The sequence below is a fragment of the Streptomyces sp. NPDC002144 genome (assembly GCF_053593695.1).
The window spans coordinates 114631-171124 of record NZ_JBSFDB010000005.1; the positions used below are offsets into that span (position 1 = coordinate 114631).

Here is a 56494-nt window from a genome sequence, read left to right on the forward strand (position 1 = left end):
GTGAGCGACCCGATCGGCGGCGGACTGGGTGCGGACGCGCCGGGCGCGCTGCTGCCGGGGCCCGCGCACACCGACCCCGAGGCGGTCGTACGGCTCACCGTCACCAACACCGCGACGGTGCCGGTCTCGGTCACCTCCCACTTCCACTTCTTCGAGGCCAACCCGCGCCTGGACTTCGCACGCGCCGAGGCCTACGGCATGCGGCTCGCCGTCCCCGCCGGGTCGTCGGTGCGGTTCGGGCCGGGGGAGTCGCTGGATGTCGGCCTGGTGCCGATCGGCGGCGCCCGGGTCGCCGTCGGCTTCGCCGGGCTCGTCGACGGGCCGCTGGACGCGTCCGGCGCCCGCGAGGAGGCGCTGCGCCGCGCCGCCGCATGCGGCTACCTCGGAGTGCCGGGGGCGAGGGAGGACTCCGGCGGGCCGGAGACCGGTGTGACGGACGCGTCCGGTGACGAGGAGGCCGTGCGATGAGCCGCCCCGGAGGCCACCCCGCCGAGGCCCGCCGCCTCACCCCGTACGAGTACGCGGCCACCCACGGCCCCCGGGCCGGCGACCGCATCCGGCTCGGCGACTCGGGGCTGACGATCCGGGTCGAGTCCGACTCGCAGCGCTACGGCGATGAGTTCCTCGCCGGCTTCGGGAAGACCGCCCGCGACGGACTGCACCTCAGGGCCGCCGCCGTCCGGGAGACCTGTGACGTCGTCATCAGCAACGTCGTCGTGATCGACGCGGTGCTCGGCATCCGGAAGGTGTCCATCGGGATCCGGGAGGGACGGATCTCGGCCATCGGCCGGGCCGGGAACCCCGACACCCTCGACGGGGTCGACGTCGTGGTCGGCACGGGGACGTCGATCGTGTCCGGCGAGGGGCTGATCGCCACCGCCGGGGCCGTGGACACCCATGTCCATCTGCTGTCGCCGCGCGTCATGGAGGCCTCGCTCGCCTCCGGCGTCACCACGATCATCGGCCAGGAGTTCGGTCCGGTCTGGGGTGTCGGCGTCAACTCGCCGTGGGCGCTGCGGCACGCGTTCAGCGCCTTCGACGCCTGGCCGGTCAACATCGGCTTCCTCGGCCGGGGTTCGTCCTCCCACCCGGCGCCCCTGGTCGAGGCGCTGGCCGAGGGCGGGGCGAGCGGCTTCAAGGTGCACGAGGACATGGGCGCCCACACCCGGGCGCTGGACACGGCGTTGCGGGTGGCCGAGGAACACGACGTCCAGGTCGCCCTGCACAGCGACGGGCTGAACGAGTGCCTGTCGGTCGAGGACACCCTGCGGGTGCTGGAGGGCCGCACCATCCACGCCTTCCACATCGAGGGCTGCGGCGGCGGACACGTCCCGAACGTCCTGAAGATGGCCGGCGTCCCGAACGTCATCGGTTCCTCCACCAACCCCACCCTGCCCTTCGGCCGGGACGCCGTCGCCGAGCACTACGGCATGATCGTCTCCGTCCACGACCTCAAGCCCGACCTGCCGGGCGACGCGGCGATGGCCCGTGACCGCATCCGCGCCGGGACGATGGGTGCCGAGGACGTGCTGCACGACCTGGGCGCGATCGGCATCACCTCCTCCGACGCGCAGGGCATGGGCCGGGCCGGCGAGACCGTGCGCCGCACCTTCGCCATGGCCGGGAAGATGAAGGCCGAGTTCGGCGCGCCCGAGGAGCACGACAACGAGCGCGTCCTGCGCTACATCGCCAAGCTGACCGTCAACCCGGCCGTCGCGCACGGGCTTTCGCACGAGGTCGGCTCGATCGAGGTGGGCAAGCTGGCCGACATCGTGCTGTGGCGCCCGGAGTACTTCGGCGCCAAGCCGCAGCTCGTGCTGAAGTCCGGCTTCCCCGCGTACGGCGTCGTCGGCGACCCCGGCGCGGCCACCGACACCTGTGAACCGCTCGTCCTGGGGCCGCAGTTCGGCGCGCACGGCGCCAGCCCCGCCGACATCTCCGTGGCGTTCGTCGCGCAGGCCGCCCTCGACCAGGGCAACGACCGTGTGCCGACCCGGCGGCGCAGGGTCGCCGTCCGAGGCACCCGCGGCATCGGACCCGCCGACCTGCGCCGCAACTCCCGTACCGGAGCGGTGGAGGTGGACCAGCGCACCGGGCTCGTCACCCTCGACGGAGAGCCGATCCGCTCCGAACCGGCCGACTCGGTCTCCCTCAACCGCCTCTACTTCCTCTAAGGACCTCCGATGACCGCTGCCGCCGACGGCTTCCGCATGCCCGCCGAATGGGCCCCGCACCAGCGCACCTGGATGGCGTGGCCGGGGCCCAACCCGACCTTCGACGACCCGGACGACCTCATCGCCTCCCGCATGGCCTGGGCCTCCGTGGCCCGCGCGATCCTCCGCTTCGAACCGGTGACGGTCGTGTGCGGACCGGGTCAGTCGGCGGCCGCGCAGGCGCTGCTGGGCCCCGGCGTCGACACCGTGGAGCGCGATCTCGACGACGCCTGGATGCGGGACATCGGGCCGACCTTCCTCACCGACGGGCGTGAACTGGCCGCCGTGGACTGGACGTTCAACGGCTGGGGCGCCCAGAGCTGGGCACGCTGGGAGCACGACGCGAAGATCGCCGCGTATGTGGCGGACCTCGCCGGTTCCGCCCGGACGTACGCCTCGAAGCTGGTGAACGAGGGCGGCGCCATCCATGTCGACGGCGAGGGCACCGTCCTGCTCACGGAGACGGTCCAGCTCGGTCCCGAGCGCAATCCCGGGTGGACGCGGGAGGAGGTCGAGGCGGAGATCCACGGGATGCTCGGCACCCGCAAGGCGATCTGGCTGCCGCGCGGTCTGACCGGTGACTATCCTCCGCACGGCTTCGGGACCCTCGGGCACGTCGACATCGTGGCCGCCTTCGCCCGCCCCGGTGTCGTTCTCGCGCACCACCAGCCGGACCCGGCGCACCCCGACCACGAGGTCACCAAGGAGGTCATCGGGCTGCTCAAGGCCCAGACCGACGCGCGCGGGCGGCGGCTCGAGGTCGTCGAGGTTCCCGCCCCGAGCGTCCTGGAGGCCGACGGCCACTGGGCCGACTACTCCTACATCAACCACTACCTCTGCAACGGCGGCGTCGTGCTCTGCGGCTTCGACGACCCGCGCGACGAGATCGCGGCCGGCATCTTCCGCCGCCTCTTCCCCGAGCGCACGGTGACCCTGGTGGACGCCCGGACGATCTTCTCCGGTGGCGGCGGCATCCACTGCGTCACCCAGCAGCAGCCGCGGGTGGGCGTCCGGTAGAACGTACGGGTGAACGTGCTGATCTGTGCCGTCCGCGGAGCCCGGCCGACCGAGCCGCCGTGTGCCCTGCCGGACGTACCGCCCCGCCCGGAGCGCGACGGCGGCAAGTACCCCGACGGCCCGCGCCCCGCCCCCGCGACCGTGCGGCGCGGCGGGCCCTACGAGGCCCCCTCCCTGTCCGGTGCGGTCAGGGTGGCCGCCGTATGAGCGCGCCCCGGCGCACCCCCGCCCCGCCGCGCGAGCGCATTCTCGCCGCCGCCACGGAGATGATCGCCGAGCGCGGACTGGAGAAGCTGACCATGGCCGCTCTCGGCCGTGAGGTCGGTATGAGCAGCGGGCATCTGATCTACTACTTCGGCTCCAAGGACGAGCTGCTGCTGCAGACCCTGGAGTGGAGCGAGGGCCGGCTCGGGGCCGACCGGGGGCGCCTGCTGGGCCGTAGCGGACCGGTGCGTGAGCGGATCGACGCGTACGTGGATCTCTACGTCCCCGACGGGCACCGCGATCCGCACTGGACCCTGTGGCTGGAGGTCTGGAACCGCTCGCAGAACGCCGACGACGACGCCCGCGACCGGCAGGCCGCGATCGAGGGTGTCTGGCACCGGGACCTGGTGGCGCTGATCGCGGAGGGCGTCTCGCGGGGCGAGTTCCGCCCCGTCGACCCGGATCGCTGCGCCACCCGGCTGCGGGCCCTGCTGGACGGCTTCTCCGTGCATGTGGCCGTGGGCCTGCGGGGCTGGGACCGGGCGCAAGTTCTCGGCCACGTACGGGAGTTCCTGGACGAGAGCCTCCTCGCGGACGCGTGACCTTCCGCCCGGGTTGTACGCAACAAGGCCGATTGACCCTGTGGACAGTGGTGCGCTTGCCTCGAAACAGCCCTCGGCGCGGGGCCGGGGGACAGCGTCAACGGGGACCACAGGGGGAGACCATGACCAGAGCCGCCGCATGGCGGAGACCGGCCGCGGGTGTCGTGGGCGCGGCACTGCTGCTCGCGCTCACCGCCACCACCACGTCCGCCGCACCGCACCCACCCCGCGTCCAGCGGGTCAGCACCGCCGCCGACGGCAGCCAGGCCGACGGGGCGTCGAACGACGCGGCGATCAGTGCTGACGGCCGCCGAACCGTGTTCGTGTCGGCCGCCCCGAGCCTCGGCTGCGCGGACTTCTCCCCGTGCCTGCTCGTGAAGGACACGGCCACCGGCACGCTCACCAGGATCGACCTCGGCAGCGGGTACCTCTACAGCTCGCCGATGCCCAGCGCCGACGGAAGCCGTATCGGATACTCGGCCGGGACCCGCTTCCTGGCCCCGTACCTCTACGACCGCGCCACCGGCCGCTCCGAGCGCTTGTGGCCGCAAAACCCGCCCGGCTCCAACGAGTTGGGCCGCGTGCAGTCGATCAGCCCGGACGGCACCCATGTCGCGTACACCATCGGCAACCGCAACGGCCCCCAGGCGTACCGGCTGCTGTACGTGCGCGACACGGCCACCGGCACCGACGAACTGGTCTCACCGGCCGAGGAGGGCCCGAAGCCCGCGGCCTCGGTGAGCGGCGACGGCGAGCGGGTCGCCTACCAGCTCCAGGGCGACGAACAGGACCCGGCGGACGTCTTCGTCAAGGATCGGACGACCGGTGAGCGCGTCCAGGTCGACACGGGTCTCGGCGTCGCCGAACTGGTCCGTGTCACCGCGGACGGCCGCCGCGTCCTGTTCAACGCCGAGGGCGGGGTCTACGTCCACGACCTGCGCACCGGCACCTCCGAGCGGGTGGCCGAGGGGCGGGCCTTCTCTGCCACGGCGGACGGCCGGTACGCCGTGGTCTCGGACGACGACGGCGTCCGGGTGCGCGACCTCGGGACGGGCCGGTTCGGGGCCGCCCTTCCACGGGACGCCCAGGAGGGGCCGGACGCGCTGACCGCCAAGGGGTCCTCGGTGGTGTTCAGCTCCGACGCGTCCTCCCTGGTGCCCGGCGACACCAACAAGGAGTCGGACGTGTTCGTCTTCTCCGGCGAGCTCTCCGGGCACCCGGCCCCGATGCCCTCCGTCACCGAACGGATCAGCCTGACCCGGGACGGACAGCAACGGTCCGGGGCGTCGCACGATCCGGTGATGGGCGAGGGCCGGGTTGTCTCCTTCACCTCTGAGAGCACCTCCGGGAGCGCCCCGGGGAGCACCGACGTCTTCGTCAACACGTTCGGCGACCTCCTCTCGCAGGTGAACTCCGAGACACAGGTCCCCTCCCACGAGGCGACCCCCTGCTCCAGCGGACGCATGGTCGGCTATGTGGCCCCGAGCGCCTCCGACGGCGCCCCGGAGGTCTTCATCCGCAACCGCCCGGTCGGCAAACTGACCGGACTCCACTCCTACCAGGGCGTCCGCTTCACCTGGATGGGACAGCCCGCCGAGGACCCCACCTGCCAGTGGATCACCTACACGGCGACCCTGCCCGCCACCGCCACCGACCCGCACCCCCGGCCGCGGGTCTACCGCGTCCGTTTCTACGACGACAGTACCGACCTGGTCAGCGCCCCCACGGGCGAGGCGGCAGGCCACCCGTCGATCAGCTACGACGGCCGCTACATCGCCTTCGAGCAGGGCGGGAACGTCTACGTCCGCGACCTGGACACCGGCGTCCTGGAGCGGGCAGCCGAGCACGCGTCGGCTCCCTCGCTCAGCCAGGACGGCCGCAGGATCGCCTTCCAGCAGGGCCGTGAGGTCCGTGTGCGCGACCTCGACACCGGGGCGACGACCCGGGTCAGGGGCACGCAGCCCTCGCTCTCCGGGGACGGCACGAGCGTCGCGTACACGTCCCGGTGCTCCGTCTATCTCCTCGACATCGCCACCGGGCACCGGCAGTTGATCAGCGTCGACCGCTGGGGCGGCCGCAACGACCTTCCGGCCGGCCACCCCGCCGTCAACACCGACGGCACGGTCGTCGCCTTCGAGTCGGCATCACCCGATCTGGTGCGGGGGGACACCAACCACGTCGCGGACATCTTCCTGCGGACCGTTTCATGACACGGATGTGATCGACCGCATCCTGAGACAACGGTGAGCGGAGCGCGGAGGCTGTGCCAGACTGCCTCCGTGCTCTCGTTCGCCATGATTATTGGCAGCAGGCGCGCCGGTCCGCAGTGACCGTCACGTACGACCAGGTACGGGCGGACACCGTCGTCCTCGACCCGCGCGCAGACCTCTCGCACCCGCGAGAGGTTTTTCGCTTTTCTGGCCCACCTTCAGCCGGAGGCAAAGCGCGAGGGATCACGGGAGGACGGTGGAGCCGGTCATTCCGGTAACGACATATCCACTGGGATCCAACACAGGAGCCTTGACACCATGACCGCAACCAGCGAGCTCGACGATTCGTTCCACGTCTTCGACACCACCCTGCGCGACGGCGCGCAGCGCGAGGGCATCAACCTCACCGTCGCCGACAAGCTCGCGATCGCACGGCACCTGGACGACTTCGGCGTGGGCTTCATCGAGGGCGGCTGGCCCGGCGCCAACCCGCGGGACACCGAGTTCTTCGCGCGCGCCCGCCAGGAGATCGACTTCCGGCACGCCCAGCTCGTCGCGTTCGGCGCGACCCGCCGCGCCGGCGCCAAGGCGAGCGAGGACCCGCAGGTCAAGGCGCTCCTGGACTCGGGCGCCGAGGTGGTCACCCTGGTGGCCAAGTCCCACGACCGCCACGTCGAACTCGCGCTGCGCACGACCCTCGACGAGAACCTCGCCATGGTCAGTGACACGGTGTCCTACCTGGCCTCCCAGGGCCGTCGCGTCTTCGTCGACTGCGAGCACTTCTTCGACGGCTACCGGGCGAACCCGGAGTACGCGAAGGCGGTCGTACGATCGGCATCGGACGCCGGCGCCTCCGTCGTCATCCTGTGCGACACCAACGGCGGCATGCTCCCGGCCCAGGTCCAGGCCGTGGTCTCGACGGTTCTCGCCGACACCGGCGCCCGCCTGGGCATCCACGCCCAGGACGACACCGGCTGCGCGGTCGCCAACACCCTCGCCGCCGTGGACGCGGGCGCGACCCACGTCCAGTGCACGGCCAACGGCTACGGCGAGCGCGTCGGCAACGCCAACCTCTTCCCGGTCGTCGCGGCCCTGGAACTGAAGTACGGCAAGAAGGTCCTCCCCGACGGCAGGCTCCGCGAGATGACGAGGATCTCGCACGCCATCGCGGAGGTCGTCAACCTCACGCCCTCCACCCACCAGCCCTATGTGGGTGTCTCGGCCTTCGCCCACAAGGCGGGCCTGCACGCATCCGCGATCAAGGTCGACCCGGACCTGTACCAGCACATCGACCCGGAGCAGGTCGGCAACACCATGCGGATGCTGGTCTCCGACATGGCGGGCCGCGCCTCGGTCGAGCTCAAGGGCAAGGAACTCGGCGTCGACCTGGGCGGCGACCGCGAGGTGGTGGGCCGGGTCGTGGAGCGGGTGAAGGAGCGCGAGCTCAAGGGCTACACCTACGAGGCGGCCGACGCGAGCTTCGAACTGCTCCTGCGCGCCGAGGTCCAGGGCAAGCCCCTGCGCTACTTCCAGGTCGAGTCCTGGCGGGCGATCGTCGAGGACCGCCCCGACGGCACCCACGCCAACGAGGCCACGGTCAAGCTCTTCGCCAAGGGCGAGCGCATCGTCGCCACCGCCGAGGGCAACGGCCCGGTCAACGCCCTCGACCGCGCCCTGCGCGTGGCGCTCGAGAAGATCTACCCCCAGCTCGCCAAGCTCGACCTGGTCGACTACAAGGTCCGCATCCTCGAGGGCGTCCACGGCACCGAGTCCACCACCCGCGTCCTGATCTCCACCTCCGACGGTGCGGCCGAATGGTCCACGGTCGGCGTCGCGGAGAACGTGATCGCCGCGTCCTGGCAGGCCCTGGAGGACGCTTACACGTACGGGCTGCTGCGGGCCGGGGTGGAGCCCGCGGAGTAACTCCACCGGTCGGCGGGGGCCTTCGTCCGGCGAGGCTCCCGCCGCGGCGCCCCGGGTCCACGACGCGACCGGGGCGGCTCCTGCCGTCTTGACTGTTCCCTGCGTCACTCGTTAACTCACGGTGTGAACTAAGTCATCTGCGAGACACGAGAGTTGAGGGAAGGTCATGCGAAGAACCGCCCTGCTCGTCTCCACCGCCTTGCTCACGGCCCTGCTGCCCTTCGCCGTCGCCCGGGCGGCCGACAACGACCCACCGCCCGTCCCCGTCGACCGCTTCGAGGGCGAGGTCCCGTTCGCCTCCCAGCCCGCCGAGGGCATCTTCACCTGGGGCGGCGACAGTGACGACCCGCCCGCGCTCCGGCTGGCCGCGAGATCCGACGCCCCCGAGGGCGCCAAGGTCCTCGCCGGCACCTACGACATCAGCGGCTACGGCGGCTTCACCCACGACTACGCGGCCGACGCCCCCGCCCACGACTGGTCCGCCCACAAGGGCATCCGCTTCTGGTGGGACGGCCAGGACAACGGCAAGAAGATCGCTTTCGAGATCAAGGACGGCGGCGCCGACGGCGAGGCCTCCGAGCTCTGGACGACCTCCTTCACCGACGACTTCACCGGCTGGAAGCAGATCGAGATCCCCTTCACCGACTTCGTCTACCGCACCGACTACCAGCCCGTCGGCGGCATCGACCACGTCCTCGGGCTCACGCAGATGTGGGGCTACGCCCTCACCCTCCCGGTCGGCGTCAAGGGCGAGTTCGCCATGGACGACGTCGAGCTGTACGGCAGGGCCGACCAGTCCCTGCGGGCGAGCGTCACGACCGACTCGGCCGTCCACCCGGTGCGGGAAGGCGGCACGGCCACCGTCAAGGTCACCCTCGCCACCACCGGGTCCGCCCCTGTCGACGACCCCGTCACCGTCCACTACGAGACCGCCGCCACCGGCACCGCCACCCCCGGCAAGGACTACACCCCCGTCTCCGGCACCCTCACCTTCCCCGCGGGCACCGCCTCCGGCGCGACACGCACCATCACCGTCCCGACCCTCAAGGACCGGTCCGCCGAGACGGCCGAGACGATCCCGCTGAAGCTCACCGTCACCGGGGCCAAACCCCCCGCCGAGACCCCGCAGATCGTCATCGACGCGCACGGACTGCCGTATCTCGACGCCAAGTTGCCCCTCGGGAAGCGCGTCGCCGATCTCCTCTCCCGGATGTCCCTGGCGGAGAAGGTCGGTCAGATGACCCAGGCCGAGCGCGGGGCGGTCGGGGAGGGCGCCGACGTCACGGCGTACGACCTCGGCTCGCTGCTCTCGGGCGGCGGCTCCACCCCGACGCCCAACACCCCGGCCGCCTGGGCCAGGATGATCGACGGCTTCCAACTCCGCGCCCGGGCGACCCGCCTGCAGATCCCGCTCATCTACGGCGTCGACGCCGTCCACGGCCACAACAACCTGGCCGGCGCCACGATCATGCCGCACAACATCGGCCTCGGCGCCACCCGGGATCCCCGACTCGCCGAGAAGACAGGCGCGGTGACGGCCAGTGAGGTCCGCGCCACCGGCATCCCCTGGGACTTCGCGCCCTGCCTCTGCGTCTCCCGCGACGAACGCTGGGGCCGCTCCTACGAGTCCTTCGGCGAGGACCCGGCCCTCGTCCAGTCCATGGAGACGATCATCCAGGGTCTCCAAGGCGCCCCGAACGGCCGGGACTTGAAGGACGACGACAAGGTCCTCGCCACCGCCAAGCACTTCGTCGGCGACGGCGGCACCGAGTACGGCTCCTCCACCACCGGCACCTACACCATCGACCAGGGCGTCACCAAGGTCACGCGGCAGCAGCTGGAGGCCGTCCACCTGGCGCCGTACCGGACGGCCGTCGAGCGTGGCATCGGCACCGTCATGCCCTCGTACTCCTCGCTCGACATCCTCGGCGACGGACGGGGCCCGGTGAGGATGCACGCCCGCGGCGACATGATCAACGGGGTCCTCAAGGGCCGTATGGGCTTCGACGGGTTCGTCATCAGCGACTGGAACGCCATCGACCAGCTCCCCGGCGACTACCCGGCGCACGTGCGCACCGCGGTCGACGCGGGCGTCGACATGATGATGGTGCCGTACGGCTACAAGGACTTCACCGCCACCTTGGCCGACGAGGTCGAGGCCGGCCGGGTCGGCCGGAAGCGGATCGACGACGCCGTCTCGCGCATCCTCACCCAGAAGTTCCGGCTCGGCCTCTTCGAGCATCCCTACGCCGACACCGCGGGCGCCTCCCGGATCGGTTCCGCCGCGCACCGGGCCGTCGCCCGGCAGGCGGCCGCCGAGTCGCAGGTGCTGCTGAAGAACGCGCACGGTGTCCTGCCGCTGAGGAAGGACCAGAAGGTCTACGTCGCCGGATCCAACGCCGACGACCTCGGCAACCAGACCGGGGGCTGGACCATCACCTGGCAGGGCGCCTCCGGCACCCACACCCAGGGCACCACCATCCTCGACGCGATGCGCAAGGACGGGGACGTCACCTACTCCAAGGACGCCTCCGCGCCCACAGCCGGTTACGACGTCGGCGTGGTCGTCGTCGGGGAGACCCCGTACGCCGAGGGTGTCGGGGACGTCGGCAACGGCCACGACCTCCAGTTGTCGGCCGTCGACAAGGCCGCCGTCGACAAGGTGTGCGCGGCCATGAGGTGCGCGGTGCTGATCGTCTCCGGGCGCCCCCAGCTGATCGGCGACCGGCTCGGCGGGATCGACGCGCTGGTGGCCTCCTGGTTGCCCGGCACCGAGGGCGACGGAGTGGCCGACGTCCTCTACGGCAAGCGGCCCTTCACCGGACAACTCCCCGTCACCTGGCCCAGGTCGGAGGCCCAGCTGCCGATCAACGTCGGCGACGCCTCCTACGACCCGCAGTTCCCGTACGGCTGGGGCCTCACGACCGGGACCAAGGTGCCGTCGGGCGGCGCGGCCACGCTGAAGGCGCTCGGCAGCGCGGCGGCGGCCGCCGAACGGGCCGGGGCGGACTCGGCCGGCCGCGCGCTCGTCACCAAGGCCCGGCTGATCGTCCAGGAGAAGGTGGGCCAGGGCATCACGGCGGCGATCGCGAAGCCCTTCGCCGACGCGGACCACCTCTCCCTCACCGGACGGTACGGGGCGGCCGTACAGAAGCTGACCGAGGCCTACCGGGTCGGCTGAGGGAGGCCGCCGCCTGCACGGATGACCAGTTTTGGGAGGCTTCGGGTAGCTTCGAACCATGAAGGCCGTCGCTTGGACCCGAAGCCTCCCAGGGCTGCTGGTGGCCCTGTTGCTCGCCGCGCTGACCGTCCTGTCGGCCGGCGCGCCACCGGCCTCGGCCGACACCAGCGTCTCCACGATCGCCGAGGCGCTGCGCAAGAGCCCCGTCTATGTCGATCCCGCGGCCTCCGGGCAGTTGTCGAAGGCGGACGCCGACGCTCTCGCCAAGGAGATCAAGGACGCCGGCAAACCGCTCTTCGTCGTCGTCCTCCCGGCCGGCTACCCCACGCAGGATCTCTTCCGTAACCTCCGTACCGCCACCGGAATCACGGGCCTGTACGCGATCCGCCTGGGCGGGCGCTTCGACGCCCGCGCCGACTCCTCGGTCCTGTCCCGTACCGCCGTGGAGAACCTGGTCACCAGCGTGCGGCCCGAGAGGGACACGAAGACCCAGCTGACCGACTTCACCGACCGCGCCCTGGTCAACATGGGCGGTTCGGCTCCACCCGGCTGGCGGTCCCGGACCTCCGGCGGCGGGGTGTCGGCCACCGCGCTGATCGCCGTGGGCGCGGTGCTGGTCGCCGGGGGCGGGGGAGCGTACGCGCTGGTACGACGGAACAGGCGTCGGCGGGCGCAGGAGCAGCGGGCCGCGCTGGAGCGGCTGCGGGTCGTCGTGGACGAGGACATCACGGCGTTCGGCGAGGAGCTGGACCGGCTCGACTTCCACCCGGCGGAGGCGGGCGCGGACGACGCGATGCGCGCCGACTACGAACGCGCCCTGGACGCCTACGAACAGGCGAAGTCGTCCATGGCCGCCGCGCGGAAACCCGAGGACGTCCGGTCCGTCACCCAGGCCCTGGAGGACGGTCGCTTCAGCCTCGCCCAGCTCGCCGCCCGCCGCGAGGGGCGTCCGCTGCCCGAACGCCGGCCGCCCTGCTTCTTCGACCCGCGCCACGGCCCGTCCGTCGCCGACGCCGCCTGGACGCCCCCGGGCGGCGCCCCGCGCGAGGTGCCGGTGTGCGCGGCCGACGCGACCCGCATCGCCGACGGCCGCGACCCGGTCATCCGCGAGGTCGACACCGACTACGGCCGCCGCCCCTACTGGGACGCGGGCCCGGCCTACGGCCCCTGGGCGGGCGGCTACTTCGGCGGCGGGCTCCTGCCCGGCCTCCTCGTCGGCACCCTCCTCGGCAGCATGATGGCGACCCCGTCCTACGCGGCCGACTACGGCACCGGCTACGGCGACTTCGACGCATACGGCCCCGGCGGCTACGACGGCGGAGACGTCTCGGGCGCGGACTTCGACCCCGGCGACTTCAGCGGCGGCTTCGGCGACGGGGGAGGGGACTTCGGGGGCGGGGGCGACGGAGGGGACTTCGGCGGGGGGTTCTGAGGGGCGTGGGTCTGAGGGGCGAGGGGTTCTGAAGGGCGGGGGGTTCTGAAGGGCGAGGGTTCAGTCCTCCTCACCCGGCCCGTCGACCTCCGCGTTCGCCAGTCGCTCCATCACCTCCGCCGCCAGCGCCAGCACCCCCCGCTCGGTCTCGCCGAGGGTCCCGAGGGCCCGGGACAGCCACGCGTCCCGCTGGGCCATGTCGTCCTCGACCGCGAGGCGCCCGGCCTCGGTCAGGGACAGCACGGACTGGCGCCGGTCGGTCGGGTCCGGCGCCCGCAGGATGAGCCCCTCCGTCTCCAGCTCCGCGAACACCCGGGTCAGTGACTGCGGCCGCTGCCGCTCGGCCGCCGCGACCTCACCGGGCGTCGACGGTCCGCGCCGATGCAGATGACCGAGCACCGACAGCTGGTTGGGGCTGAGACTCCCGTCCCCGCGCTCCTGCCGCAGCCGCCGGTTGAGCCGGATGACACCGCGCCGGATCCGGGCGGCGTCGGAGAGGTGGTCCATAGCAGGGATCGTACGCGAACATTTACTATCTCACTCGCGATAGCCCCGTAGTATCGGCCGAGTGACCGCCAAACTAATACGCAATGTGTACGAAGCGGCGCTGACGATGACCGCCGTCCTGCTCTGCTGGGCCACCGCCCTGTTCCTGGAAGGTGCCGCCGGACTCCACACCGACGTCCTCGTCCTCGCGGTCTCCCTGACCCTGACCCTGTCCGCCACCCAGCGCACCGCCGACACCCGCCGTCGCCTGACCTCACTGGTGGTGCTGCCCGCGACGGCCGGCGTCTCGATCTTCCTGGGCCGACTGATCGCCTCCCACTACGCGCTCGGCGCCGCCGTCTACACGGCCTGGATGGCGCTGGCCATCTGGATCCGCCGTTACGGCCCCGCCGCCACGAAGATCGGCACGCTGCTGGCGCTCCCGCTGGTCGCCCTCCTCGTCGTCCCCGGCCCCGCGCTGCCGCCCAAGGCGCAGAGCGGACTGGTCACTTGGGGCTGGTCGGCGTTGATCGGCGCGCTGGCATGTGCCTTCGTATGGCTGGTACAGGCGCTCGGCGACCGTTTCGGACCCTGGCGCGCGGAACCGGTTCCCGAGCAGCCGCGCCGCCCCTCACGTCTGCATCCCCGCCCCAGCACCCGGATGGCGCTGCAGATGGCGGCGGGGATCGCCGCCGCGTTCGCCGTCGGCACCCTGCTCTTCGACCACCACTGGCCATGGGTCGTCCTCACCGCGTATGTCGCCGCGAGCGGCAACCGCGGCCGCGGCGACGTACTGCGCAAGGGGATCGAGCGTCTCGCGGGAGCCTGCGCGGGCACGCTGCTCGCGGTGGGAGTGGCGGCGGCCGGCGTCACGGGACACGCCTCGGTCGCGCTGATGTTCGCCGTCCTCACGGTCGCGCTGTGCCTGCGCCCCTTCAACTACGCGTACTGGGCCGCCGGCATGACCTGCGCCCTGTCCCTTCTCCTCGGCTACTTCGGCCAGGACGCCCAACACCTGCTGCCGACCCGCCTGGAGGGCATCGCCGTCGGCGCGGCCCTGTCGATCGCCTCGGCCTGGTGGCTGCTGCCGATACGCCGCAGACGCCCCACCCCGACACGGGCCGAGGTACGACCGAGCGCGGGCTGAGAAGGGGGCTGTTCGGCCGATGTCCGCCGGCCGGCCGAGGGGCCTACGCTTGCGGCATGGTGAGCCCGCCCGAGGGCGGCGACAGAGATGTCGTCGAGGTCCTCGGCGCCGGCCGGCCCCTGCTGCGGGACCGCTGGCGCGCCCTGCCGCGCCGCGTCCGATGGACAGCCACCGCGGCGACCTGCGCGGCCGTGTTCACCGCCGTGCTCGGCTACCTCGCCGCACACCGCCCGCCGCCACCGCCGCCCCACCCCGCCGCCACCACCACCGTCCGGATCACGGACGTGGGCCTGCCCGTCGGGCTCGACCAGGACTTCCCCGTGACCCTGCGCGCAGAGGCCGCCTCCCGCGTCACGTACATGGGAATGCGGGACCGCTACGAGGGCCAGTTCGTCTTCCTGTCCGTCGTGCCCGTCCCCGGCTTCGAACTCCGGCCGGGTCGGGCCCACGCCCTGCACACCCGCTTCATCGTCTTCTGCCACGGCCGCCGCCCACCTCGCGGAACGCCCCTGCTGTACGTCCTCGTCCGCAACGACCGAGGCCAGGAGAGCACCCCGGTGGTGCCCACGGAGTCCCAGTCCGACAGCCTCGACCGCGCCGTCCGGAAGGCCTGCGCCGACTGATGCGTAGGACAGGAACTGTGTAGGACGGGAACCGGCCTAATGGCCCCCTACGCTCCCCCCATGACCACCCCCGCGCTCCCGGACCCCCTGCCCTTCGCCTCCGTCGACGAACTCGACGCGTGGCTGGACGTTCATCCCGCGCCGCATCCCGGACTCTGGGTGAAGGTCGCCAAGAAAGGGGCGGGGATCGTCTCCGTCGACTGGGTCGAGGTCAATGACGTCGCCCTCTGCCACGGCTGGATCACGGGGCAGCGCAAGGCACTTGACGAGAGGTACTTCCTGCAGAGGATCACGCCGCGACGGCCCGGCAGCCTCTGGTCGATGGTCAATGTGCGCCGGGTGGCGGAACTGACCGCCGCCGGGCGCATGCGGCCCGCCGGACTCGCCGAGGTGGCCGCCGCCCGGGCGGACGGGCGGTGGGCGGCGGCGTACGCCTCCCAGCGCGAGGCCGCCGTGCCCGAGGACCTCGCGGCGGCGCTGGAGCGGGACCCCGACGCCGGAGCCGCCTTCGACGCCCTGGGCCGGACCGACCGCTACCAGGTGATCTTCGCCCTGCTCACGGCCCGTACGCCCAAGGGCAGGGCGGCCAGACTGGCGGCCGCCCTGGCCCGCCTCGGTGCACAGGAGTGACGAATCAGGCGGTCTTGATCGCCGAGATGTCGAAGTTCAGCTTGATCTTGTCGGAGACCAGCACGCCACCCGTCTCCAGGGCCGCGTTCCAGGTCAGGCCCCACTCGGAGCGCTTGATCTCCGCCTTGCCCTCGAAGCCGACGCGCTCGTTGCCGAAGGGGTCCTTCGCGGCGCCGTTGAACTCCAGGTCGATGGTGATCGGCTTGGTCGTGCCGAGGATCTCCAGGTCACCGGTGATGCGGTAGTCCTCGCCACCGAGCGACTCCGCCTTGGTGGAGCGGAAGGTCATGGTGGGGAACTCTTCGGTCTTGAAGAAGTCCGCGCTCTTCAGGTGCCCGTCCCGGTCCGCGGACCCGGTGTCGATGCTGTCCATCTTGACGTCGATGGAGGCCGTCGACGCGGACGGGTCGGCGCCGTCGAGGTGCAGGGTCCCTGTGAAGTCGTTGAACTTGCCCTTGACGTTGGTGACCATCGCGTGCCGGACGGTGAAGCCGATCGTGGAGTGGGCCGCGTCGATGGTGTAGTCGCCGGTCAGCGCGGTGAGGTCGTTCGCCATGTCATGCTCCTCGGAGGTGATGTTGAATGTTGAACTACTCAACGGGAACGACCGTAGACCTATTCCCTTGCGGTTTCAACATCATCCGCGAAGTGTCGGCGAGACGGGCCGCTACCCTCTCCGTCGGCGGACCCCCTCGAACGGGTGAACCCCCCCGAGATCATCTGGGACCACCCGGTGCGCGGGGCGTCGTGCGCCGGGGACTCGATGGAGATCCTGGCCACGGGCCCTTGCCCGCGGGTGTGCGTTACCCCAGGCGTGTCATGTGCGACGCACCGATGTGAGCCGACTCTCGGCTGACGGCTTTGTGCGACCCCTACAAGCCCAGGGCCCTCTGAGCAGTCGGAACGCCTGCATGCCCCTCGGGTTCTGTTCAGTGGTACCAGGAAAACGGCCCGGAGACTGTACGGAGTCGACGGCTCGCTTTCCTCGGTGTCCTTCGTAAGGTCGCTACATGACCGTTTTGGATGAGGCGCCGAGTGAGTCGACGGGTGAGCCGACGGACGCGCGCGGGCGGGTCGCCGAGCTGCACGAGATCCGTGCGCAGGCGCTGGCCGGGCCGAGCGAGAAGGCGACCGAGGCGCAGCACGCCAAGGGCAAGCTGACCGCCCGGGAGCGCATCGAGCTGCTGCTGGACCCGGACTCCTTCCGGGAGGTCGAGCAGCTGCGCCGGCACCGCGCCACCGGTTTCGGCCTGGAGGCCAAGAAGCCGCACACCGACGGTGTGATCACCGGCTGGGGGACGGTGGAGGGCCGTACGGTCTTCGTCTACGCCCACGACTTCCGCATCTTCGGCGGCGCGCTGGGCGAGGCCCACGCCACGAAGATCCACAAGATCATGGACATGGCCATCGCGGCCGGTGCCCCGCTGGTCTCCCTGAACGACGGCGCGGGCGCCCGTATCCAGGAGGGCGTCTCCGCCCTGGCCGGCTACGGCGGCATCTTCCAGCGCAACACCAAGGCCTCCGGCGTCATCCCGCAGATCTCGGTGATGCTCGGCCCGTGCGCCGGCGGCGCGGCCTACAGCCCCGCCCTCACCGACTTCGTCTTCATGGTCCGCGAGACCTCGCAGATGTTCATCACCGGCCCGGACGTGGTCAAGGCGGTCACCGGCGAGGAGATCACCCAGAACGGCCTGGGCGGCGCGGACGTGCACGCGGAGACCTCCGGTGTGTGTCACTTCGCGTACGACGACGAGGAGACCTGCATCGCCGAGGTGCGCTACCTCCTCTCCCTCCTCCCGCAGAACAACCGCGAGAACCCCCCGCGGGTGGAGTCCACGGACGCGCTCGACCGCCGCTCCGACGTCCTGCTGGACCTGGTCCCGGCCGACGGCAACCGCCCGTACGACATGGCCAAGGTCATCGAGGAGATCGTCGACGACGGGGAGTACCTGGAGGTCCACGAGCGCTGGGCGCGGAACATCATCTGCGCGCTGGCCCGGCTGGACGGCCAGGTCGTCGGCATCGTGGCGAACCAGCCGCAGACCCTCGCCGGGGTGCTGGACATCGAGGCGAGTGAAAAAGCTGCGCGTTTCGTCCAGATGTGTGACGCTTTCAACATCCCGATCGTCACCTTCCTGGACGTCCCCGGGTTCCTCCCGGGCGTCGACCAGGAGCACGGCGGCATCATCCGCCACGGCGCGAAGCTGCTCTACGCCTACTGCAACGCGACCGTGCCGCGGATCTCGCTGATCCTGCGCAAGGCGTACGGCGGTGCCTACATCGTCATGGACAGCCAGTCCATCGGTGCGGACCTGACGTACGCGTGGCCGACGAACGAGATCGCCGTGATGGGCGCCGAGGGTGCCGCCAACGTCATCTTCCGGCGGCAGATCGCCGAGGCCGAGGACCCCGACGCCATGCGGGCCCGCATGGTCAAGGAGTACAAGTCCGAGCTGATGCACCCGTACTACGCGGCCGAGCGCGGACTGGTCGACGACGTCATCGACCCGACCGAGACCCGCGAGGTGCTCATCCGCTCCCTCGCCATGCTGCAGACCAAGCACGCCGACCTGCCCTCCCGCAAGCACGGCAACCCCCCGCAGTAACCCAGCGGACCCTCCGCGACACCCTCGCGGAAACCTCTCTCACGGAGACTGAGACCTATGAGCACCCCTGACATCCGCGTCGAGAAGGGCCACGCCGACCCCGAGGAAGTCGCCGCCATCACGGCCGTCCTCCTGGCCCGCGCGGCCGCCCAGCCCGCCACCGAGCCCACTCACCGCGGCCGCCAGAAGGCCGGCTGGCGCCGCCTGGAACGCGAGGGCGGCTTCCGAGCCCCGCACAGCTGGCGCTGAGCCCGAGGCACGCAGAAGGGCCCCTCCCGACCGGGAGGGGCCCTTCTGCGTGCCTCGGGCCCACGTCATCGGGCACAGAAAAGGGGGCCCCTCCCGGTTGGGAGGGGCCCCCTTCACAGGGATGGTTACCGCAGCCGAGCCATCAGCGCGTGCTCGACCAACGTGATCAGCGCGGACTTCGCGTCCGCCCGATGCCGCGCGTCCGTCGTGATGATCGGCGTGTCCGGGCCGATCTGCAGCGCCTCACGCACCTCGTCCGGGTTGTACGGCTGCTGGCCGTCGAAGCCGTTGAGGGCGATCACGAAGGGGAGACCCGAGTTCTCGAAGTAGTCGACCGCGGGGAAGCAGTCGGCCAGGCGCCTGGTGTCCACCAGGACGATCGCCCCGATGGCACCGCGGACCAGGTCGTCCCACATGAACCAGAAGCGGTCCTGACCCGGCGTACCGAAGAGGTACAGGATCAGGTCCTGGTCCAGGGTGATGCGGCCGAAGTCCATGGCGACCGTGGTGGTCGTCTTGTCTCCGGTGTGGGTGAGGTCGTCGATGCCTGCCGAAGCGGACGTCATGACGGCCTCTGTGCGCAGCGGGTTGATCTCCGAAACGGCCCCGACGAACGTGGTCTTGCCCACGCCGAAGCCACCCGCCACCACGATCTTCGCCGAGGTGGTGGAGCGGGAAGGACCGCCGCTAGAGCTTGCGAAGTCCACTGAGCACCCTTTCGAGCAGTGTCACGTCTGGCTGGCCGCCGGCGTTCTCGTCGCCGCCGGGCTGATGGATGGCGACCAGTCCCGCCTCCGCCAAGTCGGCGACGAGGATCCTGGCCACGCCGAGAGGGATGGTCAGCAGGGCGGAGATCTCCGCCACCGACTTGATTTCTCGGCAGAGGTTGCAGATCCGCTGATGCTCGGGCAGCTGGCCCTGCATCTGGTGCGGCTGCGCGGTGGTGTGCACCAGCGCCTCGATGGCGAGCTGGTAGCGCGGGCGCGTCCGGCCGCCGGTCATGGCGTACGGACGCACCAGGGGATTGTTCGACGCCCCCGCGGGCGCCGGCTCAGGAGAGCGTCGCTGCGGCTGTACGGGCTGGATACGCGGCGCCGGCGGCTGGTCGTACGGCGACGGCCCGGGGCCCTGTGGCGCGTACGGCTGCTGATGCCGCGGGCTCGGGGCGGAGGGGAAGTTGTAACGGTTCGGGTTCTGAGCACCGTCGCCGTGGCCCTGGGCAGGGCCGTACGACCAGTTGCCCGAATTCGAACCGCCTGGGGGTGTTGCCACTTTCTCCTCCTCCGACTGTGCCGGGCACCCATCCCTGTGGAGCCGCGTCCCGAAACCTTACGGCCCCGGGACGCCAAAACGCACCGTCTGTCTGTCAGTTGAGCAGGCTGCCCTGGAGCTCCGCACGGAGATCAGGTGTGAGGACCGAACCGGCTCGGTCCACCAGAAGGGCCATCTCGTACCCAATGAGGCCGATGTCCGCCTCCGGGTGCGCGAGGACCGCGAGCGAGGAACCGTCGGATACGGACATGATGAACAGGAATCCCCGCTCCATCTCCACAACCGTCTGGTTCACGGCGCCACCCTCGAAGATCCGGGAGGCGCCCGCCGTGAGTGACGTCAGACCGGAGGCGACAGCCGCAAGCTGGTCGGCTCGGTCACGGGGAAACCCTTCGGACATCGCCAGAAGGAGTCCGTCGGCGGAGACCACCACCGTGTGGGACACCCCCGGGGTGTTGTCCACGAAGTTGGTGATCAACCAGTTCAGGTTCTGTGCCGCCTGGCTCATCGGGCTCACACTAACGCTCCTGGTTGTAGGTGCTGTCAGAACCGAAGCCCTGACCGTTCGTTTCACTGCCTGCGCCGGCGCTGCGTCCGCGCTGGACGCCCCGACGCAGGTTGCTCAGCCTGCCCCGGACGTCCTCCGGGGCACGGGAGACCGATGGGCCTCCCTGAGGGGTGCTCTCGGCGGCTCCCTCGATCAGGTTCGCCTTGGGCACCCGTCGCGGCAGTCCGGAGGAGGTGACCCCGCCCGCCTTGGGCTTGCGCAACTGCGCGGCCTGCTGCCAGCGTTCGTCGTTCGCCGAACGCCAGCTGCTGGTCTCGCCATTGTTCTCCGAAACCGGAGCGGGAACCGACGGCTCCTGGTTCACGTGCCGCGTGCCGTTCGAACCGCTGGTACCGCTCGCGAAGGATCCGCGGCGGGGCAGCCCGGCGTCGGTCAGCTCGTGGACGGCGGAGGGGGCCGGTCCCGGACGGTCGAAGCCTACGCGTTCGTGCTCACCCGCGTCAGCGGCCTGCGCAGGTTCCGCTTCCGGAGCGTACTGGTCCGGGTAGCCGTTCTGGTAGCTGTCGGGCTGCGGCCAGTCGTCCTGGTAGCGGCGCTGCTCGAAGGCGGGGAAGGAGTCCGGGGCGGCGGCACGGGCGGCCGCGGGCTCCTCCTGGACCGGCTCCGCATACGTCGGCTCGGGGTAGCCCCCGTTGGACGAGAACGGGTCGTTCTGCGGCAGTGAACCGTTCGACGTGAAGTACGGCTCCTCGTACGACGGCGACTGGGCCGGCTCCTCGTACGAGGTGCGCTGCTCCTCGTACGGAGACTGCTGCTGCTCCTCGTACGCCGGGCGCGGGTCGAAGGTGCCGGTCCGCTGCTGCTCCGAGTAGCCGCCCTGGCCGTTGTCGTAGGCCTGCGGCGCGTCGAAGGCGTCCGCGTACGGCGAGGTCTCCGGCGACTCCTGCTCCGGGCCCTGGGTGCTCTGGGCCTCCAGGGCGGCCCGGCGCTCCTCGCGCATCAGCGAGCGGCCGACCGGGTCGAGCTCGCGGATGTCGTCGGGGACGTCGGAGTAGCGGCTGTCGTCGAAGCCGAGCTCCGCGGCCGTGCGCATCGGCAGGCCGGTGTTGAAGTCCTCGCCGTGGAAGTTCTGCTCCGGGATGATCTGCGAGACGGTGAACTCGTCACGGTTCATCTGCTGCTCGCCGCCACCACCGTGGGTGATCGCGTCCGGCAGCATGACCAGCGAGGTGGTGCCGGCCTGCTCGCCGGAGGGGCGCAGCTGGACCCGGATGCCGTGCCGGTCGGACAGCCGGCCGACCACGAACAGGCCCATGCGCTGCGAGATCGCCGCGTCCACGGTGGGTGGGTTCGCGAGCTTGTGGTTGATGTCCGCGAAGTCCTCGGCGGTGAGGCCGATGCCCTTGTCGTGGATCTCGATCATGATGCGGCCGTCGGGCAGCCGGGTCGCGGTGACGCGGACCTTGGTCTGCGGGGAGGAGAACGTCGTCGCGTTCTCCAGCAGCTCGGCCAGCAGGTGCACGAGGTCGGTGACCGCGCGGCCGTGGATCTCGGCCTCCGGGACGCCGGACAGCTCGATGCGCTCGTACTGCTCCACCTCGGAGGAGGCGGCACGCAGCACGTCGACCAGCGGGACCGGCTGGTCCCAGCGGCGGCCGGGCTCCTCGCCGGCGAGGACCAGGAGGTTCTCGCCGTTGCGGCGCATACGGGTGGCGAGGTGGTCCAGGCGGAAGAGGTTCTCCAGCTGGTCCGGGTCGGCCTCGTTGTTCTCCAGGTCGGTGATCAGGGTCAGCTGGCCCTCGATCAGCGACTGGTTGCGCCGGGAGAGGTTGGTGAAGATCGCGTTGATGTTGCCGCGGAGCAGGGCCTGCTCGGAGGCGAGCCGCACGGCCTCGCGGTGGACCTGGTCGAAGGCGCGGGCGACCTCGCCGATCTCGTCCTTGGTGTGGATCGGGATCGGGGCGACCCGGGTGTCGACCCGGCCGGGGTCGGTGCGCGAGAGCTGGTCGACCAGCATCGGCAGACGCTGCTCGGCGATGCCGAAGGCCGCGTTGCGCAGCTGGCGCATCGAGCGGGACATCTGGCGGGCGACCGCGCCGGCCAGGATGAACGCCAGCAGCAGGGCCACGATCACGATGGCACCGGTGATCAGCGCGTCACGCTTGGCGTTGCTCGCGATGTCCGAGGCCTCGCTCACCGCGGTGTCGGCCTTGTCCTCCTCGAGCTTGCGGTACGCCTCGTACTTGAGGGTGGTGCCGGCCCACCAGTTCTCCGCGGTGATGCCCTTCTGGGCGAGGGCGGCGCGCGCGGACGGGTCGGTGCTCTGCAGCTGAGACATCGCCGTGATCGTGTCGACCGGGTTCGACGGCGGCGGCACATAGGTCTTGTTCTCGGCCGCGGCCTTCGCGGCGGCCTGCTTGACCAGGGCCGCCCCGTCGGTCTGCACCTTCGCCAGGGCCTTGTTGAGCTTCGCGATGTCCTCGTCGGTACCGCCGGCCTGGTACTCCTGGATGGCGATGCCCTCCAGGTAGGCGTACGAGGTGAGGGCGGTGCGCTGGGTGGCCAGGCTCTCCTTGCCCGGGCCCGGCGCGACCAGCAGGTGCATGCCGATGGAGCGCTCCAGGGAGAGCGCGCCCTTGGCGAGTGCGATGGCGTAGACCGAGCGGCCGTAGCTGGTGATGTTGCCGGTGCCCAGGCCGAGCTCGTTGGAGAACTCCAGGAGCGGGTGCTCCAGGTTGACGTAGGCCTCTTCGGTCCCCACGCCCTTGAAGCTGGAGGTGTAGGCCTTGGCGCGCAGCGAGGTGAGTTCCGGCTCCACCTTGCGGAAGCGCTCCAGGCGCCGCTCCAGGCCCGGCCGGTTCGGCATGTTCTGCGCGGCCTTGTCGAAGGCGTCCGCGGCGTCGTCCGTGGCCTTGCGGGCCGCGACCACCGTCGGGTCCTTCTGGCCCTTGCCCAGCAGCAGCGGCGCGGCGGTCACGTCGCGCTCGTTGGTGACGGCGTTGCTGTAGGTCAGGGCGGCCTGGACCAGACGCGCGGTGTTCTCCGCGTCCTGGGCCTCCTGCCAGGTGTCGATCGAGTTCTTCACCTGGAAGCCGCCCATGACCAGACCCACGCCCACGGGTATGAGCAGGATCGCGTTCAGCCGGGTGGGCACCCGCCAGTTGCGGGGGGAGAAACGGCCGCCGCCCGAGGCGGGAGCGGCCGCAGGCTCCGGTACGGACACAGGGGCGGGCGCCGCTCCGCGCGGCGGCGGGGTGAAGTTGCCCCGCGCCGACGGCTCGGGACCGTTCTTGCTTCGCCTCACTCGACCAACAACCTCTCGGCGGCGGGCACCAACGTTGTGCCGCAGTGTCTCAGAGCCCAGTACGCCATTGAGTACGCAGTACTACTGAGTACGTCTTTGACTTATAGGCAGTTCAGGCATTCCAGCACGAGGGCCAGCGCTCTTCCAAACAGCGGAAAGCGCGGATTCCATGTGATGTAAGCCCCAGATAAAACGGTCATAAAGAGCGAGCCCCGTCAAAAGACGGGGCCCGTGTGTGCACAGCGACACCGGACGACGACCACGCGTGGCCATACCACGCGATTCCTCTGCCGAAACGTTATGAACACCGGGGCCGACCGTGTCAAAGGCCACAGTCGGCTCCGGAGCGTCTACGACAACTGCCGTACGGCATGGCGGATTTGGGGGCTACCTCAGCCGTGCCATGAGAGCGTGCTCGACCAGTGTGATCAGCGCGCTCTTGGCATCGGCCCGGTGCCGGGCGTCCGTCGTGATGATGGGGGTGTCGGGGCCGATCTGCAAGGCCTCGCGCACCTCCTCGGGCTGGTAGGGCTGATGCCCGTCGAAGCCGTTGAGCGCGACCACGAAGGGCAGACCGCTGTTCTCGAAGTAGTCGACCGCCGGGAAGCAGTCGGCCAGGCGCCGGGTGTCCACGAGCACCACCGCGCCGATCGCACCGCGCACCAGGTCGTCCCACATGAACCAGAAGCGGTCCTGACCGGGCGTGCCGAACAGATACAGGATCAGGTCCTGGTCGAGCGTGATACGGCCGAAGTCCATGGCCACCGTGGTGGTGGTCTTGTCCCCGGTGTGAGTGAGGTCGTCGATGCCCGCGCTGGCGGACGTCATGACGGCCTCCGTGCGCAGCGGGTTGATCTCGGAGACCGCTCCCACGAAGGTGGTCTTGCCGACGCCGAAGCCACCGGCGACGACGATCTTCGCGGAGGTGGTCGCCCGCCCTCCGTCAGAGCTTGCGAAGTCCACTGAGCACCCTTTCGAGCAGGGTCACGTCCGGCGCACCGGTCGTCTCGTCACCACCGGGCTGGTGGATCGCGACGAGTCCGGCCTCGGCCAGGTCCGCGACAAGAATCCGGGCCACGCCCAGCGGCATGGCCAGGAGCGCCGACACCTCGGCGACCGACTTCACCTCACGGCACAGGTGGCAGATGCGCTGGTGCTCCGGGAGCAGCCCCATGAGTGCTGCGGGGTCGGCCGTGGTGCTGATCAGTGCCTCGATGGCGAGCTGGTAGCGCGGCCGGGTCCGGCCGCCGGTCATCGCGTACGGACGTACCAGCGGCTGGTCGCCCTCATCCTCGTACGGCTCCGCGTACGGATCATGAGAGGCGGTGGGCGGGGTCATGAATCCTCCGGGCGGGACAGCAAGTCGGTCGGGCAAGCCGTCTGACGGGGCCGGTGGGGGGATTGTGGCGGCCGGACGGTGATGTGGTGAGGGGGGTGGATCCTGGGTGGGTCAGTGGAGCAGACTGCCCTGTAGTTCGGCCCGCAGGTCCGGTGTGAGGACCGCACCTGCCCGGTCGACGAGCAGCGCCATCTCGTAGCCGACCAGGCCGATGTCGCACTCGGGGTGCGCGAGCACGGCCAGGGACGAACCGTCCGAGACGGACATCAAAAACAGAAACCCGCGTTCCATCTCCACGACCGTCTGCGCCACGCTGCCGCCCTCGAAGATCCGGGAGGCCCCGGCGGTCAGCGAGGTGAGCCCGGACGCGACGGCCGCCAACTGGTCGGCGCGGTCCCGCGGAAAGCCTTCCGACATCGCCAGAAGAAGACCGTCGGCGGAGACGACGACGGTGTGGGACACACCTGGGGTGTTGTCCACGAAGTTGGTGATCAACCAGTTGAGGTTCTGTGCCGCCTGGCTCATCTGGCTCAACTATCGCTCCTGCTGGTGAGTGGGGCTCGGGAAACTGCCGGTCTGGCCGGTACCGGCCTGGCGACCCTGCGCGATGCCCCGACGGAGATTGGTCAGCCGGCCGCGTACGTCGTCAGGCGCACGCGAGACCTGCGGACCGGCTTGGTGCTGTTGCTGCTGAGCCGTGCCCGGGACGAGGTTCGCCCGGGGCACCCGGCGCGGCAGACCGGAGGTGGTGACGCCGCCCGCGGCCGGCTGCCGTACGCGCTCCGCCTGCCGGACGAGGTCGTCGTTCGGGGAGGTGCGCCAGCCGCCGGTGGCCGCGGAACGCTGGGGGGCAGCTGCAGGAGCCTGCGGCTGCTGGGGGGCGGAGCCGTTGCCGGGGCCCTGCCGCTCGCCCTGTCCGCCGTGGAACCAGTTGGTCTCCAGCGTGTCGTACAGCGGGGTGCGGCCGTCGCCCGGACCGGTCGCCGGCGGCAGTGCCTCGGGCTCCTGGCGGACGGGCCGCTGCTGCGGACGCGGCGGGACGGGCGGGCGCGGGGCACCGAAGTCGGCGCCGCCGTTCTGCGGGCGCTCGAACTGGCCCGTGCCGTTGTGGTTCGGACGGCCCGGCAGCGAGTGCTGGCCGGTGGAGCTGGGGTCGAAGCCCGGCGCGGGGAACTGGCCGGTCGAGCCGCTGTCGAACGCCGGGGTCGCGAACTGGCCGGTGTTCGCCGGGTTGTTCGGGTTGTTCCGGCCGTTCGGGGTGCCGAAGACGTCCGAGCGGACGAACTGCCCCGGCTCCTGGGAGCCGTTGGCCCCGGGCTGCGAAGCTCCGAAGTCCTGTCGGCCGAACTGCCCGGTGTTCTGCGGGGAGTCGGCGCCCGGACGGGCGAACTGGCCCGTGTGCTGCGGGTTGTTGGGCGTACCGAAGTCGGGACGCGGGAAGTTCGAGGTGGCGCCGGGACCGTGGCGGTCGTCGGACCGGCCGATCGCCGGCATCTCCGCCGTCGCGCCCGGACCGTGACGGTCGTCGACGCGCGGCATCCGGGAGGTCTCGTCGTGCCCGCGCGGGGTGTCCAGCGAGGCGCGCGGCACCGGCGGCTGGGCGTTGTCGTCGCTCCAGCTCGGCGTGCGCTGCTGGTTGCCGCCCGGCAGCTCGGCCCGCGGACCACCGCGGCCCGGCAGCTGCGGCAGACGCCCACGCCGGCCGCGGCCCTCCTGCGGCTGCGGCTGCTCGGGGCCCGCGGACTGCGGCGGTACGGCGCCACGAGCGCCGCCGAAGCTGTCCTGACCCGCGCCAGCCGCCTGCAGGCCCTGCGGCGCACCCGGCGCCTGGCCGAACCCGGCACCGGCGCCCGCGGGAGCGGGCCGGCCCTGCTGGGGAGACTGCGGTCCGCGCGCGCCGCCCGGCGCACCCGGACGTCCGTTGCCGCCGGCACCCGGCAGCGCGGCGCGCGGTCCCTGACCGGCTCCGAGCAGACCGCCACCGCCGGCCCCGGCGCCCGCACCGAGGGCACCGCCACCGGGACCGCCGGCCCCGAGAGCCGGACCGCCCGGCGCACCGGCACCGGCCTGGCGCCGTGCCGCGGCCGCACCGGCGGCGGCCTGCGCGGCGGCCGGACCACCGGCACCGCCCGGACCGCCCTGACCCTGCTTGCCCTGCGGCTTCTTGCCGCCCTGGGCGACGTCAACGGGCAGCATGACCAGCGCGGTCGTACCACCGGAGTCGGACGGGCGCAGCTGTATGCGGATGCCGTGGCGCTGGGACAGCCGGCCGACCACGAACAGACCCATGCGGCGGGAGACGGAGACGTCCACGGTGGGCGGCGAGGCGAGCCGCTCGTTGATCGCCGCGAGGTCCTCGGGGGAGAGGCCGATACCGGTGTCGTGGATCTCGATCAGGACGCGGCCGTCGGGCAGCGCGTGACCGGTGACCTTGACCTTGGTCTGCGGCGAGGAGAACGAGGTCGCGTTCTCGAGCAGCTCGGCGAGCAGGTGCACGAGGTCGTTGACCACGCGGCCGGCCACTTCGGTGGTCGGCACGGCGGCCAGCTCGATGCGCTCGTACTGCTCCACCTCGGAGGCGGCGGCGCGGAGCACGTCGACCAGCGGGACCGGACGGGTCCACCGGCGGCCCGGCTCCTCACCGGCGAGGACGAGGAGGTTCTCACCGTTACGGCGCATACGGGTCGCGAGGTGGTCGAGCTTGAACAGCGAGGACAGCTGGTCCGGGTCGGCCTCGCGGGACTCCAGCTCGGAGATGAGCGAGAGCTGACGCTGGATGAGGCCCTGGGAGCGGCGCGAGAGGTTGGTGAACATCGCGTTGACGTTGCCCCGCAGCAGGGCCTGCTCGGCGGCGAGGCGGACCGCCTCGCGGTGGACGTCGTCGAAGGCCGCGGCCACCTGGCCGATCTCGTCCCGGGAGTGCACACCGACCGACTCGACGGAGGTGTCGACGTCCTGCGGGTCCGACTCCGACAGCTGGGCGACCAGCTCGGGCAGGCGGTCCTGGGCGACCTTGTTGGCGGTCTCCTGCAGCCGGCGCAGCGAGCGGATCATGGAGCGGGCGATGACGAAGGCGCCGACGAGGGAGACACCGAGCACGAGAAGGATCAGCGCACCGGAGATGATCGCCTCGCGCTCGGAGGCGGAGCGGAGCGCGCGGGCCTTCTGCTCCATGTCCTCGAGCAGCGTGTGCTCGATCTTCTTCATCTGCTCGATCTTGGTCGAGCTGTCGTCCACCCAGTCCTGGTACGAGCGCTTGGGCAGGTCGTCCAGGCCGCCCTGGGAGGCGAGGGCGCGGCTCGCGTACTTGTCGGTCGCCGTGATCGTCGCGTTGTTCTCCTCGATGGGCTTGAGGAGGGAGACGGCCTGCTCGGTGCCGTAGATGCTCTTGAAGCTGCGCAGGTCGGAGGTCTCGCTCTGCAGCGCCGACTGGGCGTACAGGCGGTCGTTCTCCGAGAGGTCACCGACGGTGGTGTTGTTCGCCGGCAGCGCCGCCGCGAGGACCGCGCGCTGCATGGACGCGTACTCCTTGGCGGAGGAGAACGCGGCCAGCGAGCGGGTGCGCTGGATCATCTCGGGGTTGCTGGTGGCCTCGGCCATGTCCTGCGAGAGGTCCAGCAGGTGGGTGATGAGGCGGTGGTAGGCCTCGACCGTCTGCGAGGAGTTGAGCTTGGTCTCGTAGGCGCCGGCGCGGATCTTCGACAGCGTCTCGAGGTCGCCGACCACACCGACGAGGCTGTCGCGGACGCCCTGGAGCGAGCCGTCCTTGCCGGAGGCGTCGATCTCCTCGGCCGCGTCGATGAAGTTGTTCTTGGCCCGGTCCGTCTTGTCCCGGTAGCCCTTGACCGTGTAGTCGCTGGACTTCGAGCCGTGCGCCAGCGGACCGGCGGACTGGTCGCGCTCCTCCTGGAGGGCGGCGGCCAGCTCGGTGGCCTGCTTGGTCATGTCCGTCAGCAGCTTCATGTTGTCGAGCTGCTGGATGTCGTTCATGTTGTCGCTGATGCGCAGCGCGCCCAGCGAGGTGGCGGCGACCACGGGGAGCGCGAGCAGCGAGACCAGACGCGTGGAGATGCGCCAGTTGCGCAGCGCCACGCGCGATCCGGGGCCGCTCGGGCCCTTGGGCGGCTTGACCGCCGGGGTGGGGGCCGGTGAACCCGAAGATGCCGACACGCCGGGGCGCCCGGGGCGCTCACCGCCGTCGCCGGACGGGGCCGGGCCCGGGTTCTGGGCGTGCTGGGGGGAGGAACTGCCTTTTCCGGGGCCAGTCCCGCCGTGCGGCTCCGGCTCCGCCGGAGCACTGCCATCCCTCTTGAAACGTCCCTGCACTAGCGTCGCAACCTCTGGACCAGGCGCCCCTCCGCGTGAACGGAAAGACACGGTGTCGGCGTTGTGGAAAGCGCCCTGAACGCGCCCCCCGGTAGTCGTGAGTGACCGGCGCTGGCTCCCCCGTTCTCGCCGCCACTCGGCGCTCCCTCGCGCCCCCTGTGCGCCGGCTCGATCCTGCGGCGGTCCGTGGCATTCCAGCACAGTGCCGGATCTCCAACAAGGCTCACGGACCATGCCGTGACCTACGTGACACCATGTGAGTGCCGGGTCACCGGACGTAGAGCGGGATCCGCGTCATAGCGGACAAATGCCCGCGAGTCCCTCGGGAGGTATGGGTGTCCCAGTCGCCATGATCAGGAGCGGAATGATGCCTTCAGGGAGTCAATGTCCGTTTCGTTGGGGTGGGCTGCGGGCCTGAATTGACCGGATTGCCCGTGACTCCGTGAGCAAACTCACATGCTGATCAAGGGGAGTTCACGGCTTCGGCGGGGAATTGGATGTTTAGCCTGACGCTTTACAACAAGCAGGCAACTGCCTACCGCCCACCCGCAACTGACGACAAGGTCCAGTGCAACCGTGAAGACGACGATGATGTTCCGCAACATAGCCAACCCGCGGCGTACCACGCTGGCCCACCTCGAGGACGCCGACGCGCTGCAGATCCCCGAGCAGCTGGAGCACTCCGTCGATCTTCCCACGCAGACCGCCAACCCCAGGCGCACCATCCTCGTGGACGTCCCCACCACCGCTTCTGTCGCGGACTAGTACGCACACCGAGCGTAGATCACTCAGGGCCTCCGCGATCTTTTCGCGGCGCCCCCGCGGGCGGTGATGCGCGAGGCGACTTCCTCCTGCCGCGCTAGCCTGGAGCGTCAGACTCCAGCCGGCTCAGTGAGGGGCGCAAGGATCCCGTGCGCATCGCCAGATTCTCCATCGACGGGAACGTCGCCTTCGGCGCGGTCGAGGGCGACAGGCCCGACGAGCTCGTCCTCGACATCATCAAGGGCATCCCGTTCGCGGACTTCGAGCTCTCCGGCACGAAGGTCCCGCTGAGCAAGGTCAGGCTGCTGCCGCCGGTGCTCCCCAACAAGGTCGTGGCCTTCGGCCGCAACTACGCGGAGCACGCGAGGGAGCTGGGCAACGAGGTCCCGGACGCGCCGTTCGCCTTCTTCAAGCCGTCGACGTCGGTCATCGGCTCCGGCGACGAGATCCAGTACCCCCCCTTCTCCGAGGAACTGCACCACGAGGCCGAGCTGGCCGTGGTGATCGGCCGGCTGTGCCGCGAGGTCCCGCGCGAGCGCGTGGCCGACGTGATCTTCGGCTACACCTGCGCGAACGACGTCACCGCGCGCGATGTGCAGCGGCGCGAGAAGCAGTGGGCGCGGGCGAAGGGCTTCGACAGCTCCTGCCCGCTCGGTCCCTGGGTGGAGACGGACCTCGACCTCGCCCGGGCGTCCGACCTGACCATCCAGCTCACCGTCAACGGCGAACAACGTCAGCTCGGCCGCACCAGCGAGATGATCCACCCCATCGAGGACCTGATCGTCAACATCTCCGAGGCCATGACGCTGCTCCCCGGCGACGTGATCCTCACGGGCACCCCGGCAGGCGTCGGGCCGCTCACCGTCGGCGACGAGGTCGCCGTCACCATCGAAGGCATCGGCACTCTCACCAACAAGGTTGTCAAGCGTGGCTAGCGCACCCGCCCCCGCCGTCCGAGTACGGTTCTGCCCGTCGCCCACCGGTAACCCCCATGTGGGCCTGGTCCGCACCGCCCTGTTCAACTGGGCCTTCGCCCGCCACCACCAGGGCACGCTCGTCTTCCGCATCGAGGACACCGACGCGGCCCGCGACTCCGAGGAGTCGTACAACCAGCTGCTCGAGGCGATGCGCTGGCTGGGCTTCGACTGGGACGAGGGCCCCGAGGTCGGCGGCCCGCACGCGCCGTACCGCCAGTCGCAGCGCATGGACCTCTACCGGGACGTCGCGGCCAAGCTGCTCGACGCCGGTCACGCCTACCATTGCTACTGCTCCCAGGAGGAGCTGGACACCCGCCGTGAGGCCGCCCGCGCCGCCGGCAGGCCGTCCGGCTACGACGGCCACTGCCGCGACCTCACCGAGGCGCAGGTCGAGGAGTACAAGGCGCAGGGCCGCACCCCGATCGTCCGCTTCCGTATGCCCGACGAGACGATCACCTTCACGGACCTGGTCCGCGGCGAGCTGACCTTCACCCCGGAGAACGTGCCGGACTACGGCATCGTCCGCGCGAACGGCGCCCCGCTGTACACCCTGGTCAACCCGGTCGACGACGCGCTGATGGAGATCACCCACGTCCTGCGCGGCGAGGACCTGCTCTCCTCCACCCCCCGCCAGATCGCCCTCTACAAGGCGCTGATCGAACTCGGCGTCGCGAAGCAGATCCCGGCCTTCGGCCATCTGCCCTACGTCATGGGCGAGGGCAACAAGAAGCTGTCCAAGCGCGACCCGCAGTCCTCGCTCAACCTCTACCGGGAGCGCGGCTTCCTGCCCGAGGGTCTGCTCAACTACCTCTCCCTGCTGGGCTGGTCGCTCTCCGCGGACCAGGACATCTTCTCCGTCGAGGAGATGGTGGCCGCCTTCGACATCGCGGACGTGAACCCCAACCCGGCGCGCTTCGACCTCAAGAAGTGCGAGGCGATCAACGCCGACCACATCCGGCTGCTGGACGTGAAGGACTTCACGGAGCGCTGCGCCCCGTGGCTGAAGGCGCCGTTCGCCCCCTGGGCCCCCGAGGACTTCGACGAGTCCAAGTGGCAGGCGATCGCCCCGCACGCCCAGACCCGGCTGAAGGTCCTCTCCGAGATCACCGACAACGTCGACTTCCTCTTCCTCCCCGAGCCGGTCTTCGACGAGGCGTCCTGGACCAAGGCGATGAAGGAGGGCAGCGACGCCCTGCTCCGCACGGCGCGCGAGAACCTGGAGTCGGCCGACTGGACCTCCCCCGAGGCCCTGAAGGAGGCCGTCCTGGCCGCCGGCGAGACCCACGGCCTCAAGCTCGGCAAGGCCCAGGCCCCGGTCCGCGTCGCCGTCACCGGCCGCACCGTCGGCCTCCCCCTCTTCGAGTCCCTGGAGATCCTGGGCAAGGAGAAGACGCTGGCGAGGATCGACGCGGCGCTGGAGAGGCTGACGGCGTAGCTCACGCACAGGGAAGGGGCGGCACCCGGAACCCCGGGTGCCGCCCCTTCACCTTTCGGTCATTGCGCGTCGGGTTCGTCGATCAGGTAGGCGCTCTCGTCGAAGATCTCCAGCACGACGACGACCATGATCGCGCCGGCCACCACGTACTCCAGCATCACGCCGGGTGCGACGTACGCCTTGCGCAGATGCTCGTCGGGGCCCAACGGGGCGGTCGCATGCTTCCGGAACGGGTCACGTGCCAATATCCGCACGGCCTTGTCCAGGTGGGCCTGACGCGAGGGAGGCAGCGCGTCGTAGGCCGCGCGGGCCTCGACGGTGAACTGGACGCGATACTCGCTCATGCCCCGAGTGTGCCAGTCTGTGAGGGTGATCAGAGCCGTTGTCTGGGACGTCGACGACACCCTCTTCGACTACACCACCGCTGACCGCGTCGGCATGGGAGCCCATCTCGCCGCCGAGGGTCTGCTGGACGGATACGCCACCGCGGCGGAGGCCGTCGTGCGCTGGCGGGAGATCACCGACCAGCAGTGGGCGCGGTTCTCGGCGGGCGAGGTCACCTTCGAGGGACAGCGCCGGGAGCGCATCCGCGTCTTCCTGGGCGAGGCACTGAGCGACGCCGAGGCCGACGACTGGTTCGCGCGTTACCTGCGTCACTACGAGGCCGCCTGGGCCCTCTTCCCGGACGTCCTGCCCGTCCTGGACGCCCTCGCGGCCAGCCACCGACACGCCGTGCTGTCCAACTCCAGCCTCACCGTCCAGGACCGCAAGCTGCGCGTCCTCGGCGTGCACAACCGCTTCGAGGTCATCCTGTGCGCCGCCGAACTCGGCGTCTCCAAGCCGGAGGCCGCCGCGTTCCTGGCCGCCTGCGACGCCTTGGGCCTTGCCCCGCACGAGGTCGCGTACGTCGGGGACCATCCGGAGATCGACGGGCGCGGTGCCGCCGAGGCCGGGCTGATGTCCGTGTGGATCGATCGCAACGGTGTGTACGCCGCCGGGGATGCCCCCACCGGCCCGCACCGCATCGCCTCCCTCGCCGAACTCCCCGCGGTCCTCGGCGCGGATACCCGTTTTGGAGCCCCGTCCACCTTCAGGTAATGTTCTTCCTGCGCCGCCGGGGAGCGGGCCGAAAGGCCGGAAACCGGAGGAGCAGACTAGAACAAGATCCCCGCAGGGGCTTGCGTTCCAGTGGCCTATGGTGTAATTGGCAGCACGACTGATTCTGGTTCAGTTAGTCTTGGTTCGAGTCCAGGTAGGCCAGCTCGCGGGTGTTTTGAATGAAGCACTGCACCCGCATCGCCCCCGTTGTGTAGCGGCCTAGCACGCTGCCCTCTCAAGGCAGTAGCGCCGGTTCGAATCCGGTCGGGGGTACTGATCTCGATCAACTCGGGATCGCTAGGGCCCCCGTTGTGTAGCGGCCTAGCACGCCGCCCTCTCAAGGCGGTAGCGCCGGTTCGAATCCGGTCGGGGGTACGAACTGGTCTAAACCACATTGGTCTATGGTGTAATTGGCAGCACGACTGATTCTGGTTCAGTTAGTCTTGGTTCGAGTCCAGGTAGACCAGCTCGGATCTGCGGCGTTGTGCATTAAACGCTTGTACGATCCACGCCCCCGTTGTGTAGCGGCCTAGCACGCCGCCCTCTCAAGGCGGTAGCGCCGGTTCGAATCCGGTCGGGGGTACGACAAGAAGGCCCTTCGCTTCGGCGGAGGGCCTTCCGCGTTGTCCGGGCCTCATTCGAACCCGTACCGCCGCGCCGACTCCTCCTCCTGTGCCAGCCGGTGCAGTGCCTGCAGGGCCGGCTCGTTGAGGATCGCCCCCAGGATCGCGAACTCGACCTGCTCCGCGTCCGACGGGTACGCCTCCATGTTGTCCAGGTCCAGCACGGCCGTGCGGTGCATCAACTCGGCGTACGGCGCGAGCTGTTCGGCTCCCCAGTCGAAGCCGAGCCGGCGGAACGCGGCCAGCGCCACCACCAGCGAGCGGTACGCGGGGGAGATGGACGTCAGCTGCCTGGCGTGCTGCCAGCCGAGCCGGTCCAGCAGCGCGCCGACCTCCCGGTGCGCGGCCCGCACGTACTCGTCGTCCTCGTCGGGCTCGGGCACCTGCGGCAGCGCCCACAGGGCCGCGCCCAGCCGGATCGTGCGGCCCAGGGAGTCGTCGTCGACGTGTCCCAGCACCTCGCGTACGGTCGCCACCGGCACCCGGCCGATCTGGATCATCGCGCGCACCAGCCGCAACCGGCGCAGATGCTCCTCGTCGTACTCGGAGGTCGTCGCGTTGATCTGACGGCCCTGCGGCAACAGCCCTTCGCGCAGGTAGTACTTGATCGTCGCGATGGACACCCCGCTGCGGGTGCTCAGTTCGGCGAGCCGCATGTCTTGCGCTCCTTCTCGGATACCGACACTATCCAACCATCGCCACTCGGATAGCGCTGGTCGCCAACCAAGGGGAAGTGGTCACATGGTGTCCCGAACGACCGCCGACGCGAAGGGCGATGTCGTCGTCCTGCTGATCGGCATGCGGATCAATCAGTTCCGGGCCGTGCGGCTGTGGCTCCCGGTGCTGCTCGCGATGTTCCGCATGCTGCGCGAGCTGGGGAAGGCCCCGGAGCGGGGACTGCTCGGCCACGTCCTGCTGACGGCCTCGCCACGCACGTACTACGTCGTGCAGTACTGGGAGTCCAAGGAGAAGCTGTACGCCTACGCGACCGCGCCGGACGCCTTCCACCACAAGGCGTGGGCCACGGTCAACCACAAGGAGCGCACCGGAAAGCTGCGCGGGCAGGTCGGCATCTGGCACGAGACGTACATCGTGCCCGAGGGGTCGTACGAGTCCATCTACGGCGACATGCCCGCGTTCGGGCTGGCCGCCGCGCACGGGCAGATCCCGCTGGAGAGGCGGGGGCGGTACGCGAAGGACCGGTTCGCCCACCGCTCGCAGCAGCCGCCGGTGGCGGAGAAGACCGGCTGAGACAGGGGGAGCGCAGGGGGACGGGGGAGCGGGGAGGGTCTGCCGCGGCGTTGAGGCGGGCCCTCCCCGTTGCCGTTCCCGTGCCTGGCCGCACGTCAGCCGGTGCGGCGCAGGGCCTCCGACAGACGGGCGGCGGCGTCGATGACCGCCTGGGCGTGCATACGGCCGGGGTGGCGGGTCAGGCGCTCGATGGGGCCGGAGACCGAGACGGCGGCCACCACGCGGTTGGACGGGCCGCGTACGGGCGCCGAGACGGAGGCGACGCCCGGCTCGCGCTCGCCGATGGACTGGGCCCAGCCGCGACGCCGTACGCCCGACAGGGCCGTCGCCGTGAAACGGGCGCCCTGCAGGCCGCGGTGGAGGCGCTCGGGCTCCTCCCAGGCCATCAGGATCTGCGCGGAGGAGCCGGCCTTCATGGTGAGCGTCGAGCCGACCGGGACGGTGTCCCGAAGGCCGGACAGCCGTTCCGCCGCGGCGACGCAGATGCGCATGTCGCCCTGGCGGCGGTAGAGCTGGGCGCTCTCGCCCGTGACGTCGCGCAGATGCGTGAGCACCGGGCCGGCCGTCGCGAGCAGGCGGTCCTCGCCGGCCGCGGCCGCGAGCTCGGCCAGCCGGGGGCCGAGAATGAAACGGCCCTGCATGTCGCGTGCCACCATGCGGTGGTGCTCCAGGGCCACGGCCAGTCGATGGGCCGTCGGTCGTGCCAGTCCGGTGGCCGCCACCAGTCCCGCGAGGGTGGCCGGGCCGGACTCGAGGGCGCTCAGGACAAGGGCTGCCTTGTCCAGAACGCCGACGCCGCTACTGTTGTCCATGCAACGATACTCACGTCTCACTCTGTGAAACGCAAGTTCCTTTTTTCGTGAGACGCGCAACCCTTGTATCCACAGCGGCCCGCTGACCGAACGGGCCGGATGACGGACGCCCGTGAACAGGGGCCGGGTGCGCCGTCTCCTCAAGATCTCTAGTTGGGCCGGTGGACGTTTGCCGGCCGGAGGGAAAGCGATGGGTAGGACACTCGCGGAGAAGGTCTGGGACGACCACGTCGTCCGGCGCGCCGAGGGCGAGCCCGACCTCCTCTTCATCGATCTCCACCTCCTGCACGAGGTGACCAGCCCGCAGGCCTTCGACGGCCTGCGTCAGAACGGCCGCCCGGTGCGCCGTCTCGACCTCACCATCGCGACCGAGGACCACAACACCCCGACCCTCGACATCGACAAGCCGATCGCGGACCCGGTCTCCCGGGCCCAGCTGGAGACGCTGCGCAAGAACTGCGCCGAGTTCGGGGTACGGCTGCACCCGCTGGGCGACGTCGAGCAGGGCGTCGTGCACGTCGTCGGCCCGCAGCTGGGCCTGACCCAGCCCGGTACGACGGTCGTCTGCGGTGACTCGCACACCTCCACGCACGGTGCCTTCGGCGCGCTGGCGTTCGGCATCGGCACCTCGCAGGTCGAGCACGTGCTGGCCACCCAGACGCTGCCGCTGGCCCGCCCGAAGACCATGGCGATCACGGTCGACGGCGAGCTGCCCGAGGGCGTCACCGCCAAGGACCTGATCCTGGCGATCATCGCCAAGATCGGTACCGGCGGCGGCCAGGGCTACATCCTGGAGTACCGCGGCTCCGCCATCGAGAAGCTCTCGATGGAGGCCCGGATGACCATCTGCAACATGTCGATCGAGGCCGGCGCCCGCGCGGGCATGATCGCCCCCGACGAGACGACCTTCGCCTACCTCAAGGGCCGTCCGCACGCCCCCGAGGGCGAGGAGTGGGACGCGGCCGTCGCGTACTGGAAGACGCTCAGGACGGACGACGACGCCGAGTTCGACGCCGAGGTGGTCATCGACGCCGCCTCGCTGTCGCCGTTCGTCACCTGGGGCACCAACCCCGGCCAGGGCGCGCCGCTTTCGGCGTCCGTCCCCGACCCGGCTTCGTACGAAGACGCTTCGGAGCGCCTCGCCGCCGAAAAGGCCCTGGAATACATGGGGTTGGCGGCCGGACAGCCGCTGCGGTCCATCAACGTGGACACCGTCTTCGTAGGTTCCTGCACGAACGGCCGCATCGAGGACCTGCGGGCCGCGGCCGAGCTCCTCAAGGGCCGCAAAGTCGCCGACGGCGTACGGATGCTGGTCGTCCCGGGCTCCGCGCGCGTGGGTCTGCAGGCCGTCTCCGAGGGCCTGGACGTCGTCTTCAAGGAGGCCGGCGCCGAATGGCGGCACGCGGGCTGCTCGATGTGCCTCGGCATGAACCCCGACCAGCTGGCCCCGGGTGAGCGCTCCGCCTCCACCTCCAACCGCAACTTCGAGGGACGGCAGGGCAAGGGCGGCCGTACGCACCTGGTCTCGCCGCAGGTCGCCGCCGCGACCGCCGTGCTGGGCCACCTGGCCTCGCCCGCCGACCTGACCGACGTAACCGCCGCCGCGCCCGCTGGAGTCTGAGAGTCATGGAAGCATTCACCACGCACACCGGCCGGGCCGTCCCGCTGCGCCGCTCCAACGTCGACACCGACCAGATCATCCCTGCTCACTGGCTCAAGAAGGTGACCCGGGACGGTTTCGAGGACGGGCTGTTCGAGGCCTGGCGCAAGGACGAGAACTTCATCCTCAACCGCCCGGAGCGCAAGGGTGCCACCGTCCTGGTCGCAGGCCCCGACTTCGGCACCGGCTCCTCCCGTGAGCACGCGGTGTGGGCGCTGCAGAACTACGGCTTCAAGACCGTGATCTCCTCCCGGTTCGCCGACATCTTCCGTGGCAACTCGCTGAAGAACGGCCTGCTCACCGTGGTTCTGGAGCAGAAGATCGTGGACGCCCTGTGGGAGGTCACCGAGAAGGACCCCGAGGCGGAGATCACCGTCGACCTCGAGGCCCGCGAGGTACGCGCCGAGGGGATCACCGCCTCCTTCGAGCTGGACGAGAACTCCCGCTGGCGGCTGCTGAACGGGCTGGACGACATCTCCATCACCCTCCAGAACGAGGCGGACATCGCCGCCTACGAGGCGAAGCGGCCCTCGTACAAGCCGAAGACGCTCCAGGTCTGATTCCGGCCCCCTCCGGAGCATCTGAACACGGCTGGTTTCAGCCACCCGGTACCCCCGATCAGCCCGATCGGGGGTACTGCCATGTCTGCACCCGATCGGCCCCGCGTGGCTCTTGGACTTCGTTCAACTTCCCACGTTAGAAAGGGGGTTGCCGGGGTACGCGAGGGTTGTAGCCGTGACTTCCGCAGACGCCCGGACGGCCGTTTGAGGTGGCAGTTGCCCCCTGGGCAGGCGACAACTCGCCCCAGATGGCACAATCTGTGCATGGAACACGACGGCCAACTCGAGCTCTATGCGGCGGTCGCGGGCCAACTCAAGGAAGCGCACACAAGAGTGCGCGCACTGCAAGTCCCGGAGGGCGTACGGATGGCGCTGACCCGGAAGCTGCTGGTCATTACGGCCGCGGCCAAGCACGATCTCGCCGACGCGGCAAGGCGTCTGGAGGCGTTCGGAGCGGACCTCGACGAGGGGCGAATCCCCGAAGAGGACCACTGATCGCAGCCGGGACAGTCGAGTTCGTTGCGGCGCACGGGTGATTAGCCCGTTTCGTGTTTGATTTGCGGTATATATCTGCCTAACGTGCGAAAAAGCTTGAACACTTTCGTTCTGGCGATGTCTCCGAAGGGGAAGACGTGAACAAGGCGCAGCTCGTAGAAGCGATTGCCGACAAGCTCGGCGGCCGCCAGCAGGCAGCCGACGCTGTCGACGCGGTCCTGGACGCCATCGTCCGCGCGACGGTCGCGGGTGACCGGGTCTCGGTCACCGGCTTCGGTTCGTTCGAGAAGGTCGACCGTCCGGCCCGCTACGCCCGCAACCCCCAGACGGGCGAGCGGGTTCGGGTCAAGAAGACCTCCGTTCCGCGCTTCCGCGCGGGCCAGGGCTTCAAGGACCTGGTCAGCGGCTCGAAGAAGCTCCCCCGCGGCGGCGAGGTCGCCGTCAAGAAGGCGCCCAAGGGCAGCCTGACCGGCGGTGCTTCGACGACCGTGAAGAAGGCCGCGGCCAAGAAGGCGACCACGAAGGCGGCCGCCGCGAAGAAGACCACCGCGAAGAAGACGGCGGCCAAGAAGACCACGGCCACCGCCAAGAAGACCACCGCGAAGAAGACGACGGCCAAGAAGACCACCGGCGCCGCCAAGACCTCCGCGGCGAAGAAGACCACCGCCCAGAAGGCTACGGCCAAGAAGGCGCCGGCCAAGAAGGCCCCCGCCAAGAAGTCGGCCGCCCGCAGCACCGCCAAGAAGGCCACGGCCCGCACCAGGTAAGGGCACAGGGGCACTCACGCGCCGGGCCGGACTCCCCGTGGAGCCCGGCCCGCGGCGCGTTGTGGGACGGCCGGGTCAGAAGGTCTGCAGCGTCACCAGAGTGATGTGCGGGCCGTCCTCGGCTCCCTCGACCTCGATCCGTACCCGCTGACCGGGCCTGAGCAGCCTCAGCCCGCCCGCGTCGAACGCCTCGGCGTCGAACGGGACGGGGGTTCCGTCGTCGAGCAGCACACTGCCGCTGCGCGTATCGGCGTCGTAGGTGTACGCGGTCGCCTGCATGAAGCGCAGCCTACTGTCCCGGGATCAGCAACCGCGCGGCCACCGCCGCCGTCCGGGGACCCACGCCGAGGGCCAGCGCGGCCCGCAGATCGTCGCCGGTGTCCACGTCCTGGCGCACCGAGTCCACGTCGTCGAGCGCCAGTTCCACGGCGCCGGACGCGCGATGCCGGGCCCGGGAATCCGTACCGAATGCCGGCAGCAATTCCCGGCCGGGGGCAGCGGCCAGCAGAGTGGTGCCGATATTCGCGGCATCCGGCATGAATGCGCGCGGGAATTCCGCCGCCGCGTCGAGGACCCGCGCCAATTCCAGGGAGCGCAGCGCCGGGAGGTCGGCGTTCAGGGCGGCCACCGGGGTGTCGGGCCGGTCGGCGCGCACGGCCGTCACCGCGTGCGCCAGGGCCGCGTTCAGCCCGCCGTGCGGCTCGTCGGTGACGACACGGGCGCCCAGCGCGGCCAGCTCGCGGCCGGCCAGGGCGTCGTCCGTGACGACCGCCACATCCTTCACCGCCGGGCAGGCCAGCGCCGCGGCCACCGTGTCCTGGGCGAACGCGAGGGCGAGGCCCGGGCGCACCCCGTCGTGGGCGGTGTCCGAGAGCCGGCTCTTGGCCCGCGCCAGGGGTTTCACGGGTATGACCAACGTCCACTGCACGAGCGTTCCGTCCCTCTCTTCTCGCGGTCATTGTCACTCAGCCGTCACCTGGGCCATCTGGTGGTCCGGGCGTCGGGGCGTACGGTGTTCTCGACAGACCGGCGGCCTGGGGCGACACTTGTGCGGCCCCCCGGCCCGATGTACCGGGCCGACCTGCTTGGCCCCTAGAGGAAGGTGCGCGCGTGCCCCGCCGCAGAATCGGCTTCTGGTACCGCTTCGCCGCGGTGCTCTGCAAACCGCCGCTGGTGGTTCTGATCAAGCGGGACTGGCGCGGAATGGAGCACATTCCGGCCGAGGGCGGATTTATCACCGCGGTGAACCACAATTCCCATGTGGACCCCTTCGCGTACGCGCACTATCAGTACAACACCGGACGGGTACCGCGATTCCTCGCGAAGAGCGGGCTTTTCAAGAAGGGATTCGTCGGCGCCGCGATGCGCGGCACCGGACAGATCCCCGTCTACCGCGAGTCCACCGACGCGCTCAGCGCCTTCCGCGCCGCGGTCGACGCCGTGGAGCGCGGTGAGTGCGTGGTGTTCTACCCCGAGGGAACGATCACTCGCGACCCCGACGGCTGGCCCATGACCGCCAAGACCGGTGCGGCGCGCGTCGCCCTGCAGACCCGGTGCCCGGTCATCCCCGTCGCCCAGTGGGGCGCCAACGAACTGCTGCCGCCGTACAGCACCAGGCCGCACATCCTGCCGCGCAAGACCCACCACGTGCTCGCGGGCCCGCCCGTGGACCTCACGCGGTTCTACGGCAAGGAGATGACCGCGGACGTGCTCAGGGAGGCCACCGAGGTCATCATGGCCGCGATCACCCGCCTGCTGGAGGAGATCCGCGGCGAGAAGGCGCCCGAGACGCCGTACGACCCGCGCCGCGAGCGCATCGAGCAGCGGCGCAGGACCCAGGCGCAGTCCGGTCACGAGGGGGAGACGAGCAAGTGAGCAGGCCCGTCAAGGCGGCGGTCTTCGGTACCGGTTCATGGGGCACCGCCTTCGGCGTTGTGCTCGCCGACGCGGGCTGCGAGGTGACCCTCTGGGGCCGCCGCGCCGAACTCGCCGAAGCGGTCAACTCCTCGCGTACGAACCCCGACTACCTCCCCGGAGTCGAACTCCCGGAGAACCTCCGGGCGACCGCGGACGCCGCCGAGGCCGCGCGCGACGCCGACTTCACGATACTGGCGATCCCCTCCCAGACCCTGCGCGCCAACCTCGCCGACTGGGTCCCGCTGCTCGCCCCGGACACGGTCCTCGTCTCCCTCATGAAGGGCGTCGAACTCGGCTCCGCCATGCGGATGAGCGAGGTGATCGAGGACGTCGCCAAGGTCGGCGCGGACCGTGTCGCCGTCGTCACCGGGCCCAACCTCGCCCGTGAGATCGCCGCCCGGATGCCGGCGGCCGCCGTGGTCGCCTGCACCGACGAGGCGGTGGCCCAGCGGCTCCAGGCGGCCTGCCACACGCCGTACTTCCGGCCCTACACGAACACCGACGTGGTCGGCTGCGAACTGGGCGGCGCGGTCAAGAACGTCATCGGGCTCGCGGTCGGCATCGCGGACGGCATGGGGCTCGGCGACAACGCCAAGGGCTCGCTCATCACGCGCGGCCTAGCCGAGACCACGCGGCTCGGGGTCGCGCTGGGCGCCGACCCGCTGACCTTCTCCGGGCTCGCCGGTCTGGGCGACCTGGTGGCCACCTGCTCCTCGCCGCTGTCCCGCAACCACACCTTCGGCACCAACCTCGGCAAGGGCATGACCCTGGAGGAGACCATCGCGGTCACCAAGCAGACCGCGGAGGGCGTCAAGTCCTGCGAGTCGGTGGCGGATCTGGCCCGCCGGCACGGTGTGGAGATGCCGATCACGGAGACGGTCGTCGACATCGTGCACGAAGGCAAGCCGCCCGTCGTGGCGTTGAAGGAACTGATGTCGCGCAGCGCGAAGCCGGAACGACACTGAGCGACCCCCCGGGGCGCACGCTGTCTCAGGGCACTACCACCGGGTACTCTCAACGCGATATGAGCACCGAGAACCTTCCCCAGAGCCCTGAGCAGCCGTCTCGCAAGCCGCGCGTGGCCGTCGTGTTCGGCGGGCGCAGCTCCGAACACGGGATCTCCGTGGTCACCGCCGGCGCCGTCCTCAAGGCCATCGACCGGACGAAGTACGACGTCCTGCCGATCGGCATCACGCGGGAAGGCCGCTGGGCCCTGACCGCCGACGAGCCGGACCGCATGGCGATCACCGACCGCCGTACCCCGGAGGTCGAGGACGTGGCCGAGTCGGGCGAGGGCGGCGTGGTGCTCCCCCTCGACCCCGGCAACCGCGAAGTCGTCGTCAGCGAGCCCGGATCGGTGCCCAAGGCGCTCGGCGAGGTCGACGTGGTCTTCCCCGTCCTGCACGGCCCGTACGGCGAGGACGGCACCCTGCAGGGCCTGCTGGAGCTCTCCGGTGTCCCGTACGTGGGCGCGGGCGTGCTCGCCTCGGCCGTCGGCCAGGACAAGGAGTACATGAAGCGGGTGTTCACCTCCTTCGGGCTGAAGGTCGGCCCGTACGTGGTGATCCGGCCCCGGGAGTGGGAGCGGGACGAGTCCGCGGCCCGCAGGAAGATCGTGGACTTCGCCGGCGAGCACGGCTGGCCGCTGTTCGTGAAGCCCGCGCGCGCGGGTTCGTCGATCGGCATCACCAAGGTCGACGACCTGTCCGGCCTGGACGAGGCGATCGCGGAGGCCCAGCGCCACGACCCGAAGATCCTGGTCGAGGCGGCGGTGGTGGGGCGCGAGATCGAGTGCGGGGTGCTGGAGTTCGAGGACGGTCCGCGGGCCTCCGTCCCCGCGGAGATCCCGCCGCCGGACGCGCACGCGTACTACGACTTCGAGGCCAAGTACATCGACTCGACCCCGGGGATCGTGCCCGCGCCCCTGACCCCGGAGGAGACGGCCGAGGTCCAGCGCCTGGCGGTGGAGGCCTTCGAGGCGGCCTCCTGCGAGGGCCTGGTGCGCGCGGACTTCTTCCTCACCGGCGAGGGCTTCGTCATCAACGAGATCAACACCCTGCCCGGATTCACGCCCATCTCGATGTACCCGCAGATGTGGCAGGCGAGCGGCATCGGCTACCCGGAGCTGGTGGACCGGCTCATCCAGGCGGCCCTGCGCAGGTCGACAGGTCTTCGGTAGACCTTCGCGGTCAGTCGGCGATCCCTTCGGGGATCGCCTTCTTTATCGCCGGAGCAAGGTCGACGAGCGGGGACATGCCGTCTCCCGTGCGGCCCTTGGGGATGGTGACCTCGACATACGCCCTGCGCAGGGTCGTGGTGAACCGGAACGAGCCGTCGCCCTGCTTCTCCAGCAGCCAGCCCACCCCGTTCACCTCGACCCCGTCGGCCTCCGGATCGCTCATCTTCGCGGGCCGTACGACACCGCAGCGCAGTATGATCGCCGGGTTCCCCCAGCCCGCGGTCAGCGCGGACGCGGGCTCGGGATCCCGGCGATCCTGACCGTCCACCTCGGCCGGCAGCACCTTGTCCAGCTTCTGGCACAGCCCGGTCACCGTCGCACCAGGCGAGGGAACCGCGGCCCTGGCACTGTCGTCTGCCGAGGAGCAGCCCGCGAGCGTGACCAGCAGGGCGAGCATGGGCAGGCCGGTGAGCCGGTGACGGAAGAAGTTCACCGGCCAAGGGTAGACGGGGGCTACAGATGGACGACCGGGCAGGTCAGGGTGCGGGTGATGCCGTCCACCTGCTGGACCTTCGCGACCACCAGGCGGCCCAGGTCGTCCACGGTGTCGGCCTGCGCCCGCACGATCACGTCATAGGGTCCTGTCACGTCCTCGGCCTGGATCACCCCAGGAATCTTGCTGATCGTCTCGGCGACGGTCGACGCTTTGCCGACGTCCGTCTGGATCAGGATGTACGCCTGTACCACGGAACCTCCAGGGCGGCCACGAGGATCATGTGGGGAAAAGGAACGCCACGGTATCGCGTCGCCGCGCGCCGCGGGGAGACCCGCGAAGGCCGTGGCTCACGCGCCGGGGTGTGGGCACGACACAGGTTGACGGACACCTCGACGGTATCGAGGACACTGATGACGCGCGACCGGGAACGGCCAGGGACAGAAGGGGAGCAAGGGCAATGAAGGGCACTGTTGGTGAGCTCGGGGAGTTCGGGCTCATCAGGGAGCTCACCTCCCGTCTCACCACCACCCCGGCGGTCCGGGTCGGCCCCGGCGACGACGCCGCGGTGGTCGCCGCGCCCGACCGACGGGTGGTGGCCTCGACCGACATCCTCCTGGAGGGCCGGCACTTCCGCCGCGACTGGTCCACGGCCTACGACGTGGGCCGCAAGGCAGCCGCGCAGAACCTCGCGGACATCGCCGCCATGGGCGCCGTGCCGACCGCGCTGCTGCTCGGCCTGGTCGTGCCCGCCGAACTGCCGGTGACCTGGCCGAGCGAGCTGATGGACGGCATCCGCGACGAGTGCCAGGTCGCGGGTGCCTCCGTGGTCGGCGGCGATGTCGTACGCGGCGACACGATCATGGTGTCGATCACCGCGCTCGGCGATCTGCGCAACCAGGAGCCCATCACCCGGGGCGGCGCCCAGCCGGGCGACCTTGTCGCGGTCACCGGCTGGCTGGGCTGGTCGGCGGCCGGCTACGCGGTGCTCTCCCGCGGCTTCCGCTCGCCGCGCGCCTTCGTGGAGGCCCACCGGCGCCCGGAGCCGCCGTACCACGCGGGCCCGGCGGCCGCGGGGCTCGGCGCGACCGCGATGTGCGACGTCAGCGACGGGTTGATCGCCGACCTCGGGCACATCGCCGAGGCCAGCAAGGTGCGCATCGACATCCGCTCCGGCGCGATCGACATCCCCTCGCAGATGAGCGACATCGGACAGGCCGTCGGTGTCGATCCCATGCAGTGGGTGCTGACCGGGGGAGAGGACCACGCGATCGTGGCCACCTTCCCGCCGGACGTGAAGCTCCCGGCGCGCTGGAAGGTGATCGGGGAGGTCCTCAACCCCTCGGCGCTGCCCCAGGTGACGGTCGACGGGGCGCCGTGGACGAGCAAGGGCGGCTGGGACCACTTCGGGGACATCGAGTCATGAGCCCCCCGCCCCGGGTGCTGACGGTCGCCGGGTCGGACTCCGGCGGAGGCGCCGGGGTCCAGGCCGACCTGAAGACGATGCTGGCGCTCGGCGTGCACGGCATGAGCGTCGTCACGGCCGTCACCGCGCAGAACTCCCTTGGTGTGCAGGGCGCCTGGGAGCTGCCGGTGGAGGCGGTGCGGGCGCAGTACCGGAGCGTGGTCGACGACATCGGCGTACAGGCCGTCAAGACCGGGATGCTGGCCTCGGCCGAACTCGTCGAGGCCGTGGCCGAGTTGATCGCCGGGACGGACGCCCCGGCGGTCGTCGACCCGGTGGGCGTCTCCAAGCACGGGGACCCGCTGCTGGCCGCGTCCGCGCTGGAGTCCGTACGCGAGCGGCTCCTGCCGGCCGCGACCGTGGCGACCCCGAACCTCGACGAGGTCGCCCAACTCACCGGTGTGCGGGTCGAGTCGGAGGGACAGCTGAAGGAGGCCGCGGCGGCCGTGCTGTCGTACGGACCGCGATGGGTGCTCGTCAAGGGCGGTCATCTGCCCGGTGACGCCGTGGACCTGCTCACCGACGGCACCGAGGAGCACTGGCTGCGCGCGCCCCGGCACGACAACCGGCACACGCACGGCACGGGCTGCACCCTCGCCTCCGCGATCGCGTCGCAGCTCGCGAAGGGGCGGACCGTGCCGGAGGCGGTGGCCGCCGCCAAGGAGTACGTCACCGGGGCCGTCGCCGCCGGCTTCGCCCTCGGCGGCGGGATCGGGCCCGTGGACCACGCCTGGGCGCTCAGAACGGGTACTCCCTCAGCTTGATGTCCGTGGCCGCCTTCTCGGTCATCCGCTTGAAGAAGCGGGCCAGCGGACGGGAGGCGAGGATCCGGTACATCCGGTCCCGGCTGCGGATGCGCCGCTCGGTCGCCGGGGCGAAGAACGGGCCCGCGTTCCCGGAGATCTTCTGGCAGCCCTTGGCGAAGTCCCGGATCCGGGTCTCGTACTCCGCGAAGGCGGTACGGAAGTCGCCGTCGGCGAGGGCGAGTTCACCGGCGAGGACGTACGCGCCGACGATCGCCACACCCGTGCCCATGCCGCCCATGGTCGCCCCGTACCCGGCGTCGCCGAGCAGCGCCACGCGCCCCTTGGTGAGGCGGTCGACGTGGATCTGGGCGATGGCGTCGAAGTACAGGTCGTCGGTCTCCTCGAGGGCCTTGAGGATCGTCGGCCCCTCCCAGCCCAGTCCGGCGAAACGCTCCCTGAGGATCCGCTTCTGCGCGGTGACGTCCCGGCGGTCGTAGCGCAGTTCCTCGGACCGGAAGACCAGCAGCGCGCCGGCGCGGTCCGGGTCGCCGTCGTAGTTGCCGACGACGACCGCGCGGCCGGGCTCGCTGTAGACCCGGCCGGTCCGGTCGAGGCCCAGATGGTTGGGGACGTCGAAGCCGGCCACGTAGTGGTCGAAGAAGCGCAGGTAGCGGGATTCGTCGCCGAAGACCAGCCGACGGGTGTGGGAGTGCAGTCCGTCCGCGCCGACGACCAGGTCGAAGCGGCGGGGAGCGCCCCGCTCGAAGGTGACGTCCACGCCCAGCGGGTCCTCGGCGAGGGTGGCGATCGAGTCCCCGAAGACGTACTCGACGTCGTCCTTCGTCCGCTCGTGCATGATCCGCGCGAGCTCGCCGCGGAAGATCTCCACGTCGCCGCTCATCATGTCCGCGGGCAGGTCCACGCGCGGGGTGCCGTCCGCGTCGACGACGGTCTGGCGGCCCATGTGGGTCTGACGGGCGTGGATCTCGTCCCAGATGCCCATGGAGGTGAGGACCTTGCGGTGGACGTGGCCGCGGAAGTCGACCGCGAAGCCGCCGCCGCGCAGCTCGGGGGCCTTCTCGACGACGGTCACCCGGGCGCCGAGACGGGCCAGGTTGAGGGCGACGGCGGGGCCGGCGACGCTCGCGCCGGAGACCAGGACACTGAGGTTGCTGAGGTTCTTCGTCATGCGGTGAGCCTCGGCGGCGCCGCTGACCGTCCGCCTACCGTTCGCTGACCGCCGCTGACCGCAGGCTCCGGCCCCGCTCGAAGGCCGCCGCGTAGGCCTCCGCTGACAGCCCGGCGCGGGCCTCCCGTTCGGTGCGTACGACGTCCGGGGCGCCCACGTCGGGGGCGCCCCGCAGGCCCGTCGCGGCGCCCAGCAGGACGGCGGCCCGTTCGGGCGACCCGGCGACGGACGCCAACGCCTCGGCCACCTCGGCGAGTTCGAGTTCGCCGGGGCCTTCGACGGCGAGTTCGGCGGCCTGCCGGAACCAGTCGCGGGCCTCCTCGGCACGGCCCTCGGCGACGGCGGTGCGCCCGAGCCCGATGAGGATCCGTGCGGTCTCACCGACGCTGAACCAGTTGGCGGCGCAGGTCTCCAGAGCGGCTTCGTACTGCTCACGCGCGCGTGCCGGGTCTCCGGCCAGCCGGGCCGCGTCACCGAGGCCGCGCCGGGCGCCCGCCATCTTGTCGGGCAGACCGGCGTCACGGGCGAGCGCCAGCGCCTGCCCGAAATGGATCTCGGCACCGGCCTTGTCGCCCTGGTGCAGCAGCACGGCGCCCCGGGTGCGCAGCAGGTCGGCGGTCTCCTCGGGGGCCGCCACCTCCCGCATGTACGCCAGTCCCTCGTCGATCAGCTCCAGGGCGCGCCGCGCGTCCCCGCGCGCGAGGGCGAACATGCCGAGCGGATCGAGGCAGTTGGCCATGCCCCAGCGGTCGCCCGTCTCCCGGAACGCCTCCAGCGCCCGGGTGAAGCTCTCCTCGGCCTCCCGCGGCCGGCCCGCGAACCGCTCCTGGAAACCCAGGCCCACCTCCAGCAGCGCCCGAGCCCACGGGTCCTCGCCGGCCAGGGCTATGGCCCGGTCGTTGCTCGCCGGCCGGGGGCCGATCGCCAGCGACCACAGCATGAGGATGTACGGCAGCCGCAGCGGACCCTCGTACGCGGCCAGCAGGGCGTCCACGCGCGCGACGAGCCCGTCGCGGCCGGCCGCGTCCTCGCCGTCGCCGAGGAGCACGTTGATCGCGCACAGCACGTACTCCTCCGTCAGCCCCGCAGGCGGCGCGTCCCCGACGGCGGCCAGCAGCTCACGCGCCGACGCCACCTGTCCGCCGTGCAGCCCGCGCAGTCGCCAGAAGCACGACAGGACGGCCATCAGCCGCAGGGCATCCTCGGGGCCGTGGCGTACGAGGTGGCGCAGCGCGGCGTCCAGGTTGTCGTGCTCGGCGGACAGCCGCTCCAGCCACGGCAGTTGACCGCCGCCCCGGATCTTCGGCTCCGCCTCCTCGGCCAGCCGCAGGAAGTACGCGGCGTGCGCGTCGGCGAGACCGCCCGGGTCGCTCAGGTCCTCCGCGGCGAACGCCCGGATCGTCTCCAGCATCCGGTAGCGCCCCTCGGACACCTCCACGAACGACTTCTCGACCAGCGAGGCCAGCACGTCCTCCGGGTACGGCAGCCCGCACACCGCCTCGACCGCCTCCAGGGCGGCGCCGCCGGAGAACACCGTCAGCCGCCGCGCAAGCTCCCGCTCCTCCTCGTCCAGCAGCTCCCAGCTCCACTCCACGACGGCGCGCAGCGTGCGATGCCGGGGTGCCTTGGAGCGGTCGCCGCGCGAGAGCAGCCGGAACCGGTCGTCCAGCCGCTCGGCGAGCTCGTCCGGGGTGAGGGTGCGCAGCCGGGCGGCCGCCAGCTCGATGGCGAGCGGGAGCCCGTCGAGGGCGGCACAGATGTCGGGCACGCGCGCGTGGCCGTCGAAACCGGGGCGCACGGCGCGGGCCCGGTCCAGGAAGAGCCGCTCGGCGGGCTCCGGCCGCAAGGGCGGTACGGGGACCAGGACCTCGCCGGTGATGCCGAGCGACTCCCGGCTGGTGGCGAGGACACGGACGCCCGGGCAGGCGGCGAGCACCAGGGCCGAGACCCGGGCCGCGTCCTCGACGAGATGCTCGCAGTTGTCCAGCACCAGCAGCACGTCCCGGTTCTCCAGCGCCCCCAGCAGCCGGTCCGTACTGTCGGCCGCCCGGCTGCGAAACCCCTCACGCACGCCGAGGGCGGTCAGGACGGCGTACGGGATCTGCTGCCCGTCGGCGACGGGAGCGAGCTCCACGAAGCAGACGTCGGTGGAGGGGGACGGGCGGCCGGCGGAGGAGCGAGCACCGGTGCCCGTGCGGTTCGTGAGGGCGGCTGCCGCCTCGATCGCCAGCCGGGTCTTTCCCGCGCCGCCCGGGCCCGTCAGGGTGATCAGACGGGCCTCGGCGAGCAGGGCGGCCATGCGGGCGAGTTCGGGCTCGCGGCCGACGAAACGGGTGAGCTGGACCGGGAGGCGGCGGCGCTCGGGCTCGGTGCCCTGCAGCAGCTCCAGGTGCAGCGCGGACAGCTCCGGCGACGGGTCGGCGCCCAGCTCGTCCGCGAGGGTGCGCCGGGCCTCCTCGTACACCGTCAGCGCCTCCGCGGGCCGCCCGCCCGCGTGCAGGGCCCGCATCAGCTGCCCGTACAGCCGCTCACTCAGCGGATGGTCCCGCAGCAGCGCCCGCAGCTCCGGTACGAGTTCGGGACCGCCACCGAGCCGCAGGTCCGCCTCGATCCGGTCCTGTACGGCGGCCAGCCGCAGCTCCTCGAGCCGGGCGACCTCCGCGTGCGCGGACGGCAGGTCGGGCAGCGCGGGCCCGCGCCACAGTGCGAGCGCCTCCCGCAGCCGGGCCGCCGCGCCCTTGTGGTCACCGTCGGCGAGGGCGGCTCGCCCTTGACCGGCCAGCTGTTCGAAACGGTGCGCGTCGACGGACTGGGGCGGTACGGCGACGCGGTACCCCGCGGGCAGCGCCTCGACGTCCGTGTGCGGGGCCAGGCGGCGGCGCAGCCGGGAGATCTGCGACTGCAGCGCGTTGGCGGCCCCGGCGGGCGGCTCGGTGCCGTACAGGCCGTCCGTGAGCCGCCGCGTGGAGACGGGGTGGCCTGCGGCCAGGAGCAGCAGGGTGAGCAGGGCGCGGGGGCGGGGGCCGCCGGGGTCGACGGGGGTGCCGTCGTCGGTGCGTACCTCCAGGGGGCCCAGGATGCCGAAGCGCATGGGTACAGCTTGTCAGGGCACGGCATTGTCGGAGCACAGCAAAAAGCCGGTCCACACGAGGTGGACCGGCTCAGTGCAGCGAACCAGCGGTGGCCGCGCGCTTAGCTGTGCGTCAGCGCGAGACCTTGCCGGCCTTGATGCACGAGGTGCAAGCGTTCACGCGCTTCGGCGTCCCGCCGACCACGGTACGGACGCGCTGGATGTTCGGGTTCCAGCGACGGGACGTACGGCGGTGCGAGTGCGAGATGTTGTTGCCGAAGCCCGGCCCCTTGCCGCAGACGTCGCAGTTGGCAGCCACGGGTCACTCCAAAGACTTCAGATGCACTTACGGTTGGATCCCGGCATGCCGGGATCGCGATCGCAGGATCAGATCTGAGTGGCGTTGCCAGGGGAATGGCCCGATCTGGATCGGGCAACCGGAGCAGCATACAACGACTGCGCCAGTACAACGAAACTACCATGGCTGCTGACACCCCTGGCCCCCGCCCTCTTCCGGCACCGACCGTCCCTGGGTCTACGCTGCGTCCAGTCCAGCTCAGGGAGGCGCAGGTGGCGCGGGTGCCGCAGACATTCCTCGATGCTCTCGCGGTGCGCACCTGGTGCGGTCTCGCCCTGGAGGCGCTGGGACGCGCGCGCGAGGAGATCGACGCGATCAACGTCTACCCCGTGGCCGACGGGGACACCGGCACCAATCTGTATCTGACCATGGAGTCCGCCGCGGCCGCGGTCGAGGCCGTCTTCGCCGGTCACGAGGCCGGCGTGGAGGCCGGGAAGCCGACCCTGGCGGAGGCCGTGCGCGCGATGGCGCACGGGGCGCTGATCGGCGCCCGGGGCAACTCCGGGACCATCCTCGCGCAGCTGCTGCGAGGCATGGCGCAGGTGCTCGCCGAGGACGGTGAGACGCCTCACACCGACGGCGACGGGCTGCGGCTCGCCCTGCGGCACGCGGCCGACTCGGCCCGGCAGGCCGTCGCGCACCCCGTCGAGGGCACGGTCCTGTCGGTCGCCTCGGCCGCCGCCGACGCGGCCGGGGACGACGCCGAGGACGACTGCGGATCGGTCGCCCGGGCCGCCCACGCGGGCGCGTGCACCGCGCTGGCCGCGACGCCGGGCCAGCTGGCGGTCCTGGGCCGCGCGGGCGTGGTCGACGCCGGCGGGCGCGGGCTGGTGACGGTGCTGGGCGCGCTGGTCGAGACGTTCACGGGGGAGACGCCGGGGGGAGCGCCGGTGCCGGGCGATCTGACGCATGCGCACGTCGAACTCGGCGACCTCGTTTCCGATGCGCTTCACGCGCGCGTGGAGATCGTTTCGGGTGGGTCAGGCACCGCGGTCGAGGCGTGCCCCGCCCCGGTGGCGGACGCCGACCCTGGGACGGACGCCGGCCCCGCCTTCGAGGTGATCTACCTCCTGGAGGCCGAGGACGCGGCCGTGACGCGGCTGCGGGACCGGCTCGACGCGCTCGGGGACTCCCTGGTCGTGGTCGGCGGCGACGGGCTGTGGAACGTGCACGTGCACGTGGACGACGCGGGCGCCGCCGTAGAGGCGGGCGTCGAGGCCGGGCGGCCGTACCGGATCCGGATCACCCACTTCGGCGCCGGTGACGTGCACACCACCGGTGCCGAGCGGCCGCCCCGGGAGCGGGTGCAGCGTGCCGTGGTGGCGGTCGTGCCCGGCGAGGGCCTGGCCGGGCTGTACGCGGAGGCCGGCGCGACCCCCGTGCTCGCGCGCCCCGGGGAGCCGCCCGCGAGCGGGGAGCTGGTGAACGCCGTACGGCGCGCCCACGCGCGTGAGGTCGTGCTGCTGCCCAACGACGCCGATCTGCGCCACACCGCGGCCGCGGCGGCCGAGCAGGCCCGCGCCGAGGGCATCCGGGTCGCCCTCATCCCCACGCGCTCCGCGGTCCAGGGCATCGCGGCGCTCGCCGTGCACGAACCCGAGCGCCGCTTCGACGAGGACGTGGTGTCGATGACCTCGGCGGCCGGCGCGACCCGCTACGCCGAGGTCGCCGTCGCCGAGCGCCAGTCCTGGACCATGGCCGGCATCTGCCAGGCAGGCGACGTCCTCGGCCTCATCGACGGCGACGTGGCGGTGATCGGCACCGATGTCACCGCCACCGCCGAGACCGTCCTGGACCGCATGCTCCAGGCCGGCGGCGAACTCGTCACCCTCGTCCTCGGCGACGAGGCCCCGGAGTCCGTGGCCGCCCGACTGGAGGCACGCGTGCGTGAGTCCTATCTCGCCGTCGACACGGTGGTCTACCGCGGCGGCCGCCAGGGCGCGCTGCTACTGATCGGCGTGGAGTGACCTAGGGCCTGGCCTGCTCCTGCGTCACCTGCAGCAGTTGGTCGGCCTCCGCGCGGCGGTCCCGGGCCGTCTCGTCCTCGGTGCCGGCTCCGTCGTACGCCGTGAGCACGGCACGCGCGCGGGCCGCCGCGTCGGCCGGGCGGCCGAGGTCGGCCTCCAGCCAGCCCGCGGCGAGTTCGGCGCCGGTACGGCTGTGCAGGGCGTCCTCGTCCTCCAGCGAGGCGAACACCGCGACCGCCTCGCCGACCTGGACCAGGGCGTCCTCCAGCGCGGCCCGGATCGCGTCGTCGTCGGCGTCCTCGGCGGCGGAACGGGCCAGCAGATCCCCGAACTGGCGGTGCGTGTGGCCCAGTTCGGCGACCAGACGCTCCCGCGCCTCCTCCTCGGCCTCGCCGGCGCCCAGCACCCGCTCGCACTCCCCGACCGCGGCCGACATCAACTCCCGTGCCGCGTCCGCCCCGTCGTCCGCGCGCAGCGCGAGCCACGCACGCGCGCGCAGGGAGCGGACCAGGCCGTGGATGTTGCCGAGCGAGCGCCACAGCTCGCCCGCGCGCGCGTACGCCTGATCGGCCTCGGCGGGCAGTCCGGCGGCCCCGAGGGACTCGGCGGCGAGGTGGGCGAGCGTGGCGTGGTCGTGCTGCTCGGGCCAGTGCCGGGCGATCTCGGCGGCCCGCAGCCGCCGTTCGGCCGCCTCCCGGTGCTCGCCCAGCTCGCTCAGGCAGTCACCGAGCCACCACTGAGCCTGGACGACCGCTCCGTCGCCGTGGGTCTCCACGGTCAGGTCGGGCAGCGCGGACTCCAGCACCTCCGCGGCCTCGGCGAACCGTCCCTGCCGCAGCAGGAAGCCGCCCAGCTGATGCCGGGCCCAGGCACCGAGCGTGGGCCCCTCGCCCGCCTCGTCGGCCCAGTGCGCGGCCTCCAGGGAGTGCTCGGCGGCCTCCACGGCGAGTCCCCGGCCGCCCACGACCTCGGCGAGCTGGAGATGCAGCTGGGCCCGCCCGACCGCCTCCAGCTGCGTCCCGCCGTGCTCCAGGGCCGCCCGCAGCGCCCGCTCCGTACCGGCGATGTCGCCCAGGTGGTGCGACAGCCCCGCAAGCCGGGCCTCGTACTCGACCGCGAACCACGGCAGCCCGGCCGCCACGAACCCGTCCGAGGCCCGCGTGAACAACTCCACGGCCCCCTCCGGATCGCCGCCCTGCAACGCCAGCTCCGCGAGCATGGCCAGACCCTCGGCCTCCCGGGCGGCGATCCGCACGTCGTCCCCGGTGTACCCCCCGACCAGGGCGAGCAACTCCCGCACGGCACGCTCGGCCTCGGCGAGCACGCCGTCCGCGGACGGGGCCCGCGAGGGAGCCGCGCCGGTCTCGTCCGGCACCTCACCGACCGCCCCGTCCTCCCCGTTCACCCCCGCCCCGGCCTCGGCCAGCTCCTGCACCCGGCGCATCAGCACCCGCGCCCGGCCCATCAGCACCGACGCCGTCTGCCTCAGCCCCGTCGCCTCGTCGGCGTACAGGGCGAGGATCTCGTCGTAGGGCTCGGCGACCTGGGCGACGGCCTCGTCGACGCGGCCCGTGAGGGCGCGTACGTACGCCGCACGCGTGCGTGCCGCCAGTGCCTCGCCCGGGTCGCCCGCCTCGGCGTACAGCTCGGCGGCCCGCTCGAAGAGCTCGGCGCCCTCGGGCCCCCGGCCCATCGCCTGGTGGTCGACGATCTCGGCGCGGTCGCGGACGTCCAGTTCGACGCCCTCGGCGGCCCGCGCCACCGCCGCCCACGCCTCCACGGCGTTCGGCCGCAGGGTGTCCGACAGGCGCCGCGCCTCGGTCAGCAGGGCCAAAAGGTCCCGCTCCTCCTCCGGGGACACCGTGACCGGCTTCGCCACCGGTGCGGCGGGCGCCGGGCGCACCGCGCGGACGCCGAGCGGCAGCCGCTCCACCAGAGGACTCTGCGCCATACGCGCGCGTGCCCGCTCACTGACGTGGGCGGTCCCGTTGCGCTCGTCGAAGCGCGCCGCCAGGGCCAGGGCCTCGGTACGAGCGTGCGTGGCGAGTTCGCGGGCCGTCCAGGACCGTCCGGCCGGCCCGGGCACCTCACGGTCCGCGAGCCCCATCTCGACGAGCCGGTCCATGAGCAGGGCCACCACGCTCAGGAAGTCCAGCCGGCTGCGCGGCTGCCCGGTGTCCGTGAAGTACGCGGGCCGCTCCGCCAGCAGCTCCAGGCCCCGCGCCTCGTTCCCGGTCAGCGCGCAGAACTCCACGTGGTCCGCGTACGCGCCCCGCATGCTCTCCATGGGCCGCACCAGCCGGAAGCCCCGCAGATGGTTGGCGCGCGCCTCGTCCGCGCGGCCCAGCCGCAGCAGCGGCACCAGCGAGGACGCGAGCACCGTGTGCGGCTCGTGCGCGCACGTGAACTCGCCCTCCAGGACCGGCCGCCACAGCAGCAGCGCCTCCGCGTCCCGGCCCCGCTCCGCCTGCCACCAGCCCTGCCCGTGCAGCTCGCAGGCGTGGCAGTCGGCCATGCTGTCCCGGTCCGCCGCGAGCCAGGCGGTGTACGCCCGCTCCGCGCGCGGGACGTCACCCACGTGCGCGGCGACGCTGAACTCGGCGCTGCGCACGGCCCGTTCGGAGTGCCCGGCGAGCCGGTAGCGGTGCTCCATCTCGCCGAGCCACTTCTCGATCGAGGCGAGCGGGACGTGCGGCTGGTCGAGCATGCCGGACGACATCCACTTGAAGACCCAGTGCAGTGAGTGCGTCTCGTACTCGTCGAAGTCCTCGGGCCGTTCGTCCCACATGCGCAGCAGACGCGCGAAGGGGACGAACATCTTGTCCTTCTCGGAGCTGTAGTTGTAGACCTTCAGCTGGTGCCCGAGCGCCTCGATGACGGCGAGCGGGATGCCCAGCTTCTCCGCCTCGGCGAGCAGTTGCTCCGCGCGCGCGTTGCGCGCCGGCCCCTCCGGCCGTTCGGAGTTCTCCGCCATCGCCCGGCGCAGGGAGTCGAAGTCCGTGATCCCAGCCATCAGCGGCCGTCCTCCCCGTGTGCGGACTCTCCGTTTGCGGACTCTCCGTGGGTGGCCCATTCCAGCAGGCCGATGAACGCCCGGTTCAGCAGGGCGGTGTCCGCGGGCCTCAGCGGCCGCTGCGCCATCAGCAGGGCCTGCCCGTACAGGGACTCCGTGGCCGTGCCGATCAGTTCCGCGTCGCCCAGCGAACTGATCCTGCGGACCAGGGGGTTGAGATGGTTGAGCACCAGACGCGCGCGAGGAGCGCTGCCGCGCAGCGAACCGAGGATGCCCGCCCACAGGTCGTCGGCCTGTTCCGCGGCGTCCGCGCGGGCCTGTTCATGCCGGGCGGAGCGGTCGTCGAGGTGGAGGGCGGGGACCGAGACGGGGTGGAAGGCGCGCA

General features: G+C 71.3%; 51 protein-coding genes and 5 tRNA genes (2 of these 56 running past the window's edge). 34 read left to right on the top strand and 22 right to left on the bottom strand.

Annotated features, from left to right (window positions below):
• The 9 genes from ureA to ACWCQ1_RS09600 all read left to right on the top strand — a co-directional run.
• Positions 1 to 468 carry the 3' portion of an urease subunit gamma gene (gene ureA, locus ACWCQ1_RS09560; RefSeq protein ID WP_451026193.1) on the top strand. 282 nt of this gene lie to the left of the window's left edge, so 468 of the gene's 750 nt are visible here — the last part of the coding sequence; the start codon falls outside the window, past its left edge; its stop codon occupies positions 466 to 468.
• Positions 465 to 2174 (top strand): urease subunit alpha, encoded by a 1710-nt coding sequence (locus tag ACWCQ1_RS09565; RefSeq protein WP_451026194.1) that lies wholly within the window; start codon positions 465 to 467, stop codon positions 2172 to 2174. Before ureA ends, ACWCQ1_RS09565 begins: the two co-directional genes overlap by 4 nt.
• A 9-nt stretch (positions 2175 to 2183) precedes the next feature.
• On the top strand, positions 2184 to 3230 hold the full coding sequence (locus ACWCQ1_RS09570) for an agmatine deiminase family protein (RefSeq protein ID WP_358595561.1): 1047 nt from the start codon (positions 2184 to 2186) through the stop codon (positions 3228 to 3230).
• Positions 3231 to 3239: 9 nt separating this feature from the next.
• A complete protein-coding gene (locus tag ACWCQ1_RS09575) occupies positions 3240 to 3437 on the top strand; it encodes a hypothetical protein (protein ID WP_358595564.1) in 198 nt (65 codons plus the stop codon).
• Positions 3434 to 4036: a TetR/AcrR family transcriptional regulator gene (locus tag ACWCQ1_RS09580; RefSeq protein ID WP_451026195.1), complete on the top strand. Its 603-nt coding sequence runs from the start codon at positions 3434 to 3436 to the stop codon at positions 4034 to 4036. The genes ACWCQ1_RS09575 and ACWCQ1_RS09580 overlap by 4 nt, the downstream gene beginning before the upstream one ends.
• Positions 4037 to 4158: 122 nt before the next feature.
• Positions 4159 to 6246 (top strand): TolB family protein, encoded by a 2088-nt coding sequence (locus ACWCQ1_RS09585; protein WP_451026196.1) that lies wholly within the window; start codon positions 4159 to 4161, stop codon positions 6244 to 6246.
• Positions 6247 to 6564: 318 nt separating this feature from the next.
• Positions 6565 to 8169 (top strand): citramalate synthase, encoded by a 1605-nt coding sequence (gene cimA, locus ACWCQ1_RS09590; protein WP_358595570.1) that lies wholly within the window; start codon positions 6565 to 6567, stop codon positions 8167 to 8169.
• A 166-nt stretch (positions 8170 to 8335) separates the two neighbouring features.
• Positions 8336 to 11350, top strand: coding sequence for a glycoside hydrolase family 3 protein (locus ACWCQ1_RS09595; protein WP_451026197.1), 3015 nt, complete (start codon positions 8336 to 8338; stop codon positions 11348 to 11350).
• A 58-nt stretch (positions 11351 to 11408) separates the two neighbouring features.
• Positions 11409 to 12782 (top strand): hypothetical protein, encoded by a 1374-nt coding sequence (locus ACWCQ1_RS09600; protein ID WP_451026198.1) that lies wholly within the window; start codon positions 11409 to 11411, stop codon positions 12780 to 12782.
• Between the two features lie 60 nt (positions 12783 to 12842).
• Here the strand turns inward: ACWCQ1_RS09600 and ACWCQ1_RS09605 are convergent, their stop codons facing one another.
• Entirely contained in the window at positions 12843 to 13289 is a 447-nt protein-coding gene (locus ACWCQ1_RS09605; RefSeq protein WP_133046732.1) for a MarR family winged helix-turn-helix transcriptional regulator, read from the bottom strand.
• A gap of 61 nt (positions 13290 to 13350) precedes the next feature.
• Between ACWCQ1_RS09605 and ACWCQ1_RS09610 the strand changes: the two genes are divergently transcribed.
• The 3 genes from ACWCQ1_RS09610 to ACWCQ1_RS09620 are packed head-to-tail and all read left to right on the top strand — an operon-like array spanning position 13351 to position 15668.
• Positions 13351 to 14415, top strand: a complete 1065-nt coding sequence (locus ACWCQ1_RS09610) for an FUSC family protein (protein ID WP_358595579.1) — start codon at positions 13351 to 13353, stop codon at positions 14413 to 14415.
• Positions 14416 to 14471: 56 nt separating this feature from the next.
• On the top strand, positions 14472 to 15038 hold the full coding sequence (locus ACWCQ1_RS09615) for a hypothetical protein (protein ID WP_358595582.1): 567 nt from the start codon (positions 14472 to 14474) through the stop codon (positions 15036 to 15038).
• Positions 15039 to 15098: 60 nt separating this feature from the next.
• Positions 15099 to 15668, top strand: coding sequence for a YdeI/OmpD-associated family protein (locus tag ACWCQ1_RS09620; protein WP_451026199.1), 570 nt, complete (start codon positions 15099 to 15101; stop codon positions 15666 to 15668).
• A 4-nt stretch (positions 15669 to 15672) separates the two neighbouring features.
• On the opposite strand, the gene ACWCQ1_RS09625 is transcribed toward ACWCQ1_RS09620, so the two are convergent.
• Complete coding sequence (locus ACWCQ1_RS09625) at positions 15673 to 16224, bottom strand: YceI family protein (protein WP_133046736.1); 552 nt, start codon at positions 16222 to 16224, stop codon at positions 15673 to 15675.
• A gap of 454 nt (positions 16225 to 16678) precedes the next feature.
• Here ACWCQ1_RS09625 and ACWCQ1_RS09630 point away from each other — a divergent pair, with 454 nt between their 5' ends.
• Positions 16679 to 18274, top strand: a complete 1596-nt coding sequence (locus ACWCQ1_RS09630) for an acyl-CoA carboxylase subunit beta (protein ID WP_133046737.1) — start codon at positions 16679 to 16681, stop codon at positions 18272 to 18274.
• 57 nt (positions 18275 to 18331) lie between these two features.
• Positions 18332 to 18523, top strand: coding sequence for an acyl-CoA carboxylase subunit epsilon (locus ACWCQ1_RS09635; RefSeq protein ID WP_133046738.1), 192 nt, complete (start codon positions 18332 to 18334; stop codon positions 18521 to 18523).
• A gap of 125 nt (positions 18524 to 18648) precedes the next feature.
• Here the strand turns inward: ACWCQ1_RS09635 and ACWCQ1_RS09640 are convergent, their stop codons facing one another.
• From ACWCQ1_RS09640 to ACWCQ1_RS09675, 8 genes are all read right to left on the bottom strand, one after another.
• Positions 18649 to 19230 carry a GTP-binding protein gene (locus ACWCQ1_RS09640; protein ID WP_009314218.1) on the bottom strand — a complete coding sequence of 194 codons (582 nt, stop codon included), beginning with the start codon at positions 19228 to 19230 and terminating at the stop codon, positions 18649 to 18651.
• A complete protein-coding gene (locus tag ACWCQ1_RS09645) occupies positions 19211 to 19795 on the bottom strand; it encodes a DUF742 domain-containing protein (RefSeq protein WP_133046739.1) in 585 nt (194 codons plus the stop codon). The genes ACWCQ1_RS09640 and ACWCQ1_RS09645 overlap by 20 nt, the downstream gene beginning before the upstream one ends.
• Positions 19796 to 19889: 94 nt before the next feature.
• Positions 19890 to 20303: a roadblock/LC7 domain-containing protein gene (locus tag ACWCQ1_RS09650; RefSeq protein WP_007384910.1), complete on the bottom strand. Its 414-nt coding sequence runs from the start codon at positions 20301 to 20303 to the stop codon at positions 19890 to 19892.
• 10 nt (positions 20304 to 20313) lie between these two features.
• Positions 20314 to 23607 (bottom strand): sensor histidine kinase, encoded by a 3294-nt coding sequence (locus ACWCQ1_RS09655; protein WP_358595594.1) that lies wholly within the window; start codon positions 23605 to 23607, stop codon positions 20314 to 20316.
• Positions 23608 to 23994: 387 nt separating this feature from the next.
• Positions 23995 to 24570, bottom strand: a complete 576-nt coding sequence (locus tag ACWCQ1_RS09660) for a GTP-binding protein (RefSeq protein ID WP_133046741.1) — start codon at positions 24568 to 24570, stop codon at positions 23995 to 23997.
• The gene (locus ACWCQ1_RS09665) at positions 24551 to 24946 is read right to left on the bottom strand and encodes a DUF742 domain-containing protein (protein WP_016432454.1); all 396 of its coding nucleotides are present in this window, start codon (positions 24944 to 24946) and stop codon (positions 24551 to 24553) included. The genes ACWCQ1_RS09660 and ACWCQ1_RS09665 overlap by 20 nt, the downstream gene beginning before the upstream one ends.
• Before the next feature lie 111 nt (positions 24947 to 25057).
• Positions 25058 to 25471, bottom strand: a complete 414-nt coding sequence (locus ACWCQ1_RS09670) for a roadblock/LC7 domain-containing protein (RefSeq protein WP_003993189.1) — start codon at positions 25469 to 25471, stop codon at positions 25058 to 25060.
• 9 nt (positions 25472 to 25480) lie between these two features.
• Entirely contained in the window at positions 25481 to 29272 is a 3792-nt protein-coding gene (locus ACWCQ1_RS09675) for a sensor histidine kinase (RefSeq protein WP_451026200.1), read from the bottom strand.
• 576 nt (positions 29273 to 29848) lie between these two features.
• Here ACWCQ1_RS09675 and ACWCQ1_RS09680 point away from each other — a divergent pair.
• The 3 genes from ACWCQ1_RS09680 to gltX all read left to right on the top strand — a co-directional run bounded on the left by ACWCQ1_RS09680 (position 29849) and on the right by gltX (position 32446).
• Complete coding sequence (locus ACWCQ1_RS09680) at positions 29849 to 30037, top strand: hypothetical protein (RefSeq protein ID WP_358595601.1); 189 nt, start codon at positions 29849 to 29851, stop codon at positions 30035 to 30037.
• 146 nt (positions 30038 to 30183) lie between these two features.
• Positions 30184 to 30969, top strand: coding sequence for a fumarylacetoacetate hydrolase family protein (locus tag ACWCQ1_RS09685; RefSeq protein WP_358595604.1), 786 nt, complete (start codon positions 30184 to 30186; stop codon positions 30967 to 30969).
• Positions 30962 to 32446, top strand: a complete 1485-nt coding sequence (gene gltX / locus ACWCQ1_RS09690) for a glutamate--tRNA ligase (protein WP_358595607.1) — start codon at positions 30962 to 30964, stop codon at positions 32444 to 32446. Before ACWCQ1_RS09685 ends, gltX begins: the two co-directional genes overlap by 8 nt.
• Before the next feature lie 59 nt (positions 32447 to 32505).
• Here the strand turns inward: gltX and ACWCQ1_RS09695 are convergent, their stop codons facing one another.
• A complete protein-coding gene (locus tag ACWCQ1_RS09695; RefSeq protein WP_358595609.1) occupies positions 32506 to 32790 on the bottom strand; it encodes a type II toxin-antitoxin system RelE family toxin in 285 nt (94 codons plus the stop codon).
• Between the two features lie 25 nt (positions 32791 to 32815).
• On the opposite strand from ACWCQ1_RS09695, the gene ACWCQ1_RS09700 reads away from it, so the two are divergent.
• From ACWCQ1_RS09700 to ACWCQ1_RS09725, 6 genes are all read left to right on the top strand, one after another.
• Positions 32816 to 33544 carry an HAD family hydrolase gene (locus ACWCQ1_RS09700; protein ID WP_358595612.1) on the top strand — a complete coding sequence of 243 codons (729 nt, stop codon included), beginning with the start codon at positions 32816 to 32818 and terminating at the stop codon, positions 33542 to 33544.
• Between the two features lie 91 nt (positions 33545 to 33635).
• Positions 33636 to 33707: transfer RNA gene (locus tag ACWCQ1_RS09705), tRNA-Gln, on the top strand.
• A 37-nt stretch (positions 33708 to 33744) separates the two neighbouring features.
• Positions 33745 to 33817, top strand: a tRNA-Glu gene (locus ACWCQ1_RS09710).
• A gap of 29 nt (positions 33818 to 33846) precedes the next feature.
• Positions 33847 to 33919, top strand: a tRNA-Glu gene (locus ACWCQ1_RS09715).
• Positions 33920 to 33939: 20 nt separating this feature from the next.
• A tRNA-Gln gene (locus ACWCQ1_RS09720) sits at positions 33940 to 34011 on the top strand.
• Positions 34012 to 34054: 43 nt separating this feature from the next.
• Positions 34055 to 34127, top strand: a tRNA-Glu gene (locus ACWCQ1_RS09725).
• Positions 34128 to 34178: 51 nt separating this feature from the next.
• Here ACWCQ1_RS09725 and ACWCQ1_RS09730 read toward each other — a convergent pair.
• Positions 34179 to 34823, bottom strand: a complete 645-nt coding sequence (locus ACWCQ1_RS09730) for a MerR family transcriptional regulator (RefSeq protein ID WP_451026201.1) — start codon at positions 34821 to 34823, stop codon at positions 34179 to 34181.
• 85 nt (positions 34824 to 34908) lie between these two features.
• On the opposite strand from ACWCQ1_RS09730, the gene ACWCQ1_RS09735 reads away from it, so the two are divergent.
• Positions 34909 to 35418 carry a DUF4188 domain-containing protein gene (locus ACWCQ1_RS09735; protein WP_451026202.1) on the top strand — a complete coding sequence of 170 codons (510 nt, stop codon included), beginning with the start codon at positions 34909 to 34911 and terminating at the stop codon, positions 35416 to 35418.
• Positions 35419 to 35513: 95 nt separating this feature from the next.
• Here ACWCQ1_RS09735 and ndgR read toward each other — a convergent pair whose 3' ends face one another.
• Positions 35514 to 36230: an IclR family transcriptional regulator NdgR gene (ndgR, locus tag ACWCQ1_RS09740; RefSeq protein WP_015036427.1), complete on the bottom strand. Its 717-nt coding sequence runs from the start codon at positions 36228 to 36230 to the stop codon at positions 35514 to 35516.
• 190 nt (positions 36231 to 36420) lie between these two features.
• Between ndgR and leuC the strand changes: the two genes are divergently transcribed.
• The 4 genes from leuC (at position 36421) to ACWCQ1_RS09760 (ending at position 39712) form a co-directional block, all read left to right on the top strand.
• Complete coding sequence (gene leuC, locus ACWCQ1_RS09745) at positions 36421 to 37851, top strand: 3-isopropylmalate dehydratase large subunit (protein ID WP_208779092.1); 1431 nt, start codon at positions 36421 to 36423, stop codon at positions 37849 to 37851.
• 5 nt (positions 37852 to 37856) lie between these two features.
• Positions 37857 to 38450: a 3-isopropylmalate dehydratase small subunit gene (gene leuD, locus ACWCQ1_RS09750; protein WP_358595620.1), complete on the top strand. Its 594-nt coding sequence runs from the start codon at positions 37857 to 37859 to the stop codon at positions 38448 to 38450.
• A gap of 264 nt (positions 38451 to 38714) precedes the next feature.
• Positions 38715 to 38945 (top strand): SCO5555 family protein, encoded by a 231-nt coding sequence (locus tag ACWCQ1_RS09755; RefSeq protein ID WP_133046752.1) that lies wholly within the window; start codon positions 38715 to 38717, stop codon positions 38943 to 38945.
• A gap of 137 nt (positions 38946 to 39082) precedes the next feature.
• Positions 39083 to 39712, top strand: a complete 630-nt coding sequence (locus ACWCQ1_RS09760) for an HU family DNA-binding protein (RefSeq protein WP_133046753.1) — start codon at positions 39083 to 39085, stop codon at positions 39710 to 39712.
• 75 nt (positions 39713 to 39787) lie between these two features.
• On the opposite strand, the gene ACWCQ1_RS09765 is transcribed toward ACWCQ1_RS09760, so the two are convergent.
• Together ACWCQ1_RS09765 and cofC are read right to left on the bottom strand one after the other, a co-directional pair.
• Positions 39788 to 39991, bottom strand: a complete 204-nt coding sequence (locus tag ACWCQ1_RS09765) for a hypothetical protein (protein WP_133046754.1) — start codon at positions 39989 to 39991, stop codon at positions 39788 to 39790.
• Positions 39992 to 40001: 10 nt separating this feature from the next.
• Positions 40002 to 40640: a 2-phospho-L-lactate guanylyltransferase gene (gene cofC / locus ACWCQ1_RS09770; RefSeq protein WP_451026203.1), complete on the bottom strand. Its 639-nt coding sequence runs from the start codon at positions 40638 to 40640 to the stop codon at positions 40002 to 40004.
• Positions 40641 to 40822: 182 nt separating this feature from the next.
• On the opposite strand from cofC, the gene ACWCQ1_RS09775 reads away from it, so the two are divergent.
• From ACWCQ1_RS09775 to ACWCQ1_RS09785, 3 genes are read left to right on the top strand one after another with little or no spacing between them, the layout of a single operon-like run.
• Complete coding sequence (locus tag ACWCQ1_RS09775; protein ID WP_358595627.1) at positions 40823 to 41587, top strand: lysophospholipid acyltransferase family protein; 765 nt, start codon at positions 40823 to 40825, stop codon at positions 41585 to 41587.
• Positions 41584 to 42594 carry an NAD(P)H-dependent glycerol-3-phosphate dehydrogenase gene (locus ACWCQ1_RS09780; protein WP_133046757.1) on the top strand — a complete coding sequence of 337 codons (1011 nt, stop codon included), beginning with the start codon at positions 41584 to 41586 and terminating at the stop codon, positions 42592 to 42594. Before ACWCQ1_RS09775 ends, ACWCQ1_RS09780 begins: the two co-directional genes overlap by 4 nt.
• Before the next feature lie 59 nt (positions 42595 to 42653).
• A complete protein-coding gene (locus ACWCQ1_RS09785) occupies positions 42654 to 43808 on the top strand; it encodes a D-alanine--D-alanine ligase family protein (RefSeq protein ID WP_133046758.1) in 1155 nt (384 codons plus the stop codon).
• 10 nt (positions 43809 to 43818) lie between these two features.
• Here the strand turns inward: ACWCQ1_RS09785 and ACWCQ1_RS09790 are convergent, their stop codons facing one another.
• Both ACWCQ1_RS09790 and ACWCQ1_RS09795 read right to left on the bottom strand, forming a co-directional pair.
• Entirely contained in the window at positions 43819 to 44301 is a 483-nt protein-coding gene (locus ACWCQ1_RS09790; protein WP_451026204.1) for a DUF3515 domain-containing protein, read from the bottom strand.
• Positions 44302 to 44321: 20 nt separating this feature from the next.
• Entirely contained in the window at positions 44322 to 44555 is a 234-nt protein-coding gene (locus tag ACWCQ1_RS09795) for an Lrp/AsnC family transcriptional regulator (RefSeq protein ID WP_057616476.1), read from the bottom strand.
• A gap of 206 nt (positions 44556 to 44761) precedes the next feature.
• On the opposite strand from ACWCQ1_RS09795, the gene ACWCQ1_RS09800 reads away from it, so the two are divergent.
• Complete coding sequence (locus tag ACWCQ1_RS09800) at positions 44762 to 45727, top strand: thiamine-phosphate kinase (RefSeq protein WP_451026205.1); 966 nt, start codon at positions 44762 to 44764, stop codon at positions 45725 to 45727.
• The gene (gene thiD, locus ACWCQ1_RS09805) at positions 45724 to 46530 is read left to right on the top strand and encodes a bifunctional hydroxymethylpyrimidine kinase/phosphomethylpyrimidine kinase (RefSeq protein ID WP_451026206.1); all 807 of its coding nucleotides are present in this window, start codon (positions 45724 to 45726) and stop codon (positions 46528 to 46530) included. The genes ACWCQ1_RS09800 and thiD overlap by 4 nt, the downstream gene beginning before the upstream one ends.
• On the opposite strand, the gene ACWCQ1_RS09810 is transcribed toward thiD, so the two are convergent.
• The 3 genes from ACWCQ1_RS09810 to rpmB form a co-directional block, all read right to left on the bottom strand.
• Positions 46505 to 47701: an FAD-dependent monooxygenase gene (locus ACWCQ1_RS09810; protein ID WP_451026207.1), complete on the bottom strand. Its 1197-nt coding sequence runs from the start codon at positions 47699 to 47701 to the stop codon at positions 46505 to 46507. The genes thiD and ACWCQ1_RS09810 overlap by 26 nt on opposite strands.
• Before the next feature lie 34 nt (positions 47702 to 47735).
• Entirely contained in the window at positions 47736 to 50792 is a 3057-nt protein-coding gene (locus tag ACWCQ1_RS09815) for a BTAD domain-containing putative transcriptional regulator (protein WP_451026208.1), read from the bottom strand.
• 112 nt (positions 50793 to 50904) lie between these two features.
• A complete protein-coding gene (gene rpmB, locus ACWCQ1_RS09820) occupies positions 50905 to 51090 on the bottom strand; it encodes a 50S ribosomal protein L28 (RefSeq protein ID WP_003993230.1) in 186 nt (61 codons plus the stop codon).
• 251 nt (positions 51091 to 51341) lie between these two features.
• Here rpmB and ACWCQ1_RS09825 point away from each other — a divergent pair, with 251 nt between their 5' ends.
• Positions 51342 to 53096, top strand: coding sequence for a DAK2 domain-containing protein (locus tag ACWCQ1_RS09825; RefSeq protein ID WP_451026209.1), 1755 nt, complete (start codon positions 51342 to 51344; stop codon positions 53094 to 53096).
• A 1-nt stretch (position 53097) separates the two neighbouring features.
• Here ACWCQ1_RS09825 and ACWCQ1_RS09830 read toward each other — a convergent pair whose 3' ends face one another.
• Entirely contained in the window at positions 53098 to 56109 is a 3012-nt protein-coding gene (locus tag ACWCQ1_RS09830) for a tetratricopeptide repeat protein (RefSeq protein WP_451026210.1), read from the bottom strand.
• Positions 56109 to 56494: the end of an HSP90 family protein gene (locus ACWCQ1_RS09835; protein WP_451026211.1), read on the bottom strand. It continues 1483 nt past the right edge of the window; only the last 386 of its 1869 coding nucleotides appear in the window; the start codon falls outside the window, past its right edge; it ends in the stop codon at positions 56109 to 56111. The genes ACWCQ1_RS09830 and ACWCQ1_RS09835 overlap by 1 nt, the downstream gene beginning before the upstream one ends.

Bases quoted from the DNA above. Each gene is read 5' to 3' on its own strand.
- ACWCQ1_RS09570 (WP_358595561.1), top strand. From the start codon at position 2,184: ATGACCGCTGCCGCCGACGGCTTCCGCATGCCCGCCGAATGGGCCCCG.
- ACWCQ1_RS09755 (WP_133046752.1), top strand. From the start codon at position 38,715: ATGGAACACGACGGCCAACTCGAGCTCTATGCGGCGGTCGCGGGCCAA.
- ACWCQ1_RS09605 (WP_133046732.1), bottom strand. From the start codon at position 13,289: ATGGACCACCTCTCCGACGCCGCCCGGATCCGGCGCGGTGTCATCCGG.
- ACWCQ1_RS09670 (WP_003993189.1), bottom strand. From the start codon at position 25,471: ATGAGCCAGGCGGCACAGAACCTCAACTGGTTGATCACCAACTTCGTG.
- ACWCQ1_RS09625 (WP_133046736.1), bottom strand. From the start codon at position 16,224: ATGGCGAACGACCTCACCGCGCTGACCGGCGACTACACCATCGACGCG.
- ACWCQ1_RS09785 (WP_133046758.1), top strand. From the start codon at position 42,654: ATGAGCACCGAGAACCTTCCCCAGAGCCCTGAGCAGCCGTCTCGCAAG.
- ACWCQ1_RS09580 (WP_451026195.1), top strand. From the start codon at position 3,434: ATGAGCGCGCCCCGGCGCACCCCCGCCCCGCCGCGCGAGCGCATTCTC.
- ACWCQ1_RS09595 (WP_451026197.1), top strand. From the start codon at position 8,336: ATGCGAAGAACCGCCCTGCTCGTCTCCACCGCCTTGCTCACGGCCCTG.
- ACWCQ1_RS09730 (WP_451026201.1), bottom strand. From the start codon at position 34,823: ATGCGGCTCGCCGAACTGAGCACCCGCAGCGGGGTGTCCATCGCGACG.
- cimA (WP_358595570.1), top strand. From the start codon at position 6,565: ATGACCGCAACCAGCGAGCTCGACGATTCGTTCCACGTCTTCGACACC.
- ACWCQ1_RS09615 (WP_358595582.1), top strand. From the start codon at position 14,472: ATGGTGAGCCCGCCCGAGGGCGGCGACAGAGATGTCGTCGAGGTCCTC.
- ACWCQ1_RS09830 (WP_451026210.1), bottom strand. From the start codon at position 56,109: ATGGCTGGGATCACGGACTTCGACTCCCTGCGCCGGGCGATGGCGGAG.
- ACWCQ1_RS09635 (WP_133046738.1), top strand. From the start codon at position 18,332: ATGAGCACCCCTGACATCCGCGTCGAGAAGGGCCACGCCGACCCCGAG.
- ACWCQ1_RS09665 (WP_016432454.1), bottom strand. From the start codon at position 24,946: ATGACCCCGCCCACCGCCTCTCATGATCCGTACGCGGAGCCGTACGAG.
- leuC (WP_208779092.1), top strand. From the start codon at position 36,421: ATGGGTAGGACACTCGCGGAGAAGGTCTGGGACGACCACGTCGTCCGG.
- ACWCQ1_RS09815 (WP_451026208.1), bottom strand. From the start codon at position 50,792: ATGCGCTTCGGCATCCTGGGCCCCCTGGAGGTACGCACCGACGACGGC.
- ACWCQ1_RS09765 (WP_133046754.1), bottom strand. From the start codon at position 39,991: ATGCAGGCGACCGCGTACACCTACGACGCCGATACGCGCAGCGGCAGT.
- ACWCQ1_RS09620 (WP_451026199.1), top strand. From the start codon at position 15,099: ATGACCACCCCCGCGCTCCCGGACCCCCTGCCCTTCGCCTCCGTCGAC.
- ACWCQ1_RS09735 (WP_451026202.1), top strand. From the start codon at position 34,909: ATGGTGTCCCGAACGACCGCCGACGCGAAGGGCGATGTCGTCGTCCTG.
- ACWCQ1_RS09585 (WP_451026196.1), top strand. From the start codon at position 4,159: ATGACCAGAGCCGCCGCATGGCGGAGACCGGCCGCGGGTGTCGTGGGC.
- ACWCQ1_RS09810 (WP_451026207.1), bottom strand. From the start codon at position 47,701: ATGACGAAGAACCTCAGCAACCTCAGTGTCCTGGTCTCCGGCGCGAGC.
- ACWCQ1_RS09695 (WP_358595609.1), bottom strand. From the start codon at position 32,790: ATGAGCGAGTATCGCGTCCAGTTCACCGTCGAGGCCCGCGCGGCCTAC.
- leuD (WP_358595620.1), top strand. From the start codon at position 37,857: ATGGAAGCATTCACCACGCACACCGGCCGGGCCGTCCCGCTGCGCCGC.
- ACWCQ1_RS09565 (WP_451026194.1), top strand. From the start codon at position 465: ATGAGCCGCCCCGGAGGCCACCCCGCCGAGGCCCGCCGCCTCACCCCG.
- thiD (WP_451026206.1), top strand. From the start codon at position 45,724: ATGAGCCCCCCGCCCCGGGTGCTGACGGTCGCCGGGTCGGACTCCGGC.
- ndgR (WP_015036427.1), bottom strand. From the start codon at position 36,230: ATGGACAACAGTAGCGGCGTCGGCGTTCTGGACAAGGCAGCCCTTGTC.
- ACWCQ1_RS09630 (WP_133046737.1), top strand. From the start codon at position 16,679: ATGACCGTTTTGGATGAGGCGCCGAGTGAGTCGACGGGTGAGCCGACG.
- ACWCQ1_RS09800 (WP_451026205.1), top strand. From the start codon at position 44,762: ATGAAGGGCACTGTTGGTGAGCTCGGGGAGTTCGGGCTCATCAGGGAG.
- ACWCQ1_RS09650 (WP_007384910.1), bottom strand. From the start codon at position 20,303: ATGAGCCAGGCGGCACAGAACCTGAACTGGTTGATCACCAACTTCGTG.
- ACWCQ1_RS09600 (WP_451026198.1), top strand. From the start codon at position 11,409: ATGAAGGCCGTCGCTTGGACCCGAAGCCTCCCAGGGCTGCTGGTGGCC.